Here is a 56,166-nt window from a genome sequence, read left to right as displayed (position 1 = left end):
GCGGCCCTCCTTCTTGGCGGCCTCGACGCGGCGGACCGCGTCGTCCAGGTCGTCGGCGACCTCGTCGAGGTAGCGGGTCTCGACACGGCGGTGCGCGCGGGCCGGGTCGACCTCGACGCACAGCGCGACGCCCTCGTTCATGGTGATGGCGAGCGGCTGCGCGCCCCCCATGCCACCGAGGCCCGCGGTCAGCGTGAGCGTGCCCTTGAGCGAGCCGCCGAACCGCTTGCGCGCCACGGCCGCGAACGTCTCGTACGTGCCCTGCAGGATGCCCTGCGTGCCGATGTAGATCCACGACCCGGCCGTCATCTGGCCGTACATGGTCAGGCCCAGCGACTCCAGGCGCCGGAACTCCGGCCACGTGGCCCAGTCGCCGACCAGGTTCGAGTTCGCGATCAGCACGCGCGGAGCCCACTCGTGCGTGCGCATCACGCCGACCGGCTTGCCGGACTGGACGAGCAGCGTCTCGTCCTCGCGCAGCGCGGTCAGCTCGCGGGTGATCGCGTCGAAGGACGCCCAGTTGCGGGCGGCCCTGCCGGTGCCGCCGTAGACGACCAGGTCGTCGGGGCGCTCGGCGACCTCGGGGTCGAGGTTGTTGTGGAACATCCGCAGCGCGGCCTCGGTCTGCCAGCTGCGTGCGGTCAGGGTCGTGCCGCGCGCGGCGCGGACGGGACGTGCTCCAGCGGTCATGGCAGGTCTCCCGATCGGATGAGTGCCTCGGCGGCGGCGATCTCCGGGGCGAGGTGGCGGTCCGGGCCAGGCCCGGGGACGGCTCGGCGCAGGGCAGCGACGGCCTGCGCGGTGGCGGGTGCGGGGGTCAGCGGGGCCCGCAGGTCGAGCGCGCGGGCGGCGGTGAGCAGCTCGATCGCGAGCACGGTCGTCAGCCCGTCGATCGACTTGCGGAGCTTGCGGGCGGCGGACCAGCCCATCGAGACGTGGTCCTCCTGCATGGCCGAGCTCGGGATGGAGTCGACCGACGCCGGGACCGCGAGCCGCTTCATCTCCGAGACCACGGCGGCCTGCGTGTACTGGGCGATCATGTGCCCGGAGTCGACGCCCGGGTCGTCGGCGAGGAACGGCGGCAGGCCGTGGCTGCGGGTCGCGTCGAGCATCCGGTCGGTGCGCCGCTCGGCCATGCTGGCGACGTCCGCGGCGGGGATCGCGAGGAAGTCCAGCGGGTACGCGACGGGCGCGCCGTGGAAGTTGCCGTTGGACTCGACGCGCCCGTCGGGCAGCACCACCGGGTTGTCGATGGCGGCGGCCAGCTCGCGGTCGGCGACCGTCTCGACGTACGCGACGGTGTCGCGGGCGGCGCCGTGGACCTGCGGGGCACAGCGCAGCGAGTAGGCGTCCTGCACGCGGTTGCAGTGCGGGCCGCGGTGGCTCGCCATGATGGCCGAGCCCTGGAGGAGCGCGGTCATCCGCGCGGCGGAGACGGCCTGGCCGGGGTGCGGGCGCAGCGCCTGCAGCTCGGGCGCGAACACCCGGTCGGTGCCGAGGAGCGCCTCGACGGACATGGCGGCCGTCAGGTCGGCGACGTCGAGGAGCCGGTGCAGGTCGGCCAGGGCGAGCACCAGCATGCCGAGCATGCCGTCGGTGCCGTTGATGAGCGCGAGGCCTTCCTTCTCGGCCAGCTCCAGCGGGGCGATCCCCGCCTCGTAGAGCGCGTCCTTCGCGGGCTGCCGCTGACCGTCGACGAACACCTCGCCCTCGCCCATCAACGCGAGCGCGACCGCGGACAGCGGCGCCAGGTCGCCGGAGCAACCGAGCGAGCCGTACTCGTGGACGACCGGGGTGATGCCCGCGTTGAGCAGGCCCGCCAGCGCCGCCACGACCTCCTGGCGCACGCCCGTGCGGCCGGTGGCGATGGTGCGCAGCCGCAGCAGCATCAGCCCGCGGACGACCTCGGCCTCGACCGGGTCCCCCGCGCCCGCCGCGTGCGAGCGGATCAGCGACCGCTGCAGCGCGGCACGGCGGTCGAGCGGGATGTGCCGGGTGGCGAGCGCGCCGAACCCGGTGGAGACGCCGTAGGTGGGGGTGGTGGCCTCGGCGAGGCGTTCGACGTGCTCACGGGTCTTGGTCACCCCGGCGAGGGCGGCGTCGCCGACCTCGACCGGCGCGTGCCCGCGCACGACGGCGACCACCTGTTCGCGGGTGAGCGGCCCGCCATCGATCACGACCATGGGCACCATCCCATCGCGGTTCGCCGCTCCGCACGACCCGAGCCGGCGGGTTCGAGTCTGGTATCCCAGACACATGACGGATGTGCCTGCCCTGCGCCGCGGGCTCGCGGTGCTGCGCCTGCTGGCGGGCCGCGCGGGCCCGGTGACCGCCGGGTACGTGGCCCGCGAGCTGGGTTTGCCCAGGTCGACGACGTACCACCTGCTCGCGGAGCTGGCGGCGGCCGGATTCGTGACGCACCTGCCCGAGGAGCGCCGCTACGGGCTTGGCCTGGCCGCGTTCGAGCTGGGGTCGGCGTACCTGCGGCACGACCCGCTCGAACGGCTGGCCCGGCCGGTGCTGCGGGGGCTGATCGGGCGGACCGGGCACGTGGCGCAGCTGGGCGTGCTGCACGGGCGGGAGACGCTGTACCTGTTGCGTGAGCAGCCCGTCCTGCACGCGACGGTCGTGACGGACGTCGGGGTGCGGCTGCCCGCGCACCTGCCCGCGTCGGGCCGGGCGATGCTGGGTGCGCTGCCCGCGGCGCAGGTCAGAGCGCTGTTCCCGGCGCGGTCGGCGTTCGTGGACCGGACGGGCCGGGGCCCCGCCGACCTGCCGTCGCTGCGGCGTTCGCTGACCGCGGCCCGGCAGCGCGGGTGGACCGTGGAGGACGGGTACGTGACCCCCGGCTTCGCGTCGGTGGCCGCGCCGGTGCTGGACCACAGCGGTCACCCGATCGCGGCCATCTCGACCACGTTCCGCCACGAGTGCGACCCCGAGTGCGGCGAGACGTGGCCCTCGCTGGCGGCGGAGACCCGGCGTGCCGCGGAGGAACTCACCGCACGCATCGGCGGCACCCGCACCGTGGGGAAGGATGAGCCGACGTGACCCGCCCCGAACCCCTGGTCGACCCCGCCACACCTCGAACGGTCCTGCCCCCGGTACCGCGGTGGCGGATCACCGCGTACGTCGTGACGGGGTTGGCGGGCACGGTCGCCGCGGTGACCGTCCTGTGGTGGGCGGGGACCCGCGGCCTCACCGGGCACGACCTGGTCACCGCGCGGTTCGACGCACTGCGTGTCGGCCTGAGCATCGCCGTCGGCGGGGGCGGCGTGTTCGCCCTGTACCTCGCGTGGCGCCGCCAGCGCGCGACCGAAGTGGACCTGGACAACCGCGAACGCGCGCTCGCGCACCAGCTGGCGGTCGCCGCGGACACCAAGGCCCACCAGGAACGCGTCGCCGCGGCGACCGAGCAGGACGCCGCGGCCCGCCGGGTCACCGACCTCTACGCCAAGTCGGTCGAGCTGCTCGGGGCCGAGCAGGCGCCGGTGCGGTTCGGGGGGCTGTACGCGCTGGAACGGCTCGCCCAGGACAACCCCGAGCAGCGGAAGACCGTCGTCGCCGTGTGGTGCGCCTACCTGCGGATGCCGTTCGTGCCCGACGACGACGCCCGGCGGGAGGAACGCGAGGTCCGGATCGCCGTGCAGCGGCTGCTGGCCCGCCACCTGCGCCCCGGCGACGGGTTCTGGCCCGGGATGAGCGTCGACCTGGCGGGCGCCGCACTGGTCGCGTTCGACTTCGAGGACGTGCACGTGGACGTCGCGCAGTTCCACGGGGCCACCTTCGTCGGGCCCGCTCGCTTCCGCCGCGCCGACTTCCTCGGCTCCGCCGGGTTCTCCCGCGCCACCTTCCGCGACGACGCGCGCTTCAGGCAGGCCACGTTCCACGGCACCGCGCCATTCCGGCACACGACCTTCGCCGGGCGCGCCGACTTCACCGGGGCGACCTTCGCCGTGCGGCCGGACTTCGAGCACGCCACCTTCCGGCACGACGACGGGCCGCCGCCGAGCTGAGACCCGGCGACGGCCCGCGACGGTCAGTGCCTACAGACCGGCCTTGGACAGCCAGTCCTTGGCCACGTCCGCGTACTCCGGCTTGTCCGGGGCGTTCAGCGCGGCGTTCAGCTCCAGCAGGGTCTTCGTGTCGAGCTTGGCCGAGACCGCGTTCAGTGCCTCCTTCACCGTGTCGCTCGCCTTGTCCTTGTTGATCAGCGGGACGACGTTCTGCGCGGCGAAGTTGTTCTTCGGGTCCTCCAGCACCACCAGGTCGTTCGCCTCGATCGAGGCGTCCGTGGTGAAGATGTCGGCGGCCTGGACGGTGCCGTCGAGCAGCGCCTTCGTGGTGATGGCGCCCGGCTCCAGCGCGCTGAAGCTCTTGAACGTGCAGTTGTAGGTCTTCTTGAAGCCCGGGATGCCGTCCGGCCGCTGCTGGATCTCCGGCGGGCCGCCGAAGACGACCTCACCGCAGTGCGGCACCAGGTCCTCGATGGACTTCAGGTTCCACTTCTCCGCCGTCTCCTTGGTGACGACGATGGCGTCCTTGTCCTCCGCCTCGGCCTTGTCCAGCACGATGAGGTTGTCCGGCAGCGCCTCCTGCAGCGCCGTGTACACCTCCTCGGACTCGACCTCCGGCGCCTCCTTGTCGAAGAACTGCAGCAGCACACCGGTGTACTCGGGGATCAGGTCGATCGACCCGTCCTTGAGGCCGTCCATGTACTTCTCGCGGCTGCCGAGGTCGAACTGCCGGTCGACCGTGACGCCCTTGGCCTCCAGCGCCTGCGAGTAGATCTCCGCGAGCAGCTGGCTCTCCGGGAAGTTCGCCGAGCCGACCGTGATCGTCTCGCTGGAACCGGAGCCCGACGGCTTGTCCTCCTCCAACGGGTCGCCGGAACTGCCGCACGCGGAAACGGCCAGCGTCGCCGCCAGGGCCGTCGCCACACCGGCGATAACGCGCTTCATCCTGTGTCTCCTCACGTGGACCTGCTTACCAATTCCGGGGTCGGTTTGCGCCAGACGCGCGCGGTGCGCTGCCGCGTGGCCGCGGTGCGCAGGCCGGGTGACACGGCCACCCGCTGCACGACCTCCAGCACGCCCTCCACCACCAGCGCGAGCACGGCGATGACGATCGCGCCCGCCGCCATCTGCGGGTAGCCGTCCGGCGAACCGGCGCCCGCGTTGTTGCCGTCGATCACGAACCTGCCCAGCCCGCCGAGCGCCACGTACGCCGCGATCGTCGCGGTGGCGATCACCTGCAGCGTCGCCGAGCGGATGCCGCCGAGGATCAGCGGGAGCGCGTTGGGCAGCTCCACCTTCCACAGCACCGTCGAGCCGCGCATGCCCATGCCGCGGGCGGCGTCCACAACGGACGCGTCGACGTTCCGGACACCCGCGTACGTGCCGGCGAGGATCGGCGGCAGCGCCAGGATCACCAGCGAGATCACCACGGGCAGCAGGCCGACGTAGGTCAGCAGCACCAGCAGCGTCAGCAGGCCCAGCTCGGGCAGCGCGCGCAGGCCGTTGGACAGGCCGGCCACGAGGAACGTGCCGCGTCCGGTGTGGCCGATGACCGCGCCGAGCGGCACCGCGATCGCCGCCGCGATCAGCACGGTCAGCGCGGTGTACCCGAGGTGCTCCAGGATCCGGGCCGGGATGCCCGTCGGGCCGCTCCAGTGCGCCGGGTCGAACAGCCAGTCCAGTGCGGCGTTCACTTCGTTGCCCCCTGCCTCGCGCGCGTCCACGGCGTGATGGCCTTGCCGACGAGCAGCAGCAGCGCGTCGATCAGCAGCGCTATCACGAGGATCAGCGCGATCGCGACCACCATCTCGACCGCGTTGTTGCGCCGGAAGCCCTCGGTGATCAGGCCCCCGAGCCCGCCGATGCCGATCAGCGCGCCGACCGCGGTCAGGCTCATCGCCGACACGGCGGCGACGCGCAGCCCGGCGACGATCACCGGGATCGCGAGCGGCAGCTCGACCGACAGGAACCGCCTGGCGGGCCGGTACCCGATCGCGGTGGCCGCGGCGGTGATCTCAGCAGGCACGGCCAGCAGCGCGTCGGTGATCGAGCGGACCAGCAGCGCGATCGTGTAGATGGCGAGCGGCACCTGCACGTTCAGCGGGTCGATGATCTTCGTGCCGATCAGCAGCGGCACCAGCGTGATCAGCGCGAGCGACGGGATCGTGTACAGGACGCCTGCGAGTGGCACCAGGACGAGCCGGACGGCGGGCCAGCGGCTCGCGGCCCAGCCCAGCGGCAGCGAGATGATCAGCCCCACCAGCACCGGCAGCAGCGCGAGGAACAGGTGCTCGCCGGTGGCCTCGGCGATCTTGTCGACGTTGCGCGGTAGCCACGGCCACGGCCAGTCGACGTTCACGCGGGCACCTCACCGGTCCTGCGCGCCTCCGCGAGCGCGTCGAGCACGGCGTCCGCCTTGACGCTGCCCGCGACCGCGCCGTCCTTGTCGACGGCGATGCCGACGCCTGCCGGGGAGCTGAGCGCCGAGTCGAGCGCGTTGCGCAGCGAGCCCGCGGTGCCCGCCGCGCCGTCCACTTCGTACAGCGAACCGCCGGAGACCGGGTTGCCGGTGTCCGATGTGGACGACCCGTCGACCCAGCCGAGCGGCCGGTTGTGCTCGTCCACGACGACGACCCAGCCGGCCTCGGTGACCGCCTCCCCGGCCCGCACGGTGGTGACCGGGCCGACCGGGACGCCGGTCGCGGTGAGGAACCCGAGCGCGCGGTAGCCGCGGTCGCGGCCGACGAAGGACGACACGAAGTCGTCGGCCGGCTTCGCGAGCAGCTCCGACGGCGTCGCGTACTGCGCGAGCCTGCCGCCGACGCGGAACACCGCGACCTTGTCGCCGAGCTTGATGGCCTCGTCGATGTCGTGGGTGACGAACACGATCGTCTTGTCCAGCTCGGACTGCAGGCGCAGCAGCTGCTGCTGCAGGTCGTCGCGGACGATCGGGTCGACCGCCGAGAACGGCTCGTCCATCAGCAGCACGGGCGGGTCCGCCGCGAGCGCGCGGGCCACGCCGACCCGCTGCTGCTGCCCGCCGGAGAGCTGCGCCGGGTACCGCTTGCCCATCTCCGCGGGCAGGCCGACCAGTTCGAGCAGCTCCCCGGCGCGGGCACGGGCCTCGCGCTTGCTCTTGCCGGTCAGCAGGGGCACGGTCGCCACGTTGTCGACAACCGTGCGGTGCGGGAACAAGCCGGCGTGCTGGATGACGTAACCGATGCCGCGCCGCAACAACGGCGGGTCGGAGTCGCGGATGTCCTTGCCGTCCAACAGGATCGTGCCGCCGGTCGGGTCGATCATCCGGTTGATCATGCGCAGGGAGGTGGTCTTGCCGCAGCCGGACGGCCCGACGAACACCGTGATCTTCCCCGCGTCGACGACGAGGTCGAGGTTGTCGACCGCGACGGTACCGTCCGGGTACCGCTTGGTCACGGCCTGGAACTCGATCACTGCCCCGAGACTCCTCAGATCGAGACGGCCACCTTCCGGCCGTGGGTCGCCCGACCTTAGCCCGATACACCGACAACGGCAGGTCATCTCACACTGTGACTAGCCCATCCGACCCGCCTTGACTCACCCATTCGGAGCAGCGTAACCAGATCGTCACCAAACCCCGCGAGTCCCGCTCTCAAACACCGCGAGTCGCGCTCTCGCGCACACCGAGTTGCCGGTTTCGTGCACATGCCGGGACCCGGCCCGCTGCACGAAACACACAACTCGGTATGTACGAGCGCGAGACTCGCGGGGTCAGGAGCCTCGGGGGATGTGGACCGGGCCCATGCGGAGGAGTTCGCGGAACTCCTTGGCGGGGAGGGGCTTCGAGAGGAGCCAGCCCTGGTAGGCCTCCACGCCGAAGCTGCGCAGCACGTGGAACTGGGAGTCGGTCTCCACGCCCTCCGCGACGCACGTGCGGCCCATCGCACGGGCCATGTCGACGAGTGCGCGCACCACCGCGAAGTCCGCGGCCTCGGTGGCCACGCCGGACACGAACGCGCGGTCGATCTTGATGATCTGCGCGGGCAGCTCCTTCAGCCGCGCCAGCGACGAGTAGCCGGTGCCGAAGTCGTCCACCGCGAACCGGACACCGCGGTCGGTCAGCTCGGCCATGGCCTGGCGGCTGCGGGACGGCAGGTCGATCAGCGACGTCTCGACCAGCTCCAGCACCACGCGGTCCCACGGGATGCCGGTCTCGGCGACGGCCGCGGCCACGATGTCGGTGAAGTCCGGGTCGCCCGGCACGAGCCCCGCGAGGTTCACCGCGACGCCGACCTCGGCGCCCAGCACGGCGCCCGCCATCATCGGCCACTTCGACGCCTCGCACAGGGCCGTCCGCAGCACCCACCGGTCCAGCTCACGCAGCAGGTCGCCCTGCTCGGCGACCGGGAGGAACTCGCTCGGCGGCAGCATCCCGCGCTCCGGGTGGGGCCACCGGACCAGCGCCTCCGCCTTGAGGATCGTGCCGTCGGCGCCGACGACCGGCTGGTAGTGCAGCACCAGGCCGTCGTTCGCGATCGCGTCCCGGAGCTGGCCCTCCAGCAGCATCTGGCTGTTGGCCGACGCGATCAGCGCCTCGCTCGCCAGCTGCACCCGGCCCGTGCCCTGGCGTTTCGCGTTGAACATGGCGGCGTCGGCGAACCGCAGGAGGTCCGCGGCGGACGTCTCGGGCCCGGTCGGCGCTGCCGCACCGATCGTGGCCGACACCCGCAGCAGCTGCCCGCGCACCGGCACCGCCGCGCGTAAGAGCTGGGCGACGCGGTTGGCGAGCGCCTCGACGCCGCCGACCTCGTCGACGTCCGAGCAGATCACCACGTACTCGTCGCCGGACATGCGGCCGGCCGTGCACGACGGCGGCAGCCCGCGTTCGAGCCGCCGCGCGAGCGCGGTGATCAGCTCGTCGCCGACGTCGTGGCCCAGCGAGTCGTTGACCCGCTTGAAGTTGTCGACGTCGCAGAACAGCAGCGCGACCTTGTCCGCGTCCGGCCCGCCGAGCAGCTGGTTCAGCAGCTCGTTCACCGCCGCGCGGCCGGGCAGCCCGGTCAGCTCGTCGTGCGTCGCCTGGTAGCGCAGGCGTTCCGCGGCGCGGCGGCGCTCGGTGACGTCGGAGAACACGACGAGCCAGAACCGGTTGCCGTCGTCGGCGACCGAGACCGTCACGTTCAGCTCGCAGTACACGGCCTTGCCGGACGCCGTCACCAGCACCCGCTGCCCGGCGCGGGTGTCGCCGTTGCGCCGGGACACGCCGGCCAGCAGCGACTCGCCGCGGTCGGTCGGGTGGGTGAGGTCGGCGGCGGCCATGCCACGCAACCGTTCCAGGTCCATCTGCAGCAGGCGGCACAACGCGTCGTTGGCGTCGACGAGCCGCTCGGCCTCGTCGAACAGCCCGATCCCGACCGGCGCGATCGCGACCAGGTCGGAGAACCGCTGCGACGAGCGCATCATGCGGGTCTCGGTGGACCGCTGCTCGGTGACGTCCTGCGCGGTGCCGATCATGATCGTGCCGTCGGCGTCCATCGCGTCGCCGCGGCAGCGGAACACCCGCCACGACCCGTCCGGCAGCACCGCGCGGTGCTCGCACTCGACGGGCCTGCCGGTCGCCGCGAGGTCCTGCCACCGCTGGTCCACCCACGCGCGGTCGTCGGGGTGCACGAGGCTGAGGTAGTCGGTGTAGGTGATCGGCGTGCCCGGCTCGACGCCGAACAGCTCGTAGAGCATGGTCGACCAGATGCACTCGCCGGTCTCGGTGTTCCACTCCCAGGTGCCCATGCGGGCCACCCGCTGCGCGTCGCCGAACAGGCGCCGGTCCTGGCTCGCCCGCTGCTCGGCGACCCGGACCTTCGTCACGTCCTGGACGGTGCCGGTCGCGCGCAGGAGGTTGCCGTCCTGGTCGGTCTCGGCGTGCGCGCGGATCTGGAAGACGCGCGCACCCGTCGGGTCCCGCACCTCCGCCTCGACCGGCACCGGCCCGCTGCCCGCGACCAGGCGGGCCCGGAACTCGCCGAGCACCGCCTGGTCACCGGGAAACACGAGACCCATCACGTCGGAGACCGTGCAGTCGTCGGACAACCCGCACAGCCTGCGCAGCCCTTCGGAGAAGTAGGCGCGGTTCGCCTCGACGTCGACGCTCCACACCCCGAGCTCGGCGATCCGTTCCGCGCCGTCCAGCAGGTGGACGGCGTGTTCCTCGCTCGGCTGCACCACATCGACCAGGGGAATGGCGTCCGAGGGCAGCGTCGAGTCGCCGGTCAGCCGCTCGCCAGGGAGCGGGCCGGCACGCACGACATGCTCGGCCACCACGCCCATCCTTCCGCCCGCATGCCGGCGGGTCGGGCGCAGCCCCCGATCTTCCCGCCGGTGCTCAGGCTACCCCGTCTTCCTTCGCGGCACGGGCGACTGCCGCCGCCACTTCCGGCGCGACCCTCGGGTCGACGCCGCTCGGCACGATGTAGTCGGCCGACAGGTCCTCCTCGGCGACCGCCGCGATGGCCTCCGCGGCCGCGAGCTTCATGTGCTCGGTGATCCGCCGCGCCCCCGCGTCCAGCGCGCCGCGGAACACCCCGGGGAACGCCAGCGAGTTGTTGATCTGGTTGGGGAAGTCGCTGCGGCCGGTCGCCACGACCGCGGCGTACTTGCGCGCCACGTCGGGGAGGATCTCCGGGTCGGGGTTGGACAGCGCGAACACCGCGGAGTTGGGCGCCATCGACGCGACCAGGTCCTCGGAGATCGTCGAGCCGGACAGCCCGACGAACACGTCGGCGCCCTTCATGGCCTCGGCGATGCCGCCGCGCAGCCCGGCCTTGTTGGTGCGGGTGGCCAGCTCGGCCTTCACCGGGTTCATGCCGTCGCGGCCGTCGTACAGGATGCCGCGCGAGTCGAGCACGGTCACGTCGCCCGCGCCCGCCGACAGCAGGATGTTCGCGCAGGCCACACCCGAGGCGCCCGCACCCGCGATGACGATCCGCTGGTCGGCCATCGTCCGGTCGCGCACGGTGTTCGCGCCACGCAGCGCGGCGAGCAGGATGATCGCGGTGCCGTGCTGGTCGTCGTGCATGACCGGGCAGTCCAGCGCCTCGATCACGCGCTTCTCCAGCTCGAAGCAGCGCGGCGCGGCGATGTCCTCGAGGTTCACGGCGCCGAACGACGGGCGCAGGCGCACCAGCGTCTCGACGATCTCGTCCACGTCGGTCGTGTCCAGCACCAGCGGGATCGAGTTCAGGCCGCCGAACGTCTTGAACAGCGCGGCCTTGCCCTCCATGACCGGCAGCGACGCGCGGGGGCCGATGTCGCCGAGGCCGAGCACCGCCGTGCCGTCGCTGACGACGGCGACGAGGCGGGAGGTCCAGGTGTACTTGTCGACCAGCGAGGCGTCCTCGGCGATCGCGCGGCTCACCTTCGCCACCCCCGGGGTGTAGGCGATGGACAGCGCACGCGAGTCGGTGATCGACCGCGGTACCGAGATGTCCAGCTTGCCGCCCTCGTGGGCGCGGAAGATCTCGTCGTCGGTGACGGGAATAGTCAGGTCGGTGGCCAGCGGGTCGTTCACGGCAGTCATTGCGTCCCTCCTGCGGGGCGTGCGGAAGCCTCGTGTTCTGGCAGGTTGGCTCCGCTCGATCGCGGCGTGGTCGAGCATCGGTTGGGTGCACCGATGCGGCGGGACCAGGCCGGGCACGTCGGCCGCACGCCGTCTGTAGGGCGGGCGACCGCGGACGCTGCGGTATCCCACAGTGTAGACAGGGCCGCTGTCCGCTGTCGCGTACCCTCCGTCACATGGAGGTACGCGAGCTCAAGATCCCGGGGGCCTTCGAGTTCACCCCTCGTTCCTTCCCGGACGACCGCGGCGTCTTCGTCTCCCCGTACCAGGAGGAGGCGTTCGTCGAGGCGGTCGGGCACCCGTTGCGGCTCGCGCAGACCAACCACAGCCGGTCGCGGCGCGGCAGCGTGCGCGGGCTGCACTTCGCGGACGTGCCGCCCGGGCAGGCGAAGTACGTGTACTGCCCGGCGGGCGCGCTCCTCGACGTCGTCGTCGACATCCGCGCCGGGTCGCCGACGTTCGGGGTCTGGGACGTGGTGCGCCTGGACCCGGTGGACTTCCGCGCCGTGTACGTGCCGGAGGGCCTCGGCCACGCCTTCGTCGCGCTCGAGGAGGACACGGTGATCTCCTACCTCTGCTCGACGCCGTACAACCCGCCCGCCGAGCACGGTGTGTCACCCGTCGATCCCGCGCTCGCCCTGCCGTGGCCCGCCGACCTGGAGCTGCTCCTGTCGCCGAAGGACCGTGCCGCGCCCACCCTCGCCGAGGCCGAGGCGGCGGGTCTCCTGCCCAGGTACGAGGACTGCCAGGCGCGCTACCGCGAGCTGAGGAGCCGGGGCTGAGGCCACAGCCGCGCCACGACCACGCCGTGCACCTGCGCCGGCCCGAGGTCACGTGAGTCGGTGCTGGCCCCGGTGTTGTCCCCCTCCACGTGCCACCCGCTCGCGTCGCCGGCCGTGACCCGCTTGATCGACAGCTGCCCCGGCCGCGTCACCCACGTGACCACCACCACATCACCCGCTCGAGGGACCCTCCGGTTCCGCGCAAGCACGACGTCACCGTCCTTCAGCGTCGGCGCCATCGACGGCCCGCGCACCCGGATGCGCCGGTAGGGCAGCCGCCCGAGAGGGTTCACTCGATCACCTCCACCGTGTCCGCCCAGCATGCCGGGAGTAGTGTCCGACACGTCGGAGCGTCAACCTTGTTCAGGAGGAAAGATGCGACTCCTGTCGCGCATTCTCGGCCCACGCCTGGAGGCCACCGCACACTGCGACCTTCCCTGTGGCGTGTACGACCCGGCGCAGGCCCGCATCGAGGCCGAGTCGGTGAAGGCCATTCAGCAGAAGTACCAGGACAACGAGGACCCCGAGTTCCGCACGCGCGCGATCCTCATCGCCGAGCAGCGCAGCGAGCTCGTGAAGCACCACCTGTGGGTCCTGTGGACCGACTACTTCAAGCCGCCGCACTTCGAGAAGTACCCGCAGCTCCACGAACTGATCAACAAGGCGACGAAGGCCGCAGGCGCCGCGGGCACCAAGGGTTCCATGGACCCCGCCAAGGGCCAGGAACTCCTCGACTACATCGCCGAGATCGACAAGATCTTCTGGGAGACCAAGCAGGGCTGAGCCTCTTCGTCGAACGGCGCTGACCGACTCGCTCGGTCGGCGCCGTTTCTCGTTGCCGGGGTGTCCTCTGACGGCCTGAAGGCGGCTCGTCGGGGTCGCTGCCCCTGCTGCGCTGACTACAGTCGCCGACGTGCTGTTGATCGGCGGGACGTCGAACGTGGGGAAGTCCACCGTCGCGCGGGTGGTGGCGGGGCGGCTGGGGTACGAGCACCGGTCGACCGACTACCTGGCGCGCCATCCCGGGCGGCCGTGGCGGACCGCCGAGCGGGAGGTGCCGCCGCACGTCGCCGAGCACTACTCGTCGCTCGCCGTCGACGAGTTGATCTCGTCGGTCCTCGCGCACTACGCGCGGCTCTGGCCGCGGATCGAGGAGCTGGTCCGCGCCGCGGACGGGCTCGTGCTCGAGGGCTCCGCGCTGTGGCCCGAACGGGTCGCGACCCTCGACGTGCCCGCCGTGTGGCTCACCGCGGATGACGACGTCATCCGCGACCGGATCCACGCGGCCGGCGACTACGCGACGGCGACCGCCGGCGAGCGGGCGCTCATGGACAAGTTCCTCGCCCGCTCGATCCGCTTCCAGCAACTCGTGCTGGCCGACGTCGAACGCCTGGGGCTCGCGCGCGTCGACGTGAGTGGCCGCTCCGTCGACGAGGTCGCCGACGCCGTCCTCGCGTAGTCACAGGAACGGGGTCAGCGCCGCGCGCCACGTCTCGTCGAGGTCGGCGTCCGGGGGGAAGCGGCCCGCGAGTTCGAGGTCCACCAGCCCGTGCGCGAGGGCCCACAACGCGCGCGCCCGGTGCTCCTCACCGCGTGCGGCGGCCACGACCGGGGCCGCGGCCGCCGCTTCGACCTCGGCCGGGATCACGTCTCGGCGCAGTGGGTGGCGGGTCGCCAGCTCGTACAGGCCGGGGTGGGCCAGCGCCCACCGCCGGTACGCCACCATGATCGCGAGCAGGTCGGCGCCTGCCGGTGCGAGGGCCGCCGCCAGCACGCGCAGTGCGCGTTCCTGCAGACCGGCCTCGATGTCCTCCTTGTTGGCGACGTGTTTGTACAGGGACGGGGCGCGGATGCCCATCTCCTCCGCCACGCGGCGCATGGTGAGCGCGGCCTGCCCCTCACGCTCGAGGAGGGACTCCGCCACGTCGAGGATCTCCTCCCTGCGCGTCACGCCGCGACTCGCTCCGCCCGCTCTTTCAGCGCCTCGTTCATCTGGCGGAAACCCTCCTCGGTCTTCGCGAGGGTCGACGCCAGCACCGGCACCAGCACGCCGGTGAACGTCTCCTCCTGCGTGAGCCTGCAGCCCGACGCCGTCGGCTCCAGCACGAACGAGTGGCGGCCGTCGAACAGGCCCGGGAACAGCAGTCTGCCCAGCCATTCCAGCTTCCGGCCTTCTTCGACGACCGTCACCGTCGGGCGGAAGGTCATGCCCTTCACGCCCGGCGGCGTGATGCGGACGGTCAGCCGCTCGCCCTTCACCAGCGCACCCTCCAGGGACGGCATGAACGGGTTCCAGTCCGCGAACGCCGCGGTGTCCGTGAGCTGGGCCCAGACGACCTCGGTGGGGGCGTTGATCTCGGTGGTGACGCTGATCCGGCGCATTGCTTCCTCCTGGCTAACGTTGTTAGCACAACACTAAGCTAACGCCGTTAGCCTTGTCAAGGCCCTGCTCGGCACGACGGGTCACGCCAGCAGTTCGATCACGCTCGGGAAGTCGTCGCCGCCGAAGCCCTGTTCGACACGGCGGCGCATGAGCGCGAACAGCGGGTCCGACAGCTCCGTGCTGATCCCCTGCGCGCGGCTGACCTCGGCGATCCCGTCGTTCGCGACCTGCATCGCCAGGTCGGACTCCTTCGCGGTGTAGTCGCCGGAGTCGATCTGCCCCGCCATGTCCACGAGCGCCGGGAACATCGCGCGCAGCCACGGGATCAGCAGCGTCTCGGTGAACTCGGCGACCGGCACGCCCTCGCCGCGCACCATCGCCGCCGCGTGCACGAAACCGCCGAGCATGCCGTACATGCCGGTGAGCATCGCGATGTCGTTCAGCGCGGCCAGGCCCGGCGCCGTGCCGAGGTAGCGGCACTCGCCGAAGGCCGCCAGAGCGCGCTCCGAGCGGCGGAAGGCCTGCTCGTCGCCGCTGTAGAGGACGACGGCGGCCGGGGTGCCGATCATGGACGGGATCGCCATGATCCCGCCGTCGAGGTAGGCCGCGCCGCGTTCGGTGACGAGCGCGGACAGCTTCGCCGCCTCCGCGGGCGTGCCGGTGGTCAGGTTGACGATCGTCCGGTCGCGCAGGTCGACGCCGTCGAGCACCGCCACCACCGACTCGGCGTCGAGCAGGCACAGCACCACCACGTCCCCCGCGGCGACGGCGTCCGCCGCCGTGGCCGCGTGGGTGACGGCGAGGTCGGCCGCCCTGCCCGGTGTCCGGTTCCAGACCGTGGTGTCGTGCCCGCGGTCCACGAGCGCCGCGGCGAGCGCGCGCCCCATCTTGCCCAGTCCGATCACTGTCGTTCGCACGCCGACGACTCTGCGGTCATGCCCTACGATCGGGCAAGTACCTACCTTGAAGTCAGGTACTCACCGAAAGGTAAGGATCCAGCATGACGGCTCACGGTCCCTACTCGTGCGGTCTCGACGCGGCGCTCGACGTCGTCGGCGGGAAGTGGAAGTCGCTCATCCTGTGGGCGCTGGCCGAGAAGCCCGCGATGCGGTTCGGCGAGCTGCGCCGCGAGGTCGCGGGCATCACCGAGAAGATGCTGATCCAGCAGCTGCGGCAGATGGAGGCGGACGGCCTGGTCCACCGCGAGGTGTACCGGGAGGTGCCGCCGAGGGTCGAGTACTCGGTCACCGAGTTCGGCCGGTCGCTGAACGAGGCGCTGACGCCGCTCGGGGACTGGGGCGAGCGGCACATGGAGCGGATCGCCAACCGGGGCGCGAGACTGTAGATCATGACCGGACTCCTGTACCTGCTCCGCCACGGCGAGACCGAGTGGTCGCGCAGCGGGCAGCACACCAGCCGCACGGACATCCCGCTGACGCCCAACGGCGAGCGGCGCGCCAGGGACGCGGGCACGATGCTCGCCGGCCTGCGCGAGGACCGGCCGCTGGCGCTCGTGCTGTCCTCGCCGCGGCAGCGCGCGGTGCGGACGGCGGAGCTCGCCGGGCTGACCGTCAGCGAGATCACCGAGGACGTCGCGGAATGGGACTACGGCGAGTACGAGGGCCAGTCGACGCCGACGATCCGCGAGACCGTGCCGGGGTGGACGGTGTGGACACACGAGTCGCCCGGTGGCGAGACCGCCGAGCAGGTCGGGGCACGGGCGGCGCGGGTCGTCGCGCGGGTGCGCGCGACGCTGCCCGACGGTGACGTGGTCCTGGTGGGGCACGGGCATTTCAGCCGCGTGCTGGTGGCCACGTGGCTCGGCCTGCCGCCCACGTCCGGTGTCCACTTCGCACTCGACGCGGCCGCGATCTCCGTGCTGGGCGACGAACGCGGCGTGCCGCAGATCAAGCGGCTGAACGTGCCGCCCTTGCCGGAACGGGGTTTCCACCATGACTGACGTGCGCAGAGCCACACCGTCCGATGTGGACGCGATGGTCGGGCTCATCCACGAGCTGGCCGACTACGAACGCGCGCCGGAGGAGTGCCACATCACGTCCGCACAGCTGCACAAGGCGTTGTTCGGCAACGATCCCGCGGTGTTCGCGCACGTCGCCGAGCTGGGCGGGGAGGTGGTCGGCTGCGCGCTGTGGTTCAAGAACTTCTCCACGTGGGACGGCGTGCACGGCATCCACCTCGAGGACCTCTACGTCCGCCCCGGCGCGCGCGGCTCGGGGCTGGGCAAGGCTTTGCTGGCCGCGCTGGCCGAGGAGTGCGTGCGGCAGGACTACACGCGACTGCAGTGGTCGGTGCTGAACTGGAACGAACCCGCCATCGGCTTCTACGACTCGCTCGGCGCGGTCCCGCTCGACGAGTGGACGACGTACCGGGTCAGCGGCGCGGCACTGCGGAAGCTGGCGGGCGCGCGCTAGCAGGGAAATCGCCGCGCCGGGAGGGCGCCCGGCGCGGCGTTCCGTTGCCCCCGCGTGCTTCCCGGCTCAGACGCCCGCGATGCTCGCGATCCAGTCGCGGTACGCGGTGAGGTTCGCGTACGCGGTGAAGGTCTGCCGGTCGCTCGTGGACGCGACGCCGACCTGGACGTAGGAGCCGTCCGGCGCGGTGGCGAACATCGGGCCGCCCGAGTCGCCGCCCGCGGTGATGCCGTCGACCCGGTTGGCGCAGACCGCGGTGCCGCCGCGGTAGTCGGTGCAGTCCACCGCGCTGACCTGGACGTTCGCGACCTTCAGCAGCTGCGACTGGCACTCGATCTCCGGCCGGTCGGTGCACGTGGCGCCCCAGCCGTAGACCTGGACGGTCTCCCCGACCTCGACCGCGTCCGGGTTGCCGAGCGGCGAGTAGGTCGCGGTCACCGCGTGGTCGAGCTCGACCAGCGCGAGGTCCGCCTCCGGGTTCGTGTGGATCGCGACACCCGTCGCCTGCTCACCCTGGGTCTGGTCCAGGTCGCCGATGTGGAACGTGTACGTCCCGCTGCCGGCCACGCAGTGCTCGGCGGTCAGGATCCACGTCGGCGCGATGATCGTCGCCGAGCAGTTCTCCTGGCCGTCCACGAACAAGCGCGCCGCCCACGGACCGGATGTGGCGTTGCCGCCGTCGATGATCGCCGGCCCCACGTTGCCCGGCGGCACGTCGGCGTTCGCCGTCCCACCACCGAGGACACCCAGTGCGGCAAGCGCCGCACCGGCGAGGGCCGCCCCGACACGACCGATACGCATGCAGATCACCTCGAAACCGCGACGCTGAGTCGCGGAGCAGGGCTTACAAGGACCCCCACAGGGTCACCCGTTCGAGATCGATCCACTACCCGCCGTTAGTCTGGATCCTCGTCCAGACCGGCGCGGTCCTCGGCCCACACGCGGGCCTTGACGTTGTAGAGCAGGTACAGCACCAGCACGCACAGCGCCGCGACCGGGATGCCGTACTCGGGCCGGTCCGACGGCCCCATCGCGTACCAGGCGACGCCGAGCAGCAGGATCTGGATCACCGTGATCGGCCCGCGCACGCCGCGTTTGCCCAGGAAGAGCGCGACGCCACAGCCGAGCACGGCGCCGCCGAGCACGGCGAAGTACGCGGCCTCGCCGTACAGGTTGCCGATGGTCTCCGCGCCGGAGAACGCCCTGACCAGCAGCGCGACCGCGAACACGACGCCGATCAGGCCCTGCAGGACGACCAGCAGGCCCGCCCCGCGGACGGTCTTCGGAGCGTCGGTCTCGATGCGCACAGTGACCTTCCCAGCCGTGGACGGACAGACCCACTGGATCGTAGCTACCCTGCGGTTCATGCGTGCTGTGCTGGTGGTGAACCCGAAGGCGACCGCGACGACCGCGGCCGGCCGGGACGTGCTCGCGCACGCACTGGCCAGCCAGGTCAAACTCGACGTGCTCGAGACCGACTACCGGGGCCACGCGATGGCCGCGGCGGCGCAGGCCATGGTCGACGGCGCCGATCTGGTGGTCGCCCACGGGGGTGACGGCACGGTCAACGAGGTGGTCAACGGCCTGCTCGCGAGCGGGCCGGGCAGCTCGGTGCCGATGCTCGGGATCGTGCCCGGCGGGTCGGCCAACGTGTTCGCGCGGTCCCTCGGGCTGCCGCGCGACCCGGTCGACGCGACCTACCAGCTGCTGCACGCGCTCGAGAACGGCAGGCGCAGGCAGGTCGGGCTCGGCCGGGTCATGGCGGCCTCCCCCGGCGAGGCGCCGAGGTGGTTCACGTTCAGCGCGGGCGTCGGCTGGGACGCCGACGTCGTCGCCGAAGTGGACCGCAAGCGCGGCAAGAAGGCGAGTCCGGCGCTCTACACGCGGGTCGCGCTGACGCAGTACCTGAAACCCGCGCACGGGCAACCGCAGCTGAGGGTGGAAATCCCCGGCATGGCACCGGTCGAGGGGCTGCGGCTCGTCTTCGTGTCCAACACGGACCCGTGGACGTATCTCGGGGCCCGGCCGATCCACCTCAACCGGGGCACGGGGTTCGACGGCGGGCTCGGGGTTTTCGCCTTGCACAGCCTGGCTTTACCGACAGTGGCGCGGCACCTCCGTCAGGCGATCAGCCGGAAGGGTGAGACCCGCGGCCGGAAACTGCTCCGGCACGACGACGTCCCCGGTTTGCGGATCACGAGCGACTCGCCGGTGCGCGTGCAGTGCGACGGCGATCTCATCGGCGAGCGGACCTGCGTCGAAATTGCGTCTGTGAGGCATGCTCTGACCGTCGTCGGGTAGCCCTCTCTACGTCGGAACGAAGTCGACCTGGAGTGGTGAACCGCGAGACGCACCTGTGACCTGATTGTTGCTCTACGCATCCACAGGGCTCTGACGTCGAGCTTTCGGGTGAGTTCACGCACTCGGTGATGAAGAGGTCTTGACATATGGCTGGTTCGTGAAAGCATTCACAAGCACCCCAACGACCGGTTGACGACTAGAGGCGCACCGGAACGCGCCCAAGCGAGGAGCAAGTAGAAATGGACTGGCGCCACAACGCTGCCTGCCGTGACGAGGACCCCGAGCTGTTCTTCCCCGTGGGGACCAGCGGTCCGGCTGTTCTGCAGGTTGCTCAGGCGAAGGCCGTTTGCCATCGCTGCCCCGTCGCTTCCGACTGCCTGACCTGGGCGCTGCAGAGCGGTCAGGACGCGGGCGTCTGGGGCGGGATGAGTGAGGACGAGCGTCGCGCGCTCAAGCGCCGCAACGCGCGGACCCGCACGCGCAGCAACGTCTGACGCGCATTTTCTGCTGAGCCGCCAAGGCCCGGTGCCGAAACACAGGTACCGGGCCTTTGTGTGTCCGGAAACGTCCAACCGGTGTCCAATGGAATGGTGGGGCGGCCTCCGGCCCCCGGTTTCCACGCTACGGCACGGGACCGACAATTCCCGGCCGCGAACGCGAATCTGTGGACAACCACCTCCCCTGTGGACAACCTCGCCGCGCGTGGTGGTCGCGATCATGGGCGACCTCGATGGCAAGCACTGGGTTACGACCTCACCAGGCAATCCGGTGTGCGGTCAGGGTTCTGTACCCGATCCTCGCCCGCATGCTCGACGAAGGCTGGCTCACCGACGGCTGGGAGGACAGGACCCGCGACGAGTTCACCCGTGCCCACGGCGGCGAGGCCGACGAGTGGGACCGGTTCTTCAACGACGAGGACGTCCACGCGACGGTGGACACCCTGCACGTGGCGCTCAGGCGGCGGTGCTAGCGGCGGTGTGACAGGGGAACGCGCAGCGAGGCCTCGGTGCCGCCCCTCTGCCTGCGGCGCAGGGAAAGCGAGCCCCGCAGCTCGGACTCCACCAGCGTGCGCACGATCTGCAGGCCCAGCCCGTTCGAGCGTTCCAGCGAGAAGCCTCTCGGCAGGCCGCGGCCGTCGTCGGTGACCAGCACGTCCAGCCACCGCGCGGAGCGTTCCGCCGACACCACGACCTCGCCGCTCGCGCCGGGTGGGTAGGCGTGCTCGACCGCGTTCTGCACCAGTTCGGTCAGCACCATGACCAGCGGGGTCGCGACCTCGGCCGCCACCACGCCGAACTGGCCCGTGCGGCGGACGCGCACGTGGTTCTCGGCGACCGCGACGTCGCCCGCGACCGGGATCACCTTGTCCACCAACGAGTTCAGGTCCACGCGCTCGTCCACCGACGTGGACAGCGCCTCGTGGACCATGGCGATCGCGGCCACGCGGCGGACGGACTCGCCCAACGCGGCGCGGGCCTCCTCGCTCGCCGTGCGGCGGGACTGCAGGCGCAGCAGCGCGGCCACCGTCTGCAGGTTGTTCTTCACCCGGTGGTGGATCTCGCGGATCGTCGCGTCCTTCGACATCAACGCGCGGTCGCGGCGGCGGACCTCCGTGACGTCGCGGACCAGCACCAGGGCACCGGCGGCCTTGCCGCCAGGGCGCAGCGGGAGCGCGCGGAACAGGACCGCGGCACCGCGGCCCGACTCGGCCTCCGCGCGCATGGACGGCTGGCCGTCGAGGGCGGCGAGGATGCGCTGCGCGATCTCCGTCGCGTCGAACGGGTCCGCGATCAGGCCCCGGGTGAGCGGGGCCAGGCGGACGCCGACGAGTTCCGCGGCGTGCCCCATGCGGTGGTACGCCGACTGCGCGTTCGGTGACGCGAACACCACCGCGCCCGTCGGGTCCAGCCGGATCAGGCCGTCACCCACACGGGGCGACGTGTGCACGTCGGCGGCGGGCTCGGACGTCGGGAACGACCCGTCCGCGACCATCTGGCACAGGTCGGCGGCGATCCCCAGGTACGCGATCTCCAGCGACGACGGCACGCGCGGCACCGCCAGGTCCGTCTCCCGCGACAGCACCGCGATGACGCGGTCGTCGTAGGTGACGGGGATGGTCTCGCGGCGGACCGGTACGCCCAGGTACCACGACGGGTCCTCCTCGCGGCACACCCTGCCGTCGAGCATGGCCCTGCGCAGCTGCGGGTGCTCCTCGACCGCCACGCGGCTGCCGACCACGTCCTCCGGGTGGGCCGTGGGCGCCGTCGTGGCGCGCGCCTGGGCCACGCACAGGAACTCGTCCAGCGCCGGGCCCTCGCCGACCGGCACCCACATCAGCAGGTCGGCGAAGGACAGGTCGGACAGCAGCTGCCACTCGGCGACGACCATCTGCAGGTGGTCGACCTCGCCGCCGGACAGCTTCGTGTGCTCCGCGAGGAGATCAGAGAGTGTCGACAAGGGCGGTCACGGCAGCTCGGAGCGGTCGTTCACCGGCACGCCGCCCTGTTCGACCACCGTCCGCCTGATCTCGGCGCGCAGCCGCGTCTTCAACGAGTCGGGGGCGTGCTCGCCGCCGCACTTGCGGGCGAGCAGCACCTTCAGGTGCTCCTCGATGCCGAACTGCTCGAGGCACGGGCTGCACTCGTCGAGGTGCTGCTCCAGCAGGCGGCGCCGCGTGTCGTCGCACTCGTGGTCGAGGAAGAGCCACACCTCGGCCAGCACCTCCGAGCAGTCGGTCTCGTGGGGTTCGCCGCAGCTCATGATCCGGTCACCTCGTGATTGGCGGACCGCAGGAACCCGCGGTCACGTGCGACCCCGGCCAGCAGGTCGCGGAGCTGCCGACGGCCCCGGTGCAGCCGGGACATCACCGTCCCGATCGGCGTGTGCATGATCTCCGCGATCTCCTTGTAAGCGAAGCCCTCGACGTCGGCGAGGTAGACCGCGAGCCGGAAATCCTCCGGGAGCTGCTGCAGGGCCTCCTTCACGTCGTTGTCGGGCAGCCGGTCCATCGCCTCGATCTCGGCGGACCGCAGCCCGGTCGACGTGTGGGACTCGGCCTGCGCGAGCTGCCAGTCCGTGATCTCGTCGGTCGGGGACTGCTGTGGCTGGCGCTGCCGCTTCCGGTACCCGTTGATGTAGGTGTTCGTGAGGATGCGGTAGAGCCACGCCTTCAGGTTGGTGCCCGCCGAGAACGACTCGAACGCGGCGTACGCCTTCAGGTAGGTCTCCTGGACCAGGTCCTCGGCGTCGGCCGGGTTGCGCGTCATCCGCAGCGCGGCGGAGTACAGCTGGTCGAGCAGCGGCATGGCGTCGCGCTCGAAGCGCTCCGCCCGCTCCTGCTCGGTCTCAGCCTGTGGGGTTGGCTGGGTTTCGGTGCTCGGCACCGTGCTCCCTTCCAGTCGGAACTGTCCCATCGTCGGAATCGCATGAGACCCCTGTGAGGATACGCGTCGAGTCTGAGTCAGCACGTATCGGACAACACGGGGTCCGCCCTGTTCATTCCTGGTCGTCGAAGGGGCGCAAGATCCGCTCCAGCCACTCCTGCACGGTCCGGGAGATGCCCTTGGCGTCGCGTTTCAACGAGTGGTCACCAGGGAAGACGACGATCTCGCGGTGCGGCTTGGGGCCCGGCATGCCGAACGGGTCGGACTCGCCCTGGACCACCAACGTGGGCACCGTCACGGCGTCCAGCTCCGGCATGCGCGTCTTCTCCGGCTTCCCCGGCGGGTGGACCGGGAACGCCAGGCACAGGACGGCCACCGCGAGGCCCTCCTCGGCCGTGCGGCACGCCACCCGGGCGCCGGAGGACCGGCCGCCGAACACGAGGGGTAACTCGTGGAACCACTCGTGTGACAGCCGTTCCGCGACCGCCAGCCACGCCGTGTCGAGCTGGTTCGCCGGAGCCGGGGCGCGGCGGCCCGCGACCCGGTACGGCTGCTCGACCAGCGCCACGTGCACACCGGCGGCGGCCGCGCCGCGGGTGGCCGCGACCAGGTCGGGAGCGCCGACACCGCCGCCGGCGCCGTGCCCGAGCAGCAGGCCGGCCCTGCCCTCCGGCGCGCAGTGCAGCTCCGCGCGGGCCGGCCCGTGCGGGGTGTCGATGGTGAGCGTGGTCATGACGGGTTGTCGAACAGGGTGAGGTCGGCCTTCTCCTCGTCCCGTTCGACCAGCTCGGGGCCGTTGTTGCGGACGCTGTTGACCTTGGTGGAGACCGGGCGCAGTTCGAGGGACTCGACCAGCTCCAGCGACGGCGGCGTGGCCAGCAGGTCGGCGACGTCCTCGGTGTCCGGGTCGAGCCAGGCCGCCCACTGGTCGGGGGTCATGAGCAGCGGCATCCGGTCGTGGATGTCGGCCAGCGGGCCCACCGCGTCGGTGGTGAGCACGGCGGCGCTCACCACCGGCGGCGCGTCCTCGACCGACGGGTCCCGCCACACCGTCCACAGCCCGGCCATGGCGATGCTGTGCCCGTCCGGCCTGGTCATGAAGAACGGCTGCTTGGCCTTGCCCTCGCGCTTCCACTCGTACCAGCCGTCGGCGGGCACGAGGCAGCGGCGCTTGGCGACCGAGGTGCGGAACGCGGCGGTCGTGGCGGCCTTCTCGGCCCGCGCGTTGATCATCCGGGCGCCGATGGACTTGTCCTTCGCCCACGCCGGGATCAGGCCCCACCGCATCACCCGCAGGCTGCGGACGGTGGTCGACGGGTCCGCGTTGCCCTCGTCGTCCCGCGGGTGCCGCTGCACGACGGCCACCACGTCCTTGGTGGGCGCCACGTTGTAGTCCTTGGCCGGCGCGTGCTCCTCGATCGCGTCGAGCGCGTCGAACTCCGCGGCCAGCGTGGCCGGGTCCTTCGTCGCGGCGTACCTCCCGCACACGTCAATCACCTCCTGGACAGGATGGTGTCACGGCCCACCGACAGTCTGCACCGCGTGCGCACCGATGCGGGATCATGCAGGCATGACAGTGCCCGAGACCGAGCCATGGGCCGCACCGTTCGCGACCGCCCCCGTCCGTGCCACCGTGACCGTGCCCGGATCGAAGTCGATCACGAACCGCGCGCTGCTGCTCGCCGCGCTCAGCGAGGGCGGCGGCACGCTGACCGGCGCGCTGCGCAGCCGCGACAGCAGGCTGATGATCGACGCGCTGCTGGCCATGGGCGTGCCCGTCGACGACAGCGGTGACCAGGTCGTGGTCGGCACCCACGACGGGCTGCGCGGCCCGGCGCGGGTCGACTGCGGGCTCGCGGGCACGGTCATGCGGTTCGTGCCGCCCGCCGCCGCGATCGCCGACGGCGACATCCACTTCGACGGCGACCCGAGGGCCAGGGAACGGCCCATGAGCACCGTGCTGGACGCGCTGCGCGCGCTCGGCGCGGACGTCGACGGCGACGCGTTGCCGTTCACGCTGCACGGCAAGGGCGGGCTCCCCGGCGGTGCCGTCACCATCGACGCGTCCGCGTCCTCGCAGTTCGTGTCGGGGCTGCTGCTGGCCGGGGCGCGGTACGAGGCGGGCGTGACGGTCCACCACAGGGACACCAAAGCAGGCAAGCCCGTCCCGTCGCTCCCCCACATCGACATGACCGTCCAGATGCTGCGCGAGGCCGGCGTGGCCGTCGACGACAGCGAGCCGAACACGTGGCGGGTCGAGCCGGGTCCGATCGCGGCCCGCGACTGGGCCGTCGAGCCGGACCTGTCGAACGCCACACCGTTCCTGGCCGCGGCGGCCGTCACCGGCGGTTCCGTCACCGTCCCCGGCTGGCCCGCGCACACCACCCAGCCGGGTGAGTTCTTCGCGGAGATCGCGACCCGCATGGGCTGCCGGGTCACCCGGGACGCCGGCGGGCTGACCGTGCACGGCCCCGACCAGCTGCAGGGCATCGACGTGGACCTGCACGACGTCGGCGAGCTGACCCCGACCGTCGCCGCGCTCGCCGCGCTGGCGCACAGCCCGAGCGTCCTGCGCGGCATCGCCCACCTGCGCGGCCACGAGACCGACCGGCTGGCCGCGCTGGTCACCGAGATCACCGCGCTGGGCGGCGCCGCCACCGAGACCGAGGACGGCCTGGAGATCCGGCCGATGCCGCTGCGGGCGGGCCGCTGGCACGCCTACGCCGACCACCGGATGGCGACCGCGGGCGCGATCGTGGGGCTCGCGGTGCCCGGCGTCGAGGTCGACGACATCGCGACCACGTCGAAGACGCTGCCGGACTTCCCGGCGATGTGGGCGGCGATGCTGGCGGGCGAGGACCGGTGAGCCGCCGGTGAGCCGCCGCGGCCGGAAGACGGACTGGGACCGCCTGGACGAGTCGGACGTCCGGGTGCGACCGGGCAAGGGTTCCCGGCCGCGCAGCAAACGCAGGCCGGACCACGCCGACGCGCGCGCCGCGATGGTCGTCGGCGTCGACCGCGGCCGGTGGACGTGCGCGCTGGACGGCAAGCCGGACCACGAGGTCGTCGCGATGCGTGCCCGCGAGCTCGGCCGTACCCCGATCGTTGTCGGCGACCTCGTCGACCTGGTGGGTGACACGTCCGGCCGCCCGGACACGCTCGCGCGGGTCGTGCGGGTGGCCGACCGCAGCAGCGTCCTGCGCAGGACCGCCGACGACAACGACCCGTACGAGCGGGTGGTCGTCGCGAACGCGCAGCAGCTGCTGATCGTGTGCGCGCTCGCCGATCCCCCGCCGCGCACCGGGTTCATCGACCGCTGCCTCGTCGCGGCGTACGCGGGCGGGCTGAAACCGGTGCTGTGCCTGACGAAGTCGGACCTCGCGAGCCCGGACGAGATCATCGAGGCGTACGCGGACCTGGAGCTGCCGGTGCTCGTCACGCGCAGCGACCAGGAGCCGGACGAGGTGCGCGCACGGCTGACCGACCAGGTGTCCGCGCTCGTCGGCCACTCCGGCGTCGGCAAGTCGACGCTGGTGAACAAGCTCGTGCCGGACGCGGACCGCGCGGTGAGCGCCGTCAGCGCGGTCGGCAAGGGCAGGCACACGTCCACGCAGGCGATCGCGCTGCCGCTGCCGGACGGCGGCTGGGTGGTCGACACACCGGGCATCCGGTCCTTCGGCCTCGCCCACATCGAGCCGGGCGACATCGTGGCCGCGTTCGGGGAGTTCGTGGCACCCGCCGAGGAGTGCCCGCCGAACTGCGGTCACCTCGGCCCGCCGACGGACCCGGACTGCGTGCTCGACGTGGTCGTCGCGGCGGGCGAGGCCCGGCCGGGCAGGCTCGAGTCGCTGCGCAGGCTCCTCGCCTCCCGGGCCCGGCTGGACGAGTACGCGGACTGAAACCGGGGGAACCGTTCGCGCTCCCGCCCGTCTCATACCCCGGAGGGGGACGGGCAAAGCTTGCGCACCCGGCGTATAGGGCGGGTCCGTCCGGGCTACCCTGTCCGCACATTCACCGAGGGAGATCAGGATATGCGCAAGGCAGGTATCGCCCTGTCCGCGTTCGCGTTGGCACTGACGCTGGGCGCGTGTGGCGACAACGGAGGTTCCGGCGGTTCCTCGTCGAACACCGGCGGGGACAGCGGCAACGGGGGCGGCGGTTCGGTCGCGGCGGCGAGCCTCGCCGAGCTGGCGAAGTCGATCGGCGAGCAGACGGCCGAGACCGACACCGCGCACATGAAGATCACCGCGGACGCGGCCGGGCAGCAGCTGTCCGGTGAAGGCGACATGAAGATGGGTGACGGCGAGGCGGCCATGTCGATGGACATGACCACCCCGGAGGGCACCATCTCGATGGTCCTGGTCGACAACGTCTTCTACATCAAGCTGCCCGCGGGGCAGGAGCTGGAGCCAGGCAAGGCGTGGCTCAAGATCGACCCCAAGGACGACAACCCGATGGCGAAGGCGCTCGGCGGCATGACCGAGCAGATGAGCAAGAACGCCGACCCGCGCGCGACGCTCGAGCAGTTCGAGAAGTCCGGTGAGATCACCGACACCAAGGAAGAAGAGCTCAACGGCGAGCAGACCACGCACTACACGGTCACCGTCGACGTCGAGAAGCTGGCCCAGAACCAGGACGACCCGACGATGAAGTCCGCCATGGACCAGGCCATCAAGGCCGGCCTGAAGGACTTCCCGATGGACCTGTGGGTCAACTCCGACGACCTGCCGGTGCGCGTGACCATGGACATGCCGACGCCGAACCCGGCCACCGGCAAGACCGAGTCCGTGAAGATGCAGATCGACTACACGGACTGGGGCAAGCCGGTCGACATCGCCGCGCCGCCCGCGGCCGAGGTCGCCGAGTTCCCTGGCAGCTGACGAACTCGTCACGGAAACGCCCCCGCCTCGCGCAGGCGGGGGCGTTTTCTACGTGGCGGCGAAGTGGGCGGCGACGAGGTCGTTGACCACCAGCGGCTGCTCGACGGCCAGCGAGTGCCCGGCGCCGCGCACGGTGACGTGCTGGGCGTTCGCTGCCGTGTCCGCGATGCGCTGCGACAGCTCGGGTCCGTAGGCGTGGTCCTCGGCGCCGGACAGCACGAGCATCGGCACCGTGCAGCCGACCAGTTCGCCGAGCACCGCCTCGCGGCGCACCACGGCCTCCGCGGCGAGCAGGATCGAGTCGTCCAGCGCGGCGAAGTGCCTGCGCCACCGCTGCAGCAGCGCGATGCGGTCGGCGAGCGTCGTGTCGCCGAACATGATGTACGCGAGCGCGTCGACCGTCTCCGGGATGCCCGCGGTCCGCGCGTACTCGAGCAGTGCCAGGAAGTTCTCCGCCTGCCCCTCCTCGTCGGCGGACGAGGACAGCACGACCGCGGAGCGGAGCAGTTCCGGTTGCCGCGCGGCGAGGCGCACGGCGACGAACCCGCCCATGGAGTTGCCGACGAAGTGCACCGGTCCCAGGTCCAGTGCCGTGATCAGCGCCGCCGCGTCGCCCGCGAGGGTGTCCATGTCGACGTACGGGGAGCGTGCGCTCGCCCCCTGCCCCCGGTGGTCGTAGGTGACGACGCGGTACCGGCGCCCGAACTCGGCCACCTGCGCGGCGAACATGCTGCGGTCGAAGAACAGCGAGTGGCTCAGCACGACGGCGGGGCCTGGGCCGCCGGTGTCGTCGTAGCACAACGTCGTGCCGTTGACGTCGATGGTGGGCAACGCCGCCCTCCTCATGGTCGGTGACCGACCAAGTATGGCTGGCGGCGCCGCCTCCCGTCGTCACTTCACCGCGTACGCCCTGATCACGGTCTGTTCCTGGGCGCCGCCGTCCCGGTCGGACACCCGCGACCGCAGCGACACGAACGCCGCGCCCGCCGGGTGGTCGACGGTGGCCCGCCAGCGGTCGCCGGCGCGGGTGACCGGGGCCGTCCGCCAGGTCGCGCCGTCGTCGTAGGACACCTCGACGACCGGTGTGCCGGCGCCCGCCGCCCCGGCCCCGTTGCGCTGCACGTACACCGGGATGGTGAACCGCTTCCCGGCCGGTGCCGCGTTGTACCGGTCGAGGTCCGGCGCGAACCGCACCGCGAGCAGCGGCAACGCCGTCGGTCCCGCCGTGCGCGCGGACGTGAACGTCCACTCGGCACTGACCTGTGTGGACAGCCGGGACGCCTGTTCGTGCTGCGCCAGCAGCGTGTACGTCGCCCGCTCCGGCGGCACGTCGAACACGCCGTAGGACGCCGACGGCTGCTCGCCGACGACCTCGCCGTCCCGCAGCAACGTCATGCGCCCGCCCGACGGGAACCCGGCGCGGCCCGGGTCCTGGTCGGCCAGCAGCGGCAGTTCGAACGCGAGCCGGTCGCCGGTGCGGCCCGCGTTGTGGTGGTCGCCGTACGGGTTGTGCGGCAGCGCGGGACCGCGGACCCCGACGTTCCAGCGTTCCGCGGTGCGGCCTGCCCGGTAGGTCCTGGCGTCGAGCTGGAAGCTGTCCGACCTGATCTCGAGCGTCTCGGTGTCGACGACCTCGTAGAAGACGTTCTCCCACGGCACGCCGGGGGTGTAGTGCTCGGTGACCGTCGCGGGCAGCGCCATGGCGAACATGCCTTCGCGCAGGCCCAGCAGTCCCGGCGTGCCCTGCGCGTACCCGGTCCGCACAGTCGCGAGCGCGCGGTCCCGCACGCGCCACCGCAGCGTGCCCGGCACCGCGCCGGTCTCGCTGTGCCGCAGGTGGTACAGGTACGGGCTGTCGTCGTAGAACGGGCCGTTCGGCTTGGCCATGTGGGTGTCGAAGGAGATGCCGAACCCGTCGTCCGCCGTGGTGGACGGGCGGACGAAGTAGTCGTCCAGCGACGACAGGTGCAGCGACGAACGGCTCGCGCCCCACGCGGTCGCGGCCGACACGGTGATCACCGACAGGGCAGGCACGGCGGTCGGCTCGTCGACGGTGAACCCGACCGGTGCCGCCTCCCGCGCGTCGACGGTGAACGAGGTGGCGCCGTCGACGGCGAACGCGGGCTCGACGATGTCGGCGAAGCGGAAGTCCTCGGCGTCCCTGGGGGTGTAGACACTGGCCGACAGGTGGTAGCGGCCCTTCGGCAGGCGGGCGACGACCGTGCCGTCGGCCTCCCACGGCGCGACCGCGACCTTCTCGTCGAGGCCGGTGAACGACAGCAGGTACATGTCGGTGGCCTCGCCGTCGAAGTCGCGCACGTCGACGGTCACCGGGTACGACTCGACCTCGCGGTCCACGGCGATCGGGGTGCGGACGCGCTGACCGCCGCCGGTCGCGGTGACCACACCGGTGTACCGGCGGTCGGGCGCCTCGACCCGGGTGTCGGTGGTGACGGTCGCGCTCGCCTGCCCGCCTGCCGGGACGGTGAGCCGCGCGGGCTCGACCGTGAACATCCCCGGTGGCGCACCGGGCACGTCGGCCGCCAGCTCCAGGGTGAGCGGCGCGGTGCCGGAGTTGGTGTAGGTCACCGCCTTCGCGATCGGCTGGTCGTCGTCGTGCGGCCACTGCGCGATGCCGTTGTCGATGCTCGCGGGCCGCGCGAACACCGTGGCCGTCGTCGCCGCGGCGACGTCGACGCGGCCGGCGCCCTGTGCGAAGGCCGTGAGCGTGCCGTTCGGCCGCGCGGTGCCCATGAGCGTGCCCTTGAGCTGGTCCGCGGCCCAGTCCGGGTGCTGCGCGGCGAGGATCGCCGCCGCGCCCGCGACGTGCGGCGCGGCCATGGAGGTGCCGGACATCGAGACGTGGCCGCCGTCGTTCGCCCGCGCCGCGACGATGTCCACGCCGGGCGCCGTGATGTCGGGCTTCAGGCCGTGGTCGCCGAGCCGCGGGCCGCGGCCGGAGAACTCGGCCAGCCGGTCGTCCCGGTCGACCGCGCCGACGGTCAGCGCGGCGTCGGCGGCGCCCGGGCTGCTGATGGAGCCCTCGCCAGGGCCGCTGTTGCCCGCGGCGACCACGAAGAGCGTGCCGGTCGCGGCGGTGATCCGGTCGACGGCCTGCGACAGCGGGTCGGTGCCGTCGCTGCCGAAGAACGAGCCGAGGCTCATGTTGACCACGTCCGCGCCGTGCGCGGCGGCCCACTCCATCCCGGCGATGATCCACGACTCCTGGCCGCCGCCGGAGTCGTCCAGCACCTTTCCGTCGAGCAGCGTGGCATCCGGCGCGACACCGCGGTACGGGTCGCCCGCGCCGGTGATGATCGAGGCGACGTGCGTGCCGTGGCCGTAGCGGTCGCCCTCGGTGTCGCTGCCGGTGAAGTTCCGGGCGCCGACCACGGCGCCGGACAGGTCGGGGTGCGTGCCGTCGATGCCGCTGTCGAGCACCGCGACCGTCGCGCCCGCCCCCGTGTGCCCGGCGGCCCACGCCTCCGGTGCGCCGATCTGCGGCACCGAACGGTCGAGGCTCGCCCGCACCGGGCCGTCCAGCCACACCTTGCCGGCGCGCCGCGCGGTCGGCCAGTAGGCGGCGGACCGGTCGACCGACACCGCGGTCGCCCCCATGGCGGGCAGTGCGCGGCTCGCCGTCGCGCCCGCGGCCTTCGGCGCGGCCCCGGCCACGATCAACGGCAGGGTCCCGCGGGACGCGTCGTCGTAGCCCGCGCGCACCAGGGCGGTCACGTTGAACAGGCGCGGGTCGAGCTTTCCCCGCGCCAGCAACGGAACCGCGTCGGACGGGACGACGTGCGTGTCGCCGCCGACGTCCCGCCGGACCTGGAACGCGACGTGCTCCCGGCCGGCGGCCGGGAGCACCCGCGCCCCGTACCTGCCGCCGACCACGACCCTGTCGCCGGTCAGCAGCGTGACGATCGGCCCGGCGGCGGGCGCCGCGACGCCTGGTGCGGCACCCGCCACCGGTACGACCACGCTCGCGGCCACCGCCGCGGCGATCAGGCCCAGCAGAGCCCGTGTGCGAATCATCTGCCCTCCAGATGGACGTTTCCGAGATCAGAAACGCCATCCGGAGGGCGCCGGGTTGCCTACGTCAGCGCGTAGGCGCGGATCACCGTCTGCGTCTGGGCGTTGCCGTCCCGGTCGGACACCGACGACCGCAGCGACACGAACTCCGCGTCCGCCGGGTGCTCGACCTTCGCCTGCCAGCCGCCGTGGTGACGGGTGACCTTCGCCTGCCGCCACGTCTTGCCGTCGTCGTAGGACACCTCGATCACCGGGGTGCCCGTACCGGCCCTGGCGGACCCGTTGCGCTGCACGTAGACCGGGATCGTGAACCGCTTCCCGGCCGGTGCCGCGTTGTGGTCGTCCAGCTCCGGCGCGAACCGGACCGCGAGCAGCGGCAGGAAGACCGGGTCGGCGCCACCGTTGTGCCCCGACGCGAAGGTCCACTCCGCGGTGACCTCAGTGGACAGACGGGCCGCCCGCGTCGCGGTGGTGCGCAGCGTGTACTCGGCCCGTTCCGGCGGGAGCATCGCCCGCAGGCCGCCCGGGTACGGCTCCTCGGCGACCACCTCGCCGTCACGCAGGAGCGTCGTGCTGCCCTCGGACCGGCCGTACCCGATCCGTCCCCCGTCCTGGTCGGCGTGCAGCGGCAGGTCGAAACGGGTGTCGTCGCCGAGCCTGCCCGCGAAGTCGCCGTCGTACGGGGAGCGGGGGAAGGCGGGCCCGAACACCCCGGCGTTCCAGCGTTCCGTGGTGGTGCGGCCGAGCCGGTAGGTCTTCGGTGTCACCTGGTAGAGCCCCAGGTCCGGGAACGACTCCAGGTCCGGTGCCTCGTAGAACTCGTCCTGCCACGGCACGTCCGGCGTGTAGAACTCGGTCAGCGTCGACGGCAGCCGGAGCGGCAGGAACCCGGCCCGGATACCGATCATGCCGGGCGTGCCGGCCGCGTACTGGCCGCTGACCTTCGCGAGCTGCCGGTCCCGGACCCGCCACCGCAGCGTCGCGGGCACGGTGCCGTTCTCGGTGTGCCGCAGGTGGTACAGGTACGGGCTCCCCTCGAACGACTCACCCTTCCGCTCCGCCATGTGCGCCTCGGCGGTGAAGGTGAACCGGTCCTCCTTCGTGGTCTCGGCCGGCTTGATGGTGACGTCGTCGAAGCTGCCCATGTACGCCGTCAGGCCCGTGTCGCCCCAGTCGGTGCGCAGGGCGAACTGGAACACCGCGCTGCCCTCGTCGGCGTTCGGCCTGTCGGTGGTGAACCCGACCGGCCCGGCGTCCCGTGCGTCGACGGTCAGCTCGGTGTCCCCGGTGACGGTGAACGCGGGTTCGGCGAACCAGGCGTTGCGGTAGTCGTACTCGCCGACCTCCTTCTGCACGGTGGCCTCGAAGTAGAACTCGCCCTTCGGCAGCCGCGCGACCACCGTGCCGGACGGGTCGTAGGGCAGGTACGCCTTGGGGGTCGCGACGTTCACGAACCGGAAGCCGTACAGGTCGGTCGGCTTGCCGTCGTGGTCGAGGAAGTGGAGCGTCACGTCGTAGCTCTCCACCTCCCGGTTCACGGCGATGGGCGTGCGGACCGCGCGGTCACCGCCGGTCGCGGTGAGCACGCCGCTGTAGACACCGTCCGGCGCCTCGACCTTCGTGTCGGTGGTGACGGTGGCGCCGGCCTGCCCGCCGGCCGGCACGGTCAGCCGCGCCGGCTCGACCGTGAACATCCCCTGCGGCGGCGTGGTTCCGTCCGGGCCGGTGACGTGCGCGGCGAGGTCCAGCGTGACCGGTTCGGTGCCGGTGTTGGTGTAGGTCAGCGTCTTCGTGATCGGCTGGTCGTCGTCGTGCGGCCACTGCGCGGTGCCGTTGCTCAGGCTCGCGGGGGACGCGTACACGGTCGCGGTCGTGGCGGCCGCGACGTCGACCCGGCCCGCGCCCTGCTCGAACACGGTCAGCTCGTCGTTCGGCTTCGCGGAGCCCATGAGCGTCGCCTTGAGCTGGCCTGCCTGCCAGTCCGGGTGCTGCGCGGCCACGATGGCCGCCGCGCCCGCGACGTGCGGCGCCGCCATGGAGGTGCCGGAGAGCGCCATGTGGCTGTCGCCGACGGGGTCGCCGATGATGCCGTTCTTGGCCTTGGCGGCGACGATGTCCACGCCCGGCGCGGTGATGTCGGGCTTGATCGCGCCGTCCTCCCACCGCGGGCCGCGGCTGGAGAACTCGGCGAGCTGGTCGTCGCGGTCCACGGCGCCGACGGTCAGCGCGGCGTCCGCGGCGCCGGGGCTGCTGACCGTCTCGGCGCCGGGCCCGGAGTTGCCCGCGGCGATCACGAACAGCGCGCCGGTCTCCTCGGTGATCCGGTCGACCGCCTGCGACATCGGGTCGGACCCGTCGGTGGGCCACCCGCCGAGGCTCATGTTGATGACGTCGGCGCCACTGGCCGCGGCCCACTCCATCCCGGCGATGATCCACGACTCCATGCCGCCGCCGAAGTCGTCCAGCACCTTCCCGTTGAGCAGCTTGGCATCCGGCGCGACACCCTGGTACCTGTCCCCGGCGCCGGTGATGATCGAGGCGACGTGCGTGCCGTGCCCGAACCGGTCGTCCTCGGTGTCGCTGTCGGTGAAGTTCCTGCCCTGCGTGACCGCGTCGGCGAGGTCGGGGTGCGTGACGTCGATCCCCGTGTCGAGCACGGCGACGGTCGCCCCGGCACCGGTGTGGCCCGCCGCCCAGGCCTCGGGGGCGCCGATCTGCGGCACGGAGTGGTCGAGGCTGGCCTTCACCGGCCCGTCCAACCAGACCTTTTGGGCACGTTGGACAGCGGGCCAGTAGGCGGCGGACCGCTCGACGGACACCGCGGTCGCCCCCATCGCGGGCAGCTCCCTGGTGACCCGGGCACCCTTGGCCCGCGGCGACGCCCCGTCGACGATCAAGGGCAGCGTCGTGCGGGACGCGTCGTCGTACCCCGAGCGCACCAGCTCGGTGACGTCGAACAGCCGCGGGTCGAGCTTCCCCTGCGACAGCAGCGAAACCGCGTCCTCGGGGATGACGTGCGTGTCCCCCTGCTCGTCCTCGCGCGTGAAGAACGAGACGTGCTCCCGGCCCTTCGCGGCCCGCACCCGCACCCCGTGCGGCCCGCCGACCGTGACCACGTCCCCGGTCACCAACGTGACGGTCGGCCCACCCGGCGACGACGCCCCCGGTGCGGCCGCGGCGCCGGGCGCCCCCAGCACGGGCACCACCACGCTCGCGGCCATCGCCGCGGCGAGCAGGCCCGCTCTACCCCGTTTGTGGATCATCAGCCCCTCCAGTGCGAACACGGCGGCACCTGTCCGGCCGCCGCTCCAGCTAGTGATCGGTACGCCACCTACTGTTGCCCGGTCGCCGCGTCCGCGTTCACGACGCGGTAGAAACGTGGTCATGGCCGAGTGGCGCAACGAGATCAGCGGGCACGTGACGGGCCCGGTCGTGCAGGCGGGCAGCATCGACCACGTCACCGTCAACGTGGGTGCGCCCGAGGACCAGGACGTGGCGCCGCTGACGTCGTGGGCGGACCGGCCGGAGCTGCCGCGCGCGCTGCGCGACCTCATGACCGCGCAACACCAGGCCACCGAGTCCCTGCCGTACAAGCTCCTCGGCGTCAAGCAACCCGAGCTGACCCAGGTGTACGTGCAACAGAACATCCGCACCCACACCGTCGAGCGCGGGCAGGACCAGCAACACAAGCAGGCGGCGGACACCGGCGAGCGCACGCTGACCGTCAACGAGGCGCTCAACCGCAGCGGTCACCTGATGATCACCGGCGACCCGGGCAGCGGGAAGTCGACCGTGGGCTACATGTACGTGCAGCAGATCTGCGACCTCTGGCTCAGCGACCGCACCGGCCCGGCTCCCGTCGCCGAACCGGTGCTGCCGTTGCGCGTCCCAGCCCGTGCGCTGGCCGACAACAAGGCCTGGGCCGTGCTCCTGGCCGCGGGTGCGGAAGAGATGCTGGGCCGGCTCCTCGTCGAGCGGCCGAAACCGGAACTGTTCGCGCGCCGCGCCATGGGCGCCCGCTGGCTCGTGTTCGTCGACGGCCTCGACGAGATCGTGGAACCGGAGACGCGGGCGCAGGTGATCGAGGCGATCGCACACCAGATCCGCAGGAGCGACGACCAGCGGCTGGTGATCACCACCCGGCCGTTGCCCGCAGGTGAACTCGCCCCGCTGGTGCGCGCGGGCGTCGAGACGTACGCGCTCCAGCCGTTCAGCCCGGTCGAGCTGGTGGACTTCGCCAAGTTCTGGTTCCGCGCGCAGAGCCCGATCGACGTGACGGCGCGGGCGGAGGAGTTCGTCCGGCAGGTCCGCGACGGCAGGCTGCGGGACCTGGTCCGCAACCCGTTGCTGGCCACCATCGCGGCCATCGCGAAGACACTCGAACCGAACCGGCCGCTGCCGAACAGCCGGGTCGACCTGTACGACCGCTTCATGGCGTACCTGCTCGACGACAACCCCGGGCGGCGCCACACCATGGCCGAGCTGCGCCGCTCCCTGCACGACCACCCGGCACGGCTGGCGCTGCTGGAATGGGCGCACCAGCACCGCGTCGAGATCGTCGAACACCTCGCCGTGCACCGGATGGAGACCGAGGCGCCGTTGTCCGAGGCCGCGTACGACTGGGTACGCGCCCGCCGCGACGACCTGCCGGAGTCGTGGCAGGTGGACCTGCAGGCCCTGTTGTCGAGCACCGGTGTGTTCACCGCGACCGAGAACGACCTCCGGTTCCGCCACCACTCGTTCGCCGAGTTCCTCGCCGCCCGCAGCCGCGCGGGCACGATCCCCGCCGACTTCCCCGACCTGGACGGGTGGATCGAGAAGGGGCTCACCGGCGCCAACCAGAACTTCGCGTTGTTCACGTTCGTGTTGTGGGGACGGGAGAACCACGACGTCGGCAAGGTGCTGACGACCCTGCTGGCACGCACCAAGAACGAGGTGCTGCTGGCGGGCCGTCTGCTGGCCGAGGAGGTCGTCGTGGCGCCCGGCCTCGCGGACGCCGTCGTCCGGCGGCTGGTGGACGCCGTCCTCGCCAACGGCGTGTGCGCGGACCCGTGGGACGACGTCGAGGAAATCGGTGAAGTCCTGGGGTCGTTCGCGCCGGAATCACTCGGTGCGCCGACGCTGTCTCGGCTCCAGGAGTTGCGCGACCGGCCGGAACTCGCGGAAGCGACACGGATCGAGTGCGCGATCGTCCTCGGCCGCCTCACCGAACCGGAAGGCGCCGCCCGGTGGCTGGAGCGGTTCTGCGAGCACGCGACCCTCGCCGCCGTCAAGCGATCGGTCATGGCGCTGCCGGACCTGGTGCCGGACGGCGTGGAACGGGCGGGCCACGTGCTCGTCCGGATGGCCGAGCGCTCCGGGCACGACCACCTGACCACGATGGCGGCGGTCTCGCTGCTGCTCGACATCGGATCGGCCGAGCGGGCCCGCCGTCTCGTCCGCGGCCTGTGCGCGCGGCTGCGTGCCGATCCGAGGGTCCAGCCCGGTGCGGAGCTGCCGCTGGCCACCGACGGCCTGCGGATCGTCGACGACTGGGACGAGGACCCGGCGGACTGGAGCGTGCTCGCCGACCTCGCCGTGCGGGCGGGCTGCCCGGACGACGCGGTCTGGGCCGCGGAGCTGGCTCTCGCGATGCCCACGACCTCCCCGGACGAGTTCGCGGACGCGATCACCACGATCGCGAAGGCACGGGGTGCGGACGCCGGCCTCGGGGCGGCCGCCGAAGGGAGGTCGGTCCGGCAACTGGTCGCGGCCGCACAGGCGCTGCGGCACGACCACCCGAGGATCGCGACGGACTTCGCCCGGCTGGCCGTGACGCGGCCGCACATCGACTGGCTCAGGTTCGTGACCGCCGCCAGGGTGTTCGTGAGCTGCGGTTCGTCGGACGAACTGCTCCAGCTCATCGCCGGCAACGAACACCTCGGCGCGAAGCACGTCGCCCAGCTCCCACGCGCGCGGTTCGACGTCCGGAGTTCCCCGGCCGCCAGGGACCTCGTCCGTGACGCACTGACGGACCCGGCGATCTCGCCCTACGAGTTCTGGTTCGCCGCGGAGGCCCTGCTGGAATCCGGGGAGCGCGGTGAGGCCGAGGCGATCCACCGCATCGCACGTGGCCTCGGCCTCCGGCACCGGGTGCAGGCGGCGATCGCCCTCTACGAGGCGGGGCACCCTGACCTGGGCGACGACCTGTCGGCGCGCGGGCACACCGACGCGGACACGCTCATCGACACGGCGGTGGACCTCGTCGACGACATGGGCCCGGAGGTCGCGGACGGCTGGCTGACCGCGGCGATCCGGACGGCTCCCGACAGCTCCTCGGGACGCCAGGCAAACCTGGCCGAAGCGCTGGCTCAGGCCGGCCGCGCGGACGAGGCACGCACGGTCGCTCACCTGTCGGTCGTCGACAGCCTGGACGGCGAGGACGTCGACGGCCCGGTCGGCACCTGGCTGAAGCTCACCGGGGCCGCCGGTGCCGACGACGTCCTGACCGAGCTGCTGTCACGGGACGTGCCCGCACGGGGCAGGCTGGCCGCCGCGAACGAGTTCGCCGAGGCGGGTCTCCTGGCCCCCGCTGTCACGTTGTGGCTGGACGTGCTCCGGCGTCACGGTGCGGAGGTCGCGCACGGGCTCACCGCGGCGTCCCGGCTCGTGCGGTGCGGCCACCGCGACGATGCGCTCGCGACACTGGACACGGCCATCACCGACGAGCGCCTGCCGTCGGCGGCCAAGGCCCGGTTGCGGGCACTGCGGGCCTGGGTGACCGCCTGACGAGAAAGTCCGTCGCGCGACTCAACAGAACAGGTGTGCCACGACGTTCTACGGTCGACCGTCACCAGAACAGAACGGAGTCGTGGTGCTGGACAGCTTCGACCAGTACGTGGTCGACCGGCTCGACCGCCTTCTGCGGTTCGCCACCGCGTTGACCTGCGATCCGCACCTCGCGCAGGACGTGGTCCAGGAGGTGCTGCTGCGGGCGCAGCGCAAGTGGTCGCACATCGGCGCGTTGCGGGGCCGCGACTCCTACGTCCGCCGGATGATCGTCAACGAGTACCTCTCGTGGCGGCGGCGCCGGGCGGCGCGCGCGGTGTCGCACGCGATGCTCGACGAACTGGGGACGCCCACCGCCGACCCGGCCACGGCGTACGCGGAACGCGACGCCATGCGCAAGCGGATCGCCACGCTGCCCCGCAAGCAGCGGGCCGCGCTCATGCTCCGCTACTACGAGGACCGCACGGACGCCGAGATCGCCGAGTTGCTCGGCTGCTCGGCGGGCACCGTCCGCAGCCACATCTCCCGCGCCCTGTCGACCCTGCGCGCCGCCCAGCACCACGTGAGTGAGGCCTACTCATGACCGAAGACCGCACCGACCAGCTCATCCGGGACGCGTTCGCCGACCAGGCCGCGCGTGCCACCGACGGCCGTGACGTGCTCGAGGCGCTGCGGAGCGGGCCGCGCAGGCGGTACGGGGTCGTGCTCGCCACCGCCGCGGTCGCGGTCGTCGTGGCGGTCGCCGCGTTCCTGGTGCCCGAGGTGTTCCGCCGCAGCGCGCCCGCCCCGCCCGCCGCCGAACAGCACGCCACCGTGCCGCCGACGAGCGTGCTGGTCGTCGGGGTGGACGAGGAGGACCGCACCGACACGATCGTGCTCACCCGGACCCACGAGAACGGCGCGGTCACCCTCACGTCGATCCCGCGCGACACCTGGACCGGGCAGGACAAGCTGAACCGGATCTACGCGACGAAGGGCATGCTGTCGCTGGTCGACGCCGTCGAGGGCCTGACCGGGGTGCGGGCCGAGCACTGGGCGGTCGTCGACATGTCGGCACTCGCGGCGGTCGCCGACGCGGTCGGCGGGGTGCCGGTGTGCCTGCGGAACGCCGTCGACGACCGGTACTCGGGCGCGCACTTCCCCGCGGGCCAGCAGAAGCTCGAGGGCGCCGCGGCGCTCGCGTTCGTGCGCCAGCGCCACGGGCTGCCGAACGGGGACCTCGACCGGGTGGCCCGCCAGCAGGCGTTCCTGAGCGGCCTGTCGAGCAAGCTGCCGCGCGTCGACCTGCAGGCCCTGTACGACGCGGTGCACCGGCGGGTCCAGACCGACACCGACCTCGACCTGCTCGGTTTCGTGGCGGCGCTCGCCCGGTCGACGTCGCTGCACGTCGGCACGATCCCGGTCCGGCAGATCGACGTCGGCACGCCGCAGGGCGCCGCGATCGAGGTCGACCCGGCCGAGGTCAAGCGGTACGTGGCCGGGCAGCAGGGCACGCCGCCGTCGCCCGGCGTGCCCTGCGTGCACTGACTCAGCCCATGTGCGGGTACCCGTGCTCGGTCGGCGGGACGAACGTCTCCTTGACCGAGCGCGGGCTCACCCAGCGCTGCAGGTTGTAGATCGAGCCCGCCTTGTCGTTGGTGCCCGAGCCGCGGCTGCCGCCGAACGGCTGCTGGCTCACGACCGCGCCGGTCGGCTTGTCGTTGACGTAGAAGTTGCCCGCCGCGAACCGCAGCGTGCGGTGGGCCTCCTCGATGGCGGCGCGGTCGGTGGCGAACACCGCGCCGGTCAGCGCGTACGGGGTGGACGTGTCGACCAGCTCCAGCACCTTGCCGTAGTCGCTGTCGTCGAACACCGAGACGGCGAGGATCGGGCCGAACCACTCGGTGGTGAACACCTCGTCGGTCGGGTCGGAGCCGAGCAGGACGGTGGGCTGCACGAAGTAGCCGACCGAGTCGTCCGCCGTGCCGCCGGTGAGCACCTCCAGCGTCGCGGTGTTCGCCGCGCGGGCCAGGACGTCCTTGTGCTTGGCGAACGCCCGCGCGTCGATCACGGCGCCGCCGAAGTGGCTGAAGTCGGTGACGTCGCCGTAGGACAGCGAGTTCGTGATGTCGACCAGGCGCTCACGCACCCCGCTCTCCCACAGCGACCGCGAGATGTAGGCGCGGGACGCGGCCGAGCACTTCTGGCCCTGGTACTCGAAGGCGCCGCGCACGAGCCCGGTGACGACCGCGGCCGGGTCGGCGGAGCGGTGCGCGACCACGAAGTCCTTGCCGCCGGTCTCGCCGACGATCCTCGGGTACGAGCGGTAGGTGTCGAGCTGCTCGCCCATCAGGCGCCACAGGTGCTTGAACGTCTTGGTGGAGCCGGTGAAGTGCAGGCCGGCGAAGTCGGGGTCGGTCATCGCGACCTCGCTGACCGCGGCGCCGTCGCCGGTCACCATGTTGATCACACCGGGCGGCAGGCCGGCGGCCTCGAGCAGGCGCATCGTGTAGTGCGCGGCCAGCTGCTGCGTCGGCGACGGCTTCCACACGACCGTGTTGCCCATGAGCGCGGGCGCGGTCGGCAGGTTGCCGGCGATCGCGGTGAAGTTGAACGGGGTGATCGCGGTGACGAACCCGTCGAGCGGCCGGTGGTCGAACCGGTTCCACACGCCGGGGCTCGACGCGGGCTGCTCCTCGATGATGCGGCGCGCGTAGGCGACGTTGAACCGCCAGAAGTCGATCAGCTCGCAGGCGCTGTCGATCTCCGCCTGCTGCGCGGACTTCGACTGGCCGAGGATCGTCGCGGCGTTGAGGGTGTCGCGCCACGGGCCGGCCAGCAGGTCGGCGGCACGCAGCAGCACCGCGGCCCGCTCGTCGAACGGCAGGTCGCGCCAGGCTGGGGCGGCCTGCTTCGCCGCGGCGACGGCGTCGGCCACGTCCTTGGCCGTGGCCTGCGCGGACACGCCGAGCACGTGCTGGTGGTCGTGCGGCTGAACGACGTCGATGGGGTCCCCGCCCGCCATCCGCCGCTCCCCGCCGATGGTCATCGTGAGCTCGTGCCGCTCACCCTCCAGCTCGGCGATCCTGCGCTGCAGCGACTCGCGCTCGGCACTGCCCGGCGCGTAGCTGTGCACCGGCTCGTTGGCCGGCTCGGGCACGGACGAAACGGCGTCCATGGGTTGGCTCGCCTCCTCGGAACTCGGACGGCTTGTGACCGTTCTCGGCGGATGTACCGCCATAGTGTCACGCCTTCCGACGGGTGCGCGCCGCCCGCTTGACAGCATCGTCCTAACTGGCTCTAATTTGTGTTAGACCTTCTAACTCAAGGAGCTGACATGGAGATCGTGCTGACCGACCGGGGCGGCCCGGAGAAGCTGCGCATCGACGACACGGACGCGGCCGCACCGGGGCGCGGCGAGGTGCGCGTGCGGGTGCTGGCGACCGGCGTGAGCTTCGCCGAGGTGCAGATGCTCAAGCACCGCTACCCGATGCAGCCGAGGTACCCGTTCGTGCCGGGCTACGACCTGGTCGGCGAGGTCACGTCGCTGGGCGAGGGCGTGACCGGGGTGGCCGTGGGCGACCGGGTGGCGGCCCTGGTGGTCACCGGCGCGTGGCGCACCCACGTGGTCGTGAAAGCGGACCGGCTCGTGCCGGTGCCCGACGGCCTCGACGCCGGCGTCGCCGCCGCGGCCACGATGAACGGCGTCACCGCGTGGCAGATGGTCAACGCGGCCGCGAAGGTGCGGCCGGGCCAGACGGTGCTGGTGCACGGCGCGTCCGGCGGGGTCGGCACGCTGCTGGTGCAGGCGGCGGTCGCGGCGGGCGCGCGGGTGCTCGGCACCGCGTCCGCGGCGAAGCACGAGGCCGTGCGTGCGCTCGGCGCGACCCCCATCGACTACCGGACCGAGGACGTGCCCGCGCGGGTGCGTGAGCTGGCGCCGGGCGGCGTGGACGCGGTGTTCGACCACCTGGGCGGCGACAGCCTGCAGGTGTCCTACGACATGCTGGCCGACGGCGGCGTCCTGGTGAACTACGGCAGCGCCACCACCCTCGACGAGAACAACCACTGGCTGGTCCCGTACCTGCGCACGATCCGCCGGTTCGCGTCGTGGTGGCTGGGCAAGGCGCTCGGCCGGGCACGGGGCCGCCGGGCCACGTTCTACTACGTGAAGGCGGGGCCGTCGTTCAACCGGGCGCTGGCGGAGGTGTACCGGCTGGTGGCCGCGGGCACGCTGGTCCCGCCCATCGACCAGCGGCTGCCGATGGCCGAGGCCGCGAAGGGCCTGCGCCTGCTGATGGACGGCAAGGCGACGGGCAAGATCGTGCTGGAGGCGTGACCCGTCACAGGATCCGCAGCGCCGCGCACAGCCATCTCTCGTCGTGTCTCTCGAACCGCGCGGCGGCCGCCACCACCCGTTCGCGCCCCTCGGGGAAACGCATCCCGATCACCGCGCTCACCTCGACCACCGAGGCCACCGGGTAGCACGTCCGCAGCCCGCGCAGCACGTGGCGGACGCCCGGCCGCACCGTCCGCAGCCTGGTCAGCAACGCCTCGAACGCCGCGTCCGGCAGCAGCGACCGCAGTTGCCCGACCGGCCGCCGGCCGTCCAGCACCTCCAGCACCCGCTGCAACACCTGCGCGAGCGCCGACGGCGGCACCGGCGGCCCGTCCGGTTCGAGCAGCGGTGGCACCAGCCGCAGCTGCGGACCACTCGCGGGCCGCAGACTCGACCACCGCATGGGCGGCCCGTCGGCGTCGCCGGGTTCGTAGTCCAGCAGTTGCCGGACGTGGAGTTGCCGGTACGGCTCGTCGTCGTGCAGAGCGGGAACGGTCATGCCCTACTGAGCGGGCGGAATGTCCTACCGGGACAAAGACCACTCCATGGGATGGCCCGCTCACTGTCGGTGTCGGCGCACCAGTTCGAAGCACAGGACGGCGGCCGCGCTGGCCACGTTCAACGACTCCACGCCACCCGACATGGGGATGGCGACCAGGCCCGTGACGTGCTTGCGGACCTCGGGACTCACCCCGGCGGTCTCCCCGCCGAGCACGTAGGCGGCCCGCTTGGGCAGTTCGGCGTCGAACAGCGTCTGGCGAGCGGCGCCGTCCATCGCGAACAGGGGATAGCCGGCCGCGCGGAGGGCGGCGCAGGCCTCCTCGGCCGTGTAGCAGCGCAGGACGGGCGCGTGGAAGGCGACGCCCGCGGAGGCCTTCACGACCAGCGGGTCGATGCTCGCCACGCCACGCCGGGGCACCACGATGCCCTCGACCCCGGCGGCGGTCGCGGTGCGCAGGATCATCCCGACGTTGGCGGGGGTGGTGATCCCGTCGAGCACCAGGACCGTGGCGGGCCGGGCGGCGAGCCCGTCGGCGAGCCGCCGCATGCGGGGCGCCACGACGTCGGCGAGCACCCCCTGGTCCTGCTTCCCGTTCCCCGCCAGCACCTTCACCCGGTGCGCGCTCGCCCGCTCGACCCGCACGGACCGCGCGCCCGCGGCGTCGAGGATCTCCCTGGCAGCGGCGCCGCGGGCGTTGTCGGCGAGGATGACCTTGTCCACGTCGAGCCGCCGGTCGGCGAGCGCCTCCAGCACGGGCTTGCGACCGAACACGGTCACGAACCGGTCCTTCGGTGATTGGCCGTCCACGGGCGAGAGCATCGCACGTCACCGGTGTGCCAGGATCTAGGCCTTGCCCGCCGAACGGGGAACGGGAGCACGGTGAGGGTCTACATACCGGCCACGGTGTTGATGCTGCGGACGTTGAACGCCGCGGGTGAACTGTCCGCCGTGAACCACACGGCGTTCGCGCTGACACCGATGCTGCGCGAGTCCTATGCGTCGGGGTCGTCGGAGGAGCTGGAGTACGCGGCCATGCTCGAGGCGGCCCGCGCGTCACTCCGCCTGCTGGCGGCCGAGCTCGAGGAGGACCCGGAACTGGTCCTCCCGAGACGAGCCGTCGTGTCAGCGGACGTCGACGGCGCCACACTGCGCCCGGACCTGGACTACGCCGTGGTGCGCCTCGCGGGCCCCGTGCAGCTGAAACAGATAGCGGCGGTCCACCTGGACACCTCGGACGCGGAACCCGCGGTCCGGGCCGCGGCCGCGGTGGTGGACCAGGCAGACCTGGGCGACGGGGACGCGGAGTTCGCCCTCGGCGAGGCCGAGGACCACGAACTGGCCTGGTACGCGCCGGAGGAGCTGCCGTTCCTGCTGGAGCTGCTGTAGCCCCTTGAGTGGGTTCCTTTCCGGGGTCCTCGCCGGACGGGCAGGTCTCCGGATGACACGCTCCGCGGGCTGGCTCCTCAGCGCCCACCCTCGGCACCGCACCCGACCTCGCACACTGTCCCGAACGCGCCTTTCAGACGTCAGCGCAGCGCCAAACAAGCCACCACAAGCCTCTGACCTGCGAAAACGCCGCCCCCAGTACGTACGGCAACCCCCACCCGATCCCGGGGGCCACCCGCCATGCCAGTCTACCGGTCCCCACCGACAATTCCGGGGCTCAGCGCGGATCTGTGGACAACCCGGCCACCTGTGGATAACCCGCCTCGACGCAGGACCGGATGTCGGTGCCACCCGTTACGCTGGAAACCGGGGGCCGGCGGCCGCCCCACCCACGCCAAAGCGCCCCCACCACCGGAAACCCGGCGATGAGGGCGCTCAAGCAACGACCTACCGACGAGGCCCCTTCTTGCCCTTCTTCTGGGCGGCCCGCTCAGCGGCGCGGCGCTCCCGGCGCGTACCGCCACCAGCACCGCCGGCACCACCACTGCCGTTGCCGCCGGTGTTGCGAGACTCGACCCCGCCACCCTCGGCGGGCCCGCTGTACGTCAGCTTCTGCGGCCCACCGGGCGCCCCGAGCCCCTTCCCCCGCAGCGCGGGCGGGATCTTCTCCTCAGCGGCAGCCGCCTCGGCGGCCGCCGAGGCCTGCGCAGCCTGGGCGGCAGCGACGGCGCGCTGGGCCCGCACGACCCGGTCCGCGGCCGACGGCAGCGACGCGGCGTCCGACGGCTCCGGCTCCGGCTGCTCGACCTGCAGGTTGAACAGGTACCCGACGCACTCCTCCTTCAGCGCGTCGAGCATGCCGGCGAACATGTCGTAGCCCTCGCGCTGGTACTCGATCAGCGGGTCGCGCTGCGCCATGGCCCGCAGGCCGATGCCCTGCTTGAGGTAGTCCATCTCGTACAGGTGCTCGCGCCACTTGCGGTCCAGCACCGACAGCATGACCTGCCGCTCCAGCCGCCGCATGGCGTCCGGACCCGCCTTCGCGTCGATGTCGGCCTCGCGTTCGCGGTACGCGCGCTTCGCGTCCTCGACGATGATCTCCTCGAGGTACTCCGAGGTCAGGTCCTTGCCGTCGGCCTCGGCCTCCTCGACGATGTCGTCGAACCGCAGCGAGATCGGGTACAGCGTCTTCAGCGCCGTCCACAGCTTCTCGTGGTCCCAGTCCTCGGCGTAGCCGCCGCCGGTCTCGGCGCGCACGTAGTCGGTCACCACGTCGACGATCATGTTCTCGACCTGGTCACGCAGGTCCTCGCCGCGCAGCACCCGGTTGCGCTCGCCGTAGATGACGGTGCGCTGCCGGTTCATGACCTCGTCGTACTTGAGGACGTCCTTGCGGATCTCGAAGTTCTGCTGCTCGACCTGCGTCTGCGCGCTCTTGATCGCGCGGGTGACCATCTTCGCCTCGATCGGCTGGTCGTCCGGCACCCGCATGGTCACCATGACGCGCTCGACGAACTGGGCGTTGAACCGACGCATCAGCTCGTCGCCCAGCGACAGGTAGAACCGGGACTCGCCGGGGTCACCCTGGCGGCCGGAGCGACCACGCAGCTGGTTGTCGATGCGCCGCGACTCGTGCCGCTCGGTGCCGAGCACGTACAGGCCGCCTGCCTCGCGGACCTCCTCGGCCTCGGCCCGGACGTCCTCCTTGGCCTTCTCCAGCTCCGCGGGCAGCGCCGCGATCCAGTCCTCCGGCGTCTCGATCGGGTCCAGGCCACGTGCCCGCAGCCGGTTCTCCGCGACGTGGTCGGGGTTGCCGCCGAGCACGATGTCGGTACCACGGCCGGCCATGTTCGTCGCGACCGTGACCGCGCCCTTGTGGCCGGCCTCGGCGACGATCGCCGACTCCTTCTCGTGGTGCTTCGCGTTCAGCACGTTGTGCGGGATCCGGCGCTTGACCAGCAGCTTCGACAGGTACTCGGACCGCTCCACCGAGGTGGTGCCGACCAGCACCGGCTGGCCCTTCTCGTGCCGCTCGGCGATGTCGTCGGCGACCGCCTCGAACTTCGCCTCCTCGGTCTTGTAGATGAGGTCGGAGCGGTCGATGCGGATCATGGGCCGGTTCGTCGGGATCGGCACGACGCCCAGCTTGTAGGTGTTCTGGAACTCCGCGGCCTCGGTCTCGGCCGTACCGGTCATACCGGACAGCTTGCTGTAGAGGCGGAAGTAGTTCTGGAGGGTGATCGTGGCGAGCGTCTGGTTCTCGGCCTTGATCTCCACCTTCTCCTTGGCCTCGATGGCCTGGTGCATGCCCTCGTTGTAGCGGCGCCCCGCCAGGATGCGGCCGGTGAACTCGTCGACGATCAGGACCTCGCCGTTGCGGACGATGTAGTCCTTGTCGAGCTTGAACAGTTCCTTGGCCTTGAGCGCGTTGTTGAGGTAACCGACGAGCGGGGTGTTGGCCGCCTCGTACAGGTTCTCGATGCCCAGCTGGTCCTCGATGAAGGCGACACCCGCCTCGGTGACACCGACGGTGCGCTTGCGCTCGTCGACCTCGTAGTGGGTGTCCTTCTTCATCATCGGTGCCATCCGCGCGAACTCCTGGTACCAGCGGGAGTTCTGGTCGGTGGGACCGGAGATGATCAGCGGGGTCCGCGCCTCGTCGATCAGGATGGAGTCGACCTCGTCGACGATGGCGAAGTTGTGGCCGCGCTGGACCATGTCGTCCAGGCTCCACGCCATGTTGTCGCGCAGGTAGTCGAAGCCGAACTCGTTGTTCGTGCCGTAGGTGATGTCGGCCCGGTAGGCGGCGCGCCGCTGCTGCGGGGTCATCTCCGACAGGATCGCGCCGACCTCGAGACCGAGGAAGCGGTGCACGCGGCCCATCCACTCGGCGTCACGTTTCGCCAGGTAGTCGTTGACGGTGACGACGTGGACGCCGTTGCCGGAGATCGCGTTCAGGTAGGAGGGCAGGACCGCGGTCAGGGTCTTGCCCTCACCGGTGCGCATCTCGGCGACCTTGCCGAGGTGGAGCGCGGCGCCGCCCATGAGCTGCACGTCGAAGTGGCGCTGGCCGAGCACCCGCTTGGCGGCCTCCCTGGTGACCGCGAACGCCTCGGGCAGCAGCTCACCGAGGGCGTCCTCGTCGGTCTCACCCTCGGGCAGGTCCGGGTCCCGGTCGGCCTCGTAGCGCTTGCGGAACTCGTCGGTCTTCGCGCGCAACTGGGCGTCGGTCAGGTCGACGACCGTGTCTTCCAGGGCGTTGACCTCGTCCACGATCCGCTTCAGATGCTTGAGCGTCTTGCCCTCGCCCGCTCGAAGAATCCGGGACAGCACCATCAGGTTCAACCTCGCTAGCTGGATCGTGTGCGCACCTATGACAGGGAGAGAGCAGTCTCACCCTCCCCCATCGTAGGCCGTCCGTGAACCGTGCTGCCTAGACCGGTTCGTCGATCTTCGCCGCGGGCCGGCTCGCGGGTGACCTCCTCGACCTTCTCGTCGACGTACGCGCCGCGGTGGTCCCGCGCACGCGAAAGCCCCCGGACCCGCTGTCCAGGGGCTTTCGCGGGTTCGTGTCAGACCAGCCTGATCACGCCGTAGTCGAAGCCCCTCCTGCGGTAGACGACGCTCGGCTTGTCGGCGTCGGCGTCATGGAAGAGGAAGAAGTCGTGGCCGACCAGCTCCATCTGGTAGAGAGCCTGGTCGACGGTCATGGGCTTCGCCGGGTGCTCCTTCTCCCGGACGATCCTGCCGGGGAGGTTGTCCTCCTCAGCGCTCTCCCAGCGCTGGGCCGGCACCTCGGGGAGGCCTACGGCCTGCTCGGTTCTCGCGGGCAGCACCGCGGTCTGCGCGCGCCCGTTCGTGGCGGGCAGCGCGGAAAGTTCGGAGGAGGTGTGCGCGGTGGCCTCCGCGACGGAGGTCTGGCTCCGGCGGCCGTAGTGCACGCGCCTGCGGTCGTGCAGCCTGCGCAGCCGGTTCTCGAGCTTGGTCACTGCCGCGTCGAGCGCGGCGTAGAAGTCGCCGGCACACGCTTCCGCGCGCACGGCCGGGCCCCTGCCCTTGCCGGTGATCTCGACGCGCTGGCAGTTCTTCGACTGCCTGCGGTTGGGTTCGTGGAAGAGCTCCACGTCGAATCGGATCACCTTGCGGTCGTAGCGTTCGAGCCTGGTCAGCTTTTCCTCGACGTGCACTCGGTAGTGATCGGGCACCTCGACGTTGCGGCCTTTAACGACGATGTCCATACACAACCTCCCTCGCCAACAGCGAGATAGTGAGCGAACAGCGGCGCCGGAAATCGGATTCTCCAGGAGGCTGAGGGGCTCCCCCTCCTCAGCGACCCACCGGCGCCAGGGGCATGGCTACTCGCCTCCTCCCTGCGAAAACCGGGAAAGCTGATGCCGAGACGTTATCTCGCGTTGTGCCATTGCAAAAGCCCCCTCGGTGGGGGAACTTGTCCGTCCCGATCGTGTTACTGAGCGCAACGTGGCCCGCCTCGGCGCGCTGGGCCTCACCGGCTGGCCGCGCGTATCGCGCTCGGCCAGCCGGACCAGGCACGGTCGCTTTCCCAGGTGATCGACTGATCGTGCCTTCCATATCCCCCCAACGATCTTCGGGTGATCGGAGTTCCCCGAACAAGTTCACTCGGAAGGAGGTATGCACCTTCCGCCGATCGTTGAAACGCCGCCGCTGGCGCGACTGTCGGCGACGACGGTTCCTCCTTCCGTGACTTGGGCTTTCGTGGCCGTTTGTCGGTGCCCTGGTGCATCATGTCGACCATGCGTTCGATTCTGGATCTGGTCCTGCCCAACCGCTGCGCGGGCTGCGACGCCCCCGCCACGAGCTGGTGCGCCGAGTGCGCGGGGGCGCTGAAGGTGCGCCCGGTGCCGCGCCCCGGCCTCGGCGCCGCGTACGCCCTCGCGGGCTACGAGGGCGGCGCGCGCCGCGCCGTGCTGGCCTACAAGGAAAAGGGGCGTCACGAGCTGTCCGTGCCGTTAGGACGGGCGCTGGCACGCGCCCTGCCCACCGTCCGGGCAGGACCGTACGTCCTGGTGCCCGCACCGTCGCGGCCCGCGGCCGCCCGTGCGCGGTACGGGCAGCACATGGTGGCGGTGGCACGGGCCTGCGCGTCGGCGTTGGTCCACGACGGACACCGGGCGTCCGTCGCCCCGGTGCTGCGGCTGTCCGGCCGGGCGCGTGACTCGGTGGGCCTCGACCAGGACGCGCGGGTGGCGAACCTGCACGGCCGCCTGTGGTGCACGGGGCCCGCCCCGGCGTCCGCCGTCCTGATCGACGACGTGATCACCACCGGCGCGACGGCGGCCGCCTGCGTGGCCGCGTTGCGGCAGCACGGGAGCGAGGAGGTGACCGTACTGGCGTTCACGGCGACCTAGGCGCCACCCCGACCTTCATCCCAGACGAAAGGAGTGAGCCGATGCGTGGCTGTCAGCCCGGGTAGAACGGGATCGCGTTCGGGCCCTGGCCGTTCTGCAGCCGGTGCCACACCTGCCCGAGGCCGGACACGACCGACACGGCGGCGCTGTCCGTGACGACCACGTCGCGGTCCGGGGCCGCGGTGACCGCACGGACGGGCAGCTGGAGGTTGTTCGGGTCGTAGATGTCGATGGTGAGGCCGTCGAGCGACAGGTTGATCACCGGCATCTGCGGCTGGCCAGTGGCGACCACCAGCGTGTGCTGGTTGAGCCAGTCGACACCGACGGCGTTGACGATCATGGTCGGCGACAGGGTGCGCGGCAGCGACAGGCTGACCGAGTCCTTGTCCCGCACCACGGCGGCGAGCACGACCCAGCCCCTGCTGGTGACGATCGCGGCCCGCGTGCCGTCGCGGGACAGGCGGAGGTGGGTGATGTCGCCGAAGTTCTCGTTCAGTGCCGACGCGTTGACCTCGACCGAGCGCCACGTCTCGTCGCCGGAGCGGACGACGCGGACGACGTTGCCGTCCTCGACCGTCCACACCTCACCGGCGTCCTGGTCACCGGTGGACACCCGCCATGTCGGTCGCGACATGCTCGTGGCGTCCAGCGCGATGTCCTGCAGCTGCTCGCCGTAGCGGCCGACGCGCAAGCGCAGCTTGCCGCCGACCCTGGTGACGACCGCGAGCTGGTCGCCGTCGATGGACTGGGCGGCGCTGACGACGTCGTACTGGCCGTCGCCGGCGGGACCGGGCACCGGTTTGCCGTCGCGCAGCTCGCGGAGCCTGCCGCCGGACACGATCAGGCCCTGCTGGTCGGGTCCGGGCTTGGTGGCGGCGTCGTACTGCTTGATGTCGGACAGGCGCCAGTCGCCGTGGCCCTGGATCAGGTCCTGGTTGTCGCCCTTGATGCGGAGGCGGCTGGACGTGACGGTCTGCAGCGACAGGACGATCTGGGCAGCGATCTTCTCGCGCTGTTCCTGGCTCTTGTCGCCGAGCGGGTTGAGGTCGACGACGAGCGTGCCGTCGGTGTCGGGCACGACGTTCGTGCGGGCCCCGATCCCGTCGAGCGGGGACACGACCGACCGGCGCAGCGAGTCGGACGGGCCGGACAGCAGGACCTTGATCACGCGGTCCGGCAGGCCCGACGCCGGTGCGGCCGGCACGTAGCGCTGGTCGGGGACGGTGATCCGCAGGTCCGGGTCGAAGTAGTACACGGTGACGGGGCGGTAGCTCGTCTTGAAGTACGCGTACGGCACGTACACGTCGTCGGGCGGGTCGTCGATGCGCCACTGGCCCTTCTCGCGCACCACGTCGACCTTGAACTCCGGTGTGCCGATCCGCGGGACGAACGCGTTGTCCGGGCCGAGCCTGCCGAGCTGGGTCACGCGCAGCACGACGACCACCCGGCCCGACTCCACGCCGCCCTGGTCCTCACCGGACTGCTTCTGGTCGTCGTTGGACAGGGGCACGGTGCTGAACGTGTCGTGGATGACGTACGGCTTGCTGTCCGCGGGCCAGTCGGCCTTGGCCTTGTCCGTGAGGTACATGGCCGCGGCCTCGGGGTTGCCCGAACGCTTGACGAACTCGCGCACGAGGTCGAACGCGTTGAGGTTCGCGGTCGGCGGGCGTTCGGCGGCCTCGGTGACGAGCGGCTGGTTGTCGCGCACGGCGTGCGGCGTGGACTCCTCCGGGATGTTCGCGCAGCCCGCGAAGAGGAGCACCGCGCCGGCGAGCAGGCCGACGTGCAGGCGCCGTCTCATCGTGCCTCCTCCCAGACGGGAGCCGGTGGTTCGAGCTCCTGGTCGGCGGGGTCGGTCTCGGCGGCGGTGGCGACCGTGACGCGCACGGCGTCGCCCTCGCGGGGCTCGACGTCCGCGGACGGCACGTCGGCGTCCGGTGGCGGCAGCGGCAGCGGGTTGCCGGTGTACTCGACGCCCTGGCGGCGCGGCAGCGTCAGCCGGAAGCAGGCGCCCTTGCCCGGCTCGCCCCACGCGTCGAGGCCACCGCCGTGCAGGCGGGCGTCCTCGAGGCTGATCGCGAGCCCGAGCCCGGTGCCGCCGGTGTGGCGGTTGCGGGACGGGTCGGCGCGCCAGAACCGGTTGAACACGAGGTCGGCCTCGCCGGTGCGCAGGCCGACGCCGTAGTCGCGGACGGTCACGGCGAGTGCCTTGTCGTCGACGGCCATCCGGAGCCGGACCGGGTGCCCGTCGCCGTGGTCTACGGCGTTCGCGAGCAGGTTGCGCAGGATCCGCTCGATGCGGCGCGAGTCGACCTCGGCGGCCGCCTCCTCCTCGGGCAGGTCGAGGATGATCTCGCTGCCCGCGTTGCGGGCGATCGTGGCGACGGCCTGGGCGGCGCGGACGGCGATGGGCCGCACGTCGATGTACTCGGCGACGAGTTCTTCGACGCCCGCGTCGAGGCGGCTGATCTCGAGCAGGTCGCCGAGCAGCGACTCGAACCGGTCCAGCTCGTCGACCAGCAGCTCGGTGGAGCGGGCGAGGCCGGGCGGGAACTGCTCACGGGACGCGTGCAGCACGTCCGCGGCCATCCGCACGGTGGTCAGCGGCGTGCGCAGCTCGTGGGACACGTCGGACGTGAACCGGCGCTGCAGCGTGCCGAACTCCTCGAGCTGGCTGATCTGCCGCTGGATGCTCTCGGCCATCTCGTTGTACGACTGGGCGAGCCGTGCCACGTCGTCCTCGCCGACGACGACCATGCGTTCGTCCAGCTCGCCGCCCGCGAACCGTTCCGCGGCCTGTGCCGCGCTGCGGACCGGGCGGACGACCTGGCGGGTGACGAGGTTCGCGATGCCGGCGAGCAGCAACAGCAGCACGAGACCGCCGACGAGCAGCGTGCTCTGCACGACGCCGATCGTGGACTGCTCGGCGGTCAGCGGGAACAGCATGTACAGCTGCATCGGCTCCTGGCCGGACCCGAACGGCGCGCCGACGATCAGGAACGTGGTGCGCCCGGAGGACCGGTCGACGGTGTGGATCTGCACCGCGAGCCTGCGGTTCTCGACGAAGTGCTTGAGGCTGCCGGGCACGTCCCCGTACGGGCCCGCGCTGATCATGGCCTCGTCGTCGGCGGAGATCGGCGGCTTGCTCGCCAGCACCGGCTCGAACGTGCCCGCCGACGAGCTGGCCGTGTCGGTGTCCGGGCTCGAGCTGGTCAGCTGGGTCAGCGCCTGGGTGAGGCGCGGTCGCACGTCGTCGACCGCGGAGTTCAGGCCGTTCAGCTGGCGCTGCGCCACCACGACCGCGTCGCGGGTGGCCGCGATCGCCGCCTCCTCCTTGGTCTCGAGCAGGCGGTCGGTGATCTGGTTCTGGAGCACCATGCCCAGCACGAACACCACTGCCGAGGAGAGCGCGAGCGTCGACACGACGACCCGAACCTGGAGGGAGCGCCGCCACAGCTCACCGAAGTAGACCGCGCGTTGCTGCCCGAAAGCGACCGCGCGGGCGCCGTGGCGGGCGACCGCGCGGAAGAACCGCTTCACCAAGACCGTCCGATCACGGGGGGCCAGCCTTGTACCCCACACCGCGCACCGTCAACACCACCTCGGGGTGCTCCGGATCGGTCTCGACCTTGGACCGCAACCGCTGGACGTGGACGTTGACCAGCCGGGTGTCCGCCGCGTGCCGGTATCCCCAGACCTGCTCGAGCAGCACCTCGCGGGTGAACACCTGGCGCGGCTTGCGCGCCAGCGCCACGAGCAGGTCGAACTCGAGCGGCGTGAGCTGGATGGCGACGCCGTCCCGGGTGACCTCGTGGCCGGGCACGTCGATCGTGAGGTCGCCGATGGACAGCATCTCGGCGGGCTCGGAGTCGGTGCGGCGCAGCCGTGCGCGCACCCGCGCGACCAGCTCCTTCGGCTTGAACGGCTTCACGACGTAGTCGTCGGCGCCGGACTCGAGGCCCAGCACTATGTCGACGGTGTCGCTCTTGGCGGTCAGCATGACGATCGGCACACCCGACTCAGCGCGAATCGCCTTGCAGACGTCGATTCCGTTGATGCCGGGCAGCATCAGGTCGAGCAGGACCAGGTCGGGCCTGAGCTCGCGCAGCGCGGGCAACGCCCGGTTGCCTTCCGCCACCACCGCGGTGTCGAAGCCCTCGCCCCGCAGCACGATGGTCAGCATCTCGGCCAGGGCCGGGTCGTCGTCCACTACCAGCACACGTGCCTTCATGTGTTACATGGTCGCACTTCGTGAAGGGCTCGTGCGCGAGACCCGGCCGGTTCATCCGGTTTCCGTACTCCGCGTGATCGCTTGTAACGCTTCAGGTGGTCGCGGCAATCTACCTGTTGAAGATTGAACAGGGACGTACGGAGGAGCACGGCCATGGGCATCCGACGGCTCAACCACGCCGTGCTCTACGTCCGCGACGTGGACCGCAGCGTCGCCTTCTACACCAACGTCCTGGGCTTCACGGTGGTCCACCGCAGGCCGACGGCCGCGTTCCTGCGCGCCGCCGAATCGGACAACGACCACGACCTGGGCCTCTTCGGCGTCCGGGGCAACGGCCAGAAGCCGGGCACGGACGTGGGCCTCTACCACCTGGCGTGGTCGGTCGGCACGCTGCCGGAACTGGCCGAGTTCGCGGAGAAGCTCGCGCGCGTTGGCGCCCTGGTCGGCTCGTCGGACCACGCCGTCTCGAAGTCCCTCTACGGCAAGGACCCGGACGGCCTCGAGTTCGAGATCTCGTGGTTCGTCCCCCGCGACCGCATCACCGACGAGATGACGGCCAACCCCACGATCGCCCGCCTCGACATCGCGGCGGAAATAGCCCGGTGGGGTGAAGACCTGGTGGGCGCCCCGTAAGCCACACCCAGCAGCCACACCCCCGCTGACCTGCGAAAACGCCGCCCCGGAACATCACCTCAAGCCCCACCCATTCCCGGGGGCCACCCGCCTTGCCAGTCTACCAGTGGTCACCGACAGGGGCCCGGATGTCGATCTTGCCTGTGGACAACCGGAGTGGCTGTGGACAACCCGGCTACTCGGCGAGTTTCTTGGCCAGTTCGTGTGCGTCCGGGGTGGTCGTGCCGTCGACGACGTGCCACGGGGCGAGCCAGCCGTCGGCCGCCAGGCCGTCGTACACGGCGGCCACCCTGGCCTGCAGCGCGTCGTCGGCCTCCCACGTGTCGCGGCCCCGGGCGGCGTCCGCCAGCGCGCGGCGGGTCGAGCGTTCCGCCGCGACCGACGGGGCGACGCGCAGCAGCAGGTGGGCGTGCGGCACCGGCAGCCCGAACCGGTCGATCTCGATGTCCCGCACCCAGCGCACGAACTCCCCGCGCGCGTCCTGGTGCAGCCGGGCCGCGCCGAACGCCGCGTTCGACGCCACGTAGCGGTCGAGCAGGACGAAGTCGTGCGTGTCCAGTGCGGCCCGCAGGTCGGCGGCGGCGCCCCGGCGGTCGAGCGCGTACAGCATGGCCATGCCGTACACCTCGTCACCGAACGGGCCGAGCCTGCCGTGCAGCCCGTCGCGGACCAGGTCCGCGTGCACGTCCACGCCGTAGCGCGGGAACGCGAGCCGCGCGACGCGGCCGTCGAGCGCACCGTCGAGCGCGTCGGCGAGGGTGCGCTTGCCCGCGCCGTCGATGCCCTCGATCACGATCAGTCGTCCCACGCGGGGCACCCTATGCGAAGGGCACGTGCCACCACGGGCTGGACCGGTCACCCATCAGCAGCCGGTGCGGCCCGAGCACGGAGACGTACATGTGGCCGTACCGCTCCTCGTCGAACCGGATCACCCGGCCGAGTGCGTAGCCTGCGCTGAAGTCGCCCCACGACGTGTAGTGCTGCCGGCAGAGTTCCCCGGCACGCAGCACGATCCGCTCGGCGGTCGGGTAGTCGCAGAAGCGGCCGCCGAAGCCCCAGCGGGCCATGTTGACGGCCCGGCCGAAGTCGTAGCCGAAGACGCTCGTGACGATGCCGTCGTGCGGCAGCAGCCCGTCGGTGCGGA

Annotated in this window: 53 protein-coding genes (2 of these 53 cut by a window edge); 21 read left to right on the top strand and 32 right to left on the bottom strand. The window is 71.7% G+C overall.

What is annotated here, in order from left to right; genetic code table 11:
- Together hutU and hutH are read right to left on the bottom strand one after the other, a co-directional pair.
- Positions 1-690 carry the 5' end (the start) of a urocanate hydratase gene (hutU, locus tag ACYQ77_RS04420; protein WP_459707624.1) on the bottom strand. 963 nt of this gene lie to the left of the window's left edge, so 690 of the gene's 1,653 nt are visible here — the first part of the coding sequence; the start codon lies at positions 688-690; its stop codon lies off the left edge, out of view.
- A complete protein-coding gene (gene hutH, locus ACYQ77_RS04415) occupies positions 687-2,183 on the bottom strand; it encodes a histidine ammonia-lyase (RefSeq protein WP_459707622.1) in 1,497 nt (498 codons plus the stop codon). Before hutH ends, hutU begins: the two co-directional genes overlap by 4 nt.
- A gap of 73 nt (positions 2,184-2,256) precedes the next feature.
- Between hutH and ACYQ77_RS04410 the strand changes: the two genes are divergently transcribed.
- Together ACYQ77_RS04410 and ACYQ77_RS04405 are read left to right on the top strand one after the other, a co-directional pair.
- A complete protein-coding gene (locus tag ACYQ77_RS04410) occupies positions 2,257-3,048 on the top strand; it encodes an IclR family transcriptional regulator (RefSeq protein ID WP_459707621.1) in 792 nt (263 codons plus the stop codon).
- Entirely contained in the window at positions 3,045-4,013 is a 969-nt protein-coding gene (locus ACYQ77_RS04405) for a pentapeptide repeat-containing protein (RefSeq protein ID WP_459707619.1), read from the top strand. The genes ACYQ77_RS04410 and ACYQ77_RS04405 overlap by 4 nt, the downstream gene beginning before the upstream one ends.
- A gap of 30 nt (positions 4,014-4,043) precedes the next feature.
- Here the strand turns inward: ACYQ77_RS04405 and ACYQ77_RS04400 are convergent, their stop codons facing one another.
- The 6 genes from ACYQ77_RS04400 to ACYQ77_RS04375 all read right to left on the bottom strand — a co-directional run bounded on the left by ACYQ77_RS04400 (position 4,044) and on the right by ACYQ77_RS04375 (position 11,565).
- On the bottom strand, positions 4,044-4,958 hold the full coding sequence (locus tag ACYQ77_RS04400) for an ABC transporter substrate-binding protein (protein ID WP_459707617.1): 915 nt from the start codon (positions 4,956-4,958) through the stop codon (positions 4,044-4,046).
- Between the two features lie 11 nt (positions 4,959-4,969).
- Positions 4,970-5,707, bottom strand: a complete 738-nt coding sequence (locus ACYQ77_RS04395; protein WP_459707615.1) for an ABC transporter permease — start codon at positions 5,705-5,707, stop codon at positions 4,970-4,972.
- Positions 5,704-6,372 (bottom strand): ABC transporter permease, encoded by a 669-nt coding sequence (locus ACYQ77_RS04390; protein ID WP_459707614.1) that lies wholly within the window; start codon positions 6,370-6,372, stop codon positions 5,704-5,706. The genes ACYQ77_RS04395 and ACYQ77_RS04390 overlap by 4 nt, the downstream gene beginning before the upstream one ends.
- Entirely contained in the window at positions 6,369-7,466 is a 1,098-nt protein-coding gene (locus ACYQ77_RS04385) for an ABC transporter ATP-binding protein (RefSeq protein WP_459707612.1), read from the bottom strand. The genes ACYQ77_RS04390 and ACYQ77_RS04385 overlap by 4 nt, the downstream gene beginning before the upstream one ends.
- 297 nt (positions 7,467-7,763) lie before the next feature.
- A complete protein-coding gene (locus ACYQ77_RS04380; RefSeq protein ID WP_459707609.1) occupies positions 7,764-10,316 on the bottom strand; it encodes a sensor domain-containing protein in 2,553 nt (850 codons plus the stop codon).
- Positions 10,317-10,371: 55 nt separating this feature from the next.
- Positions 10,372-11,565, bottom strand: a complete 1,194-nt coding sequence (locus tag ACYQ77_RS04375; RefSeq protein ID WP_459707607.1) for an NAD(P)-dependent malic enzyme — start codon at positions 11,563-11,565, stop codon at positions 10,372-10,374.
- A 215-nt stretch (positions 11,566-11,780) separates the two neighbouring features.
- Between ACYQ77_RS04375 and ACYQ77_RS04370 the strand changes: the two genes are divergently transcribed.
- Positions 11,781-12,386, top strand: a complete 606-nt coding sequence (locus ACYQ77_RS04370) for a dTDP-4-dehydrorhamnose 3,5-epimerase family protein (protein ID WP_459707606.1) — start codon at positions 11,781-11,783, stop codon at positions 12,384-12,386.
- Here ACYQ77_RS04370 and sodX read toward each other — a convergent pair.
- A complete protein-coding gene (gene sodX / locus ACYQ77_RS04365) occupies positions 12,359-12,679 on the bottom strand; it encodes a nickel-type superoxide dismutase maturation protease (protein WP_459707604.1) in 321 nt (106 codons plus the stop codon). The genes ACYQ77_RS04370 and sodX overlap by 28 nt on opposite strands.
- Positions 12,680-12,761: 82 nt before the next feature.
- Here sodX and sodN point away from each other — a divergent pair, with 82 nt between their 5' ends.
- A complete protein-coding gene (gene sodN, locus ACYQ77_RS04360; protein WP_459707603.1) occupies positions 12,762-13,169 on the top strand; it encodes a superoxide dismutase, Ni in 408 nt (135 codons plus the stop codon).
- Positions 13,170-13,299: 130 nt separating this feature from the next.
- Positions 13,300-13,845, top strand: coding sequence for an AAA family ATPase (locus ACYQ77_RS04355; RefSeq protein ID WP_459707601.1), 546 nt, complete (start codon positions 13,300-13,302; stop codon positions 13,843-13,845).
- Here the strand turns inward: ACYQ77_RS04355 and ACYQ77_RS04350 are convergent, their stop codons facing one another.
- From ACYQ77_RS04350 to ACYQ77_RS04340, 3 genes are all read right to left on the bottom strand, one after another.
- Complete coding sequence (locus ACYQ77_RS04350) at positions 13,846-14,337, bottom strand: TetR/AcrR family transcriptional regulator (protein ID WP_459707600.1); 492 nt, start codon at positions 14,335-14,337, stop codon at positions 13,846-13,848. It abuts the gene before it with no gap.
- Entirely contained in the window at positions 14,334-14,768 is a 435-nt protein-coding gene (locus ACYQ77_RS04345) for an SRPBCC family protein (RefSeq protein WP_459707598.1), read from the bottom strand. The genes ACYQ77_RS04350 and ACYQ77_RS04345 overlap by 4 nt, the downstream gene beginning before the upstream one ends.
- A gap of 81 nt (positions 14,769-14,849) precedes the next feature.
- Positions 14,850-15,686, bottom strand: coding sequence for an NAD(P)-dependent oxidoreductase (locus ACYQ77_RS04340; protein ID WP_459707596.1), 837 nt, complete (start codon positions 15,684-15,686; stop codon positions 14,850-14,852).
- Between the two features lie 83 nt (positions 15,687-15,769).
- Here ACYQ77_RS04340 and ACYQ77_RS04335 point away from each other — a divergent pair, with 83 nt between their 5' ends.
- Genes ACYQ77_RS04335 through ACYQ77_RS04325 form a run of 3 tightly spaced genes read left to right on the top strand, consistent with a single transcriptional unit; the run spans position 15,770 to position 17,201 of the window.
- Complete coding sequence (locus tag ACYQ77_RS04335) at positions 15,770-16,114, top strand: winged helix-turn-helix transcriptional regulator (protein WP_459707595.1); 345 nt, start codon at positions 15,770-15,772, stop codon at positions 16,112-16,114.
- A 3-nt stretch (positions 16,115-16,117) separates the two neighbouring features.
- On the top strand, positions 16,118-16,729 hold the full coding sequence (locus tag ACYQ77_RS04330; protein WP_459707593.1) for an acid phosphatase: 612 nt from the start codon (positions 16,118-16,120) through the stop codon (positions 16,727-16,729).
- Positions 16,722-17,201, top strand: coding sequence for an N-acetyltransferase family protein (locus ACYQ77_RS04325; protein ID WP_459707591.1), 480 nt, complete (start codon positions 16,722-16,724; stop codon positions 17,199-17,201). Before ACYQ77_RS04330 ends, ACYQ77_RS04325 begins: the two co-directional genes overlap by 8 nt.
- 66 nt (positions 17,202-17,267) lie before the next feature.
- Here ACYQ77_RS04325 and ACYQ77_RS04320 read toward each other — a convergent pair whose 3' ends face one another.
- Both ACYQ77_RS04320 and ACYQ77_RS04315 read right to left on the bottom strand, forming a co-directional pair.
- Positions 17,268-18,002 (bottom strand): S1 family peptidase, encoded by a 735-nt coding sequence (locus tag ACYQ77_RS04320; RefSeq protein WP_459707589.1) that lies wholly within the window; start codon positions 18,000-18,002, stop codon positions 17,268-17,270.
- Positions 18,003-18,097: 95 nt separating this feature from the next.
- Positions 18,098-18,508, bottom strand: a complete 411-nt coding sequence (locus ACYQ77_RS04315; RefSeq protein WP_459707588.1) for a hypothetical protein — start codon at positions 18,506-18,508, stop codon at positions 18,098-18,100.
- Positions 18,509-18,566: 58 nt separating this feature from the next.
- On the opposite strand from ACYQ77_RS04315, the gene ACYQ77_RS04310 reads away from it, so the two are divergent.
- From ACYQ77_RS04310 to ACYQ77_RS04300, 3 genes are all read left to right on the top strand, one after another.
- Positions 18,567-19,502, top strand: coding sequence for a diacylglycerol/lipid kinase family protein (locus tag ACYQ77_RS04310; protein WP_459707586.1), 936 nt, complete (start codon positions 18,567-18,569; stop codon positions 19,500-19,502).
- A 239-nt stretch (positions 19,503-19,741) separates the two neighbouring features.
- Complete coding sequence (locus ACYQ77_RS04305; RefSeq protein ID WP_424235604.1) at positions 19,742-19,996, top strand: WhiB family transcriptional regulator; 255 nt, start codon at positions 19,742-19,744, stop codon at positions 19,994-19,996.
- A 311-nt stretch (positions 19,997-20,307) separates the two neighbouring features.
- Positions 20,308-20,472: a hypothetical protein gene (locus ACYQ77_RS04300; RefSeq protein WP_459707584.1), complete on the top strand. Its 165-nt coding sequence runs from the start codon at positions 20,308-20,310 to the stop codon at positions 20,470-20,472.
- On the opposite strand, the gene ACYQ77_RS04295 is transcribed toward ACYQ77_RS04300, so the two are convergent.
- The 5 genes from ACYQ77_RS04295 to ACYQ77_RS04275 form a co-directional block, all read right to left on the bottom strand.
- Positions 20,469-21,959: a sensor histidine kinase gene (locus tag ACYQ77_RS04295; protein WP_459707582.1), complete on the bottom strand. Its 1,491-nt coding sequence runs from the start codon at positions 21,957-21,959 to the stop codon at positions 20,469-20,471. The two genes, ACYQ77_RS04300 and ACYQ77_RS04295, sit on opposite strands and share 4 nt — an antisense overlap.
- Before the next feature lie 6 nt (positions 21,960-21,965).
- Complete coding sequence (gene rsrA / locus ACYQ77_RS04290) at positions 21,966-22,262, bottom strand: mycothiol system anti-sigma-R factor (protein ID WP_459707581.1); 297 nt, start codon at positions 22,260-22,262, stop codon at positions 21,966-21,968.
- Positions 22,259-22,915: a sigma-70 family RNA polymerase sigma factor gene (locus ACYQ77_RS04285; protein ID WP_459707579.1), complete on the bottom strand. Its 657-nt coding sequence runs from the start codon at positions 22,913-22,915 to the stop codon at positions 22,259-22,261. The genes rsrA and ACYQ77_RS04285 overlap by 4 nt, the downstream gene beginning before the upstream one ends.
- An 82-nt stretch (positions 22,916-22,997) precedes the next feature.
- Positions 22,998-23,618, bottom strand: a complete 621-nt coding sequence (locus tag ACYQ77_RS04280) for an alpha/beta hydrolase family protein (protein ID WP_459707577.1) — start codon at positions 23,616-23,618, stop codon at positions 22,998-23,000.
- Positions 23,615-24,373 (bottom strand): SOS response-associated peptidase, encoded by a 759-nt coding sequence (locus ACYQ77_RS04275; RefSeq protein WP_459707575.1) that lies wholly within the window; start codon positions 24,371-24,373, stop codon positions 23,615-23,617. Before ACYQ77_RS04275 ends, ACYQ77_RS04280 begins: the two co-directional genes overlap by 4 nt.
- Positions 24,374-24,455: 82 nt before the next feature.
- Here ACYQ77_RS04275 and aroA point away from each other — a divergent pair, with 82 nt between their 5' ends.
- The 3 genes from aroA (at position 24,456) to ACYQ77_RS04260 (ending at position 27,765) form a co-directional block, all read left to right on the top strand.
- On the top strand, positions 24,456-25,751 hold the full coding sequence (aroA, locus tag ACYQ77_RS04270) for a 3-phosphoshikimate 1-carboxyvinyltransferase (RefSeq protein ID WP_459707573.1): 1,296 nt from the start codon (positions 24,456-24,458) through the stop codon (positions 25,749-25,751).
- A 7-nt stretch (positions 25,752-25,758) separates the two neighbouring features.
- Positions 25,759-26,784, top strand: coding sequence for a ribosome small subunit-dependent GTPase A (rsgA, locus tag ACYQ77_RS04265; RefSeq protein ID WP_459707572.1), 1,026 nt, complete (start codon positions 25,759-25,761; stop codon positions 26,782-26,784).
- Between the two features lie 132 nt (positions 26,785-26,916).
- A complete protein-coding gene (locus ACYQ77_RS04260; RefSeq protein WP_459707570.1) occupies positions 26,917-27,765 on the top strand; it encodes a LolA-like protein in 849 nt (282 codons plus the stop codon).
- Between the two features lie 48 nt (positions 27,766-27,813).
- Here the strand turns inward: ACYQ77_RS04260 and ACYQ77_RS04255 are convergent, their stop codons facing one another.
- The 3 genes from ACYQ77_RS04255 to ACYQ77_RS04245 are packed head-to-tail and all read right to left on the bottom strand — an operon-like array spanning position 27,814 to position 35,081.
- On the bottom strand, positions 27,814-28,596 hold the full coding sequence (locus tag ACYQ77_RS04255) for an alpha/beta fold hydrolase (RefSeq protein WP_459707568.1): 783 nt from the start codon (positions 28,594-28,596) through the stop codon (positions 27,814-27,816).
- Positions 28,597-28,656: 60 nt separating this feature from the next.
- Positions 28,657-31,800, bottom strand: a complete 3,144-nt coding sequence (locus ACYQ77_RS04250) for a S8 family serine peptidase (RefSeq protein ID WP_459707566.1) — start codon at positions 31,798-31,800, stop codon at positions 28,657-28,659.
- A 59-nt stretch (positions 31,801-31,859) separates the two neighbouring features.
- Positions 31,860-35,081, bottom strand: coding sequence for a S8 family serine peptidase (locus tag ACYQ77_RS04245; protein WP_459707564.1), 3,222 nt, complete (start codon positions 35,079-35,081; stop codon positions 31,860-31,862).
- Positions 35,082-35,181: 100 nt separating this feature from the next.
- On the opposite strand from ACYQ77_RS04245, the gene ACYQ77_RS04240 reads away from it, so the two are divergent.
- The 3 genes from ACYQ77_RS04240 (at position 35,182) to ACYQ77_RS04230 (ending at position 40,092) form a co-directional block, all read left to right on the top strand.
- Positions 35,182-38,565: an NACHT domain-containing protein gene (locus ACYQ77_RS04240; protein WP_459707563.1), complete on the top strand. Its 3,384-nt coding sequence runs from the start codon at positions 35,182-35,184 to the stop codon at positions 38,563-38,565.
- Positions 38,566-38,650: 85 nt separating this feature from the next.
- On the top strand, positions 38,651-39,148 hold the full coding sequence (locus ACYQ77_RS04235) for a SigE family RNA polymerase sigma factor (protein ID WP_459707562.1): 498 nt from the start codon (positions 38,651-38,653) through the stop codon (positions 39,146-39,148).
- Positions 39,145-40,092, top strand: a complete 948-nt coding sequence (locus ACYQ77_RS04230) for an LCP family protein (RefSeq protein WP_459707561.1) — start codon at positions 39,145-39,147, stop codon at positions 40,090-40,092. The genes ACYQ77_RS04235 and ACYQ77_RS04230 overlap by 4 nt, the downstream gene beginning before the upstream one ends.
- Before the next feature lies 1 nt (position 40,093).
- On the opposite strand, the gene pruA is transcribed toward ACYQ77_RS04230, so the two are convergent.
- Complete coding sequence (pruA, locus tag ACYQ77_RS04225) at positions 40,094-41,722, bottom strand: L-glutamate gamma-semialdehyde dehydrogenase (RefSeq protein ID WP_459707559.1); 1,629 nt, start codon at positions 41,720-41,722, stop codon at positions 40,094-40,096.
- A gap of 159 nt (positions 41,723-41,881) precedes the next feature.
- Between pruA and ACYQ77_RS04220 the strand changes: the two genes are divergently transcribed.
- A complete protein-coding gene (locus tag ACYQ77_RS04220) occupies positions 41,882-42,883 on the top strand; it encodes a medium chain dehydrogenase/reductase family protein (protein WP_459707557.1) in 1,002 nt (333 codons plus the stop codon).
- A 4-nt stretch (positions 42,884-42,887) separates the two neighbouring features.
- Here ACYQ77_RS04220 and ACYQ77_RS04215 read toward each other — a convergent pair whose 3' ends face one another.
- Positions 42,888-43,382 (bottom strand): Rv3235 family protein, encoded by a 495-nt coding sequence (locus ACYQ77_RS04215; protein ID WP_459707555.1) that lies wholly within the window; start codon positions 43,380-43,382, stop codon positions 42,888-42,890.
- Positions 43,383-43,442: 60 nt separating this feature from the next.
- On the bottom strand, positions 43,443-44,204 hold the full coding sequence (locus tag ACYQ77_RS04210; RefSeq protein WP_459707553.1) for a TrmH family RNA methyltransferase: 762 nt from the start codon (positions 44,202-44,204) through the stop codon (positions 43,443-43,445).
- Between the two features lie 60 nt (positions 44,205-44,264).
- Between ACYQ77_RS04210 and ACYQ77_RS04205 the strand changes: the two genes are divergently transcribed.
- Positions 44,265-44,771 carry a DUF6912 family protein gene (locus tag ACYQ77_RS04205; RefSeq protein ID WP_459707552.1) on the top strand — a complete coding sequence of 169 codons (507 nt, stop codon included), beginning with the start codon at positions 44,265-44,267 and terminating at the stop codon, positions 44,769-44,771.
- 447 nt (positions 44,772-45,218) lie between these two features.
- On the opposite strand, the gene secA is transcribed toward ACYQ77_RS04205, so the two are convergent.
- Together secA and hpf are read right to left on the bottom strand one after the other, a co-directional pair.
- Positions 45,219-48,107, bottom strand: coding sequence for a preprotein translocase subunit SecA (gene secA / locus ACYQ77_RS04200; protein WP_459707551.1), 2,889 nt, complete (start codon positions 48,105-48,107; stop codon positions 45,219-45,221).
- A 236-nt stretch (positions 48,108-48,343) separates the two neighbouring features.
- The gene (hpf, locus tag ACYQ77_RS04195) at positions 48,344-49,009 is read right to left on the bottom strand and encodes a ribosome hibernation-promoting factor, HPF/YfiA family (RefSeq protein WP_459707549.1); all 666 of its coding nucleotides are present in this window, start codon (positions 49,007-49,009) and stop codon (positions 48,344-48,346) included.
- A 534-nt stretch (positions 49,010-49,543) separates the two neighbouring features.
- Between hpf and ACYQ77_RS04190 the strand changes: the two genes are divergently transcribed.
- Entirely contained in the window at positions 49,544-50,158 is a 615-nt protein-coding gene (locus ACYQ77_RS04190) for a ComF family protein (protein ID WP_459707547.1), read from the top strand.
- A gap of 52 nt (positions 50,159-50,210) precedes the next feature.
- Here ACYQ77_RS04190 and ACYQ77_RS04185 read toward each other — a convergent pair whose 3' ends face one another.
- From ACYQ77_RS04185 to mtrA, 3 genes are read right to left on the bottom strand one after another with little or no spacing between them, the layout of a single operon-like run.
- Entirely contained in the window at positions 50,211-51,959 is a 1,749-nt protein-coding gene (locus tag ACYQ77_RS04185; protein ID WP_459707545.1) for an LpqB family beta-propeller domain-containing protein, read from the bottom strand.
- On the bottom strand, positions 51,956-53,701 hold the full coding sequence (gene mtrB, locus ACYQ77_RS04180; protein WP_459707543.1) for an MtrAB system histidine kinase MtrB: 1,746 nt from the start codon (positions 53,699-53,701) through the stop codon (positions 51,956-51,958). Before mtrB ends, ACYQ77_RS04185 begins: the two co-directional genes overlap by 4 nt.
- A 10-nt stretch (positions 53,702-53,711) precedes the next feature.
- The gene (gene mtrA, locus ACYQ77_RS04175; RefSeq protein WP_075123969.1) at positions 53,712-54,389 is read right to left on the bottom strand and encodes an MtrAB system response regulator MtrA; all 678 of its coding nucleotides are present in this window, start codon (positions 54,387-54,389) and stop codon (positions 53,712-53,714) included.
- A 153-nt stretch (positions 54,390-54,542) separates the two neighbouring features.
- On the opposite strand from mtrA, the gene ACYQ77_RS04170 reads away from it, so the two are divergent.
- Complete coding sequence (locus tag ACYQ77_RS04170; RefSeq protein WP_459707540.1) at positions 54,543-55,022, top strand: VOC family protein; 480 nt, start codon at positions 54,543-54,545, stop codon at positions 55,020-55,022.
- A 175-nt stretch (positions 55,023-55,197) separates the two neighbouring features.
- Here ACYQ77_RS04170 and ACYQ77_RS04165 read toward each other — a convergent pair whose 3' ends face one another.
- On the bottom strand, positions 55,198-55,830 hold the full coding sequence (locus tag ACYQ77_RS04165) for a dTMP kinase (RefSeq protein WP_459707539.1): 633 nt from the start codon (positions 55,828-55,830) through the stop codon (positions 55,198-55,200).
- 10 nt (positions 55,831-55,840) lie between these two features.
- Positions 55,841-56,166 carry the 3' portion of a DUF1266 domain-containing protein gene (locus tag ACYQ77_RS04160; protein ID WP_459707536.1) on the bottom strand. It continues 418 nt past the right edge of the window, so only the last 326 of its 744 coding nucleotides appear in the window; its start codon lies off the right edge, out of view; the stop codon is at positions 55,841-55,843.

The organism is Actinophytocola sp. KF-1 (genome assembly GCF_054661535.1).
The sequence above is the reverse complement of the archived record's forward strand: the minus strand, read 5'-3'. Positions and strand labels throughout refer to the sequence as shown.

Excerpts from the sequence above, each read along its gene's own strand:
- ACYQ77_RS04330 (WP_459707593.1), top strand. The coding sequence starts at position 16,118 with ATGACCGGACTCCTGTACCTGCTCCGCCACGGCGAGACCGAGTGGTCG.
- ACYQ77_RS04185 (WP_459707545.1), bottom strand. The coding sequence starts at position 51,959 with ATGAGACGGCGCCTGCACGTCGGCCTGCTCGCCGGCGCGGTGCTCCTC.
- ACYQ77_RS04250 (WP_459707566.1), bottom strand. The coding sequence starts at position 31,800 with ATGATTCGCACACGGGCTCTGCTGGGCCTGATCGCCGCGGCGGTGGCC.
- ACYQ77_RS04320 (WP_459707589.1), bottom strand. The coding sequence starts at position 18,002 with ATGCGTATCGGTCGTGTCGGGGCGGCCCTCGCCGGTGCGGCGCTTGCC.
- ACYQ77_RS04305 (WP_424235604.1), top strand. The coding sequence starts at position 19,742 with ATGGACTGGCGCCACAACGCTGCCTGCCGTGACGAGGACCCCGAGCTG.
- ACYQ77_RS04170 (WP_459707540.1), top strand. The coding sequence starts at position 54,543 with ATGGGCATCCGACGGCTCAACCACGCCGTGCTCTACGTCCGCGACGTG.
- ACYQ77_RS04325 (WP_459707591.1), top strand. The coding sequence starts at position 16,722 with ATGACTGACGTGCGCAGAGCCACACCGTCCGATGTGGACGCGATGGTC.
- ACYQ77_RS04300 (WP_459707584.1), top strand. The coding sequence starts at position 20,308 with ATGCTCGACGAAGGCTGGCTCACCGACGGCTGGGAGGACAGGACCCGC.
- ACYQ77_RS04210 (WP_459707553.1), bottom strand. The coding sequence starts at position 44,204 with ATGCTCTCGCCCGTGGACGGCCAATCACCGAAGGACCGGTTCGTGACC.
- ACYQ77_RS04370 (WP_459707606.1), top strand. The coding sequence starts at position 11,781 with ATGGAGGTACGCGAGCTCAAGATCCCGGGGGCCTTCGAGTTCACCCCT.
- ACYQ77_RS04285 (WP_459707579.1), bottom strand. The coding sequence starts at position 22,915 with ATGGGACAGTTCCGACTGGAAGGGAGCACGGTGCCGAGCACCGAAACC.
- pruA (WP_459707559.1), bottom strand. The coding sequence starts at position 41,722 with ATGGACGCCGTTTCGTCCGTGCCCGAGCCGGCCAACGAGCCGGTGCAC.
- ACYQ77_RS04410 (WP_459707621.1), top strand. The coding sequence starts at position 2,257 with ATGACGGATGTGCCTGCCCTGCGCCGCGGGCTCGCGGTGCTGCGCCTG.
- ACYQ77_RS04345 (WP_459707598.1), bottom strand. The coding sequence starts at position 14,768 with ATGCGCCGGATCAGCGTCACCACCGAGATCAACGCCCCCACCGAGGTC.
- ACYQ77_RS04400 (WP_459707617.1), bottom strand. The coding sequence starts at position 4,958 with ATGAAGCGCGTTATCGCCGGTGTGGCGACGGCCCTGGCGGCGACGCTG.
- aroA (WP_459707573.1), top strand. The coding sequence starts at position 24,456 with ATGACAGTGCCCGAGACCGAGCCATGGGCCGCACCGTTCGCGACCGCC.
- secA (WP_459707551.1), bottom strand. The coding sequence starts at position 48,107 with ATGGTGCTGTCCCGGATTCTTCGAGCGGGCGAGGGCAAGACGCTCAAG.
- ACYQ77_RS04220 (WP_459707557.1), top strand. The coding sequence starts at position 41,882 with ATGGAGATCGTGCTGACCGACCGGGGCGGCCCGGAGAAGCTGCGCATC.
- ACYQ77_RS04380 (WP_459707609.1), bottom strand. The coding sequence starts at position 10,316 with ATGGGCGTGGTGGCCGAGCATGTCGTGCGTGCCGGCCCGCTCCCTGGC.
- ACYQ77_RS04240 (WP_459707563.1), top strand. The coding sequence starts at position 35,182 with ATGGCCGAGTGGCGCAACGAGATCAGCGGGCACGTGACGGGCCCGGTC.
- ACYQ77_RS04310 (WP_459707586.1), top strand. The coding sequence starts at position 18,567 with ATGCGTGCTGTGCTGGTGGTGAACCCGAAGGCGACCGCGACGACCGCG.
- sodN (WP_459707603.1), top strand. The coding sequence starts at position 12,762 with ATGCGACTCCTGTCGCGCATTCTCGGCCCACGCCTGGAGGCCACCGCA.
- hpf (WP_459707549.1), bottom strand. The coding sequence starts at position 49,009 with ATGGACATCGTCGTTAAAGGCCGCAACGTCGAGGTGCCCGATCACTAC.
- ACYQ77_RS04260 (WP_459707570.1), top strand. The coding sequence starts at position 26,917 with ATGCGCAAGGCAGGTATCGCCCTGTCCGCGTTCGCGTTGGCACTGACG.
- ACYQ77_RS04280 (WP_459707577.1), bottom strand. The coding sequence starts at position 23,618 with ATGACCACGCTCACCATCGACACCCCGCACGGGCCGGCCCGCGCGGAG.
- ACYQ77_RS04190 (WP_459707547.1), top strand. The coding sequence starts at position 49,544 with ATGCGTTCGATTCTGGATCTGGTCCTGCCCAACCGCTGCGCGGGCTGC.
- ACYQ77_RS04375 (WP_459707607.1), bottom strand. The coding sequence starts at position 11,565 with ATGACTGCCGTGAACGACCCGCTGGCCACCGACCTGACTATTCCCGTC.
- ACYQ77_RS04230 (WP_459707561.1), top strand. The coding sequence starts at position 39,145 with ATGACCGAAGACCGCACCGACCAGCTCATCCGGGACGCGTTCGCCGAC.
- ACYQ77_RS04335 (WP_459707595.1), top strand. The coding sequence starts at position 15,770 with ATGACGGCTCACGGTCCCTACTCGTGCGGTCTCGACGCGGCGCTCGAC.
- hutH (WP_459707622.1), bottom strand. The coding sequence starts at position 2,183 with ATGGTCGTGATCGATGGCGGGCCGCTCACCCGCGAACAGGTGGTCGCC.
- ACYQ77_RS04215 (WP_459707555.1), bottom strand. The coding sequence starts at position 43,382 with ATGACCGTTCCCGCTCTGCACGACGACGAGCCGTACCGGCAACTCCAC.
- mtrA (WP_075123969.1), bottom strand. The coding sequence starts at position 54,389 with ATGAAGGCACGTGTGCTGGTAGTGGACGACGACCCGGCCCTGGCCGAG.
- rsrA (WP_459707581.1), bottom strand. The coding sequence starts at position 22,262 with ATGAGCTGCGGCGAACCCCACGAGACCGACTGCTCGGAGGTGCTGGCC.